This is a genomic window from Saccharothrix sp. AJ9571 (genome assembly GCF_021725495.1).
Taxonomy (GTDB): Bacteria; Actinomycetota; Actinomycetes; order Mycobacteriales; family Pseudonocardiaceae; genus Amycolatopsis; species Amycolatopsis magusensis.
Map to the genome: position 1 here is coordinate 4,024,252 of NZ_CP091382.1, position 54,985 is coordinate 4,079,236.

General features: G+C 70.3%; 56 protein-coding genes and 2 tRNA genes (2 of these 58 running past the window's edge). 28 read left to right on the top strand and 30 right to left on the bottom strand.

What is annotated here, in order from left to right:
* Positions 1–795, top strand: partial view of an AfsR/SARP family transcriptional regulator gene (locus L3Q67_RS18370; RefSeq protein WP_499190646.1) — the 3' end only. Its footprint begins 1,176 nt before the window's first position; only the last 795 of its 1,971 coding nucleotides appear in the window; its start codon lies off the left edge, out of view; its stop codon occupies positions 793–795.
* Here the strand turns inward: L3Q67_RS18370 and L3Q67_RS18375 are convergent.
* A complete protein-coding gene (locus L3Q67_RS18375; RefSeq protein WP_499190647.1) occupies positions 792–1,271 on the bottom strand; it encodes a sigma factor-like helix-turn-helix DNA-binding protein in 480 nt (159 codons plus the stop codon). The genes L3Q67_RS18370 and L3Q67_RS18375 overlap by 4 nt on opposite strands.
* Positions 1,272–1,672: 401 nt before the next feature.
* Between L3Q67_RS18375 and L3Q67_RS18380 the strand changes: the two genes are divergently transcribed.
* Entirely contained in the window at positions 1,673–2,071 is a 399-nt protein-coding gene (locus L3Q67_RS18380; protein WP_499190648.1) for an ATP-binding protein, read from the top strand.
* On the opposite strand, the gene L3Q67_RS18385 is transcribed toward L3Q67_RS18380, so the two are convergent.
* Both L3Q67_RS18385 and L3Q67_RS18390 read right to left on the bottom strand, forming a co-directional pair.
* On the bottom strand, positions 2,072–2,476 hold the full coding sequence (locus L3Q67_RS18385; RefSeq protein ID WP_499191570.1) for a MarR family winged helix-turn-helix transcriptional regulator: 405 nt from the start codon (positions 2,474–2,476) through the stop codon (positions 2,072–2,074). It abuts the gene before it with no gap.
* A gap of 160 nt (positions 2,477–2,636) precedes the next feature.
* Positions 2,637–3,485, bottom strand: a complete 849-nt coding sequence (locus L3Q67_RS18390; protein ID WP_499190649.1) for a class I SAM-dependent methyltransferase — start codon at positions 3,483–3,485, stop codon at positions 2,637–2,639.
* 58 nt (positions 3,486–3,543) lie between these two features.
* On the opposite strand from L3Q67_RS18390, the gene L3Q67_RS18395 reads away from it, so the two are divergent.
* The 3 genes from L3Q67_RS18395 (at position 3,544) to L3Q67_RS18405 (ending at position 6,856) form a co-directional block, all read left to right on the top strand.
* Positions 3,544–4,113 carry a TetR/AcrR family transcriptional regulator gene (locus L3Q67_RS18395; protein ID WP_499190650.1) on the top strand — a complete coding sequence of 190 codons (570 nt, stop codon included), beginning with the start codon at positions 3,544–3,546 and terminating at the stop codon, positions 4,111–4,113.
* A gap of 122 nt (positions 4,114–4,235) precedes the next feature.
* Entirely contained in the window at positions 4,236–5,372 is a 1,137-nt protein-coding gene (locus tag L3Q67_RS18400) for an oxygenase MpaB family protein (protein WP_499190651.1), read from the top strand.
* A gap of 47 nt (positions 5,373–5,419) precedes the next feature.
* Positions 5,420–6,856, top strand: coding sequence for an amino acid permease (locus L3Q67_RS18405; protein ID WP_499190652.1), 1,437 nt, complete (start codon positions 5,420–5,422; stop codon positions 6,854–6,856).
* 311 nt (positions 6,857–7,167) lie between these two features.
* Here L3Q67_RS18405 and L3Q67_RS18410 read toward each other — a convergent pair whose 3' ends face one another.
* Positions 7,168–7,764, bottom strand: coding sequence for a dihydrofolate reductase family protein (locus L3Q67_RS18410; RefSeq protein WP_499190653.1), 597 nt, complete (start codon positions 7,762–7,764; stop codon positions 7,168–7,170).
* 108 nt (positions 7,765–7,872) lie between these two features.
* Here L3Q67_RS18410 and L3Q67_RS18415 point away from each other — a divergent pair, with 108 nt between their 5' ends.
* The 3 genes from L3Q67_RS18415 (at position 7,873) to L3Q67_RS18425 (ending at position 15,382) form a co-directional block, all read left to right on the top strand.
* Positions 7,873–10,539 carry an ATP-binding protein gene (locus L3Q67_RS18415; RefSeq protein ID WP_499190654.1) on the top strand — a complete coding sequence of 889 codons (2,667 nt, stop codon included), beginning with the start codon at positions 7,873–7,875 and terminating at the stop codon, positions 10,537–10,539.
* 196 nt (positions 10,540–10,735) lie between these two features.
* On the top strand, positions 10,736–13,942 hold the full coding sequence (locus tag L3Q67_RS18420) for a tetratricopeptide repeat protein (RefSeq protein ID WP_499190655.1): 3,207 nt from the start codon (positions 10,736–10,738) through the stop codon (positions 13,940–13,942).
* 12 nt (positions 13,943–13,954) lie between these two features.
* On the top strand, positions 13,955–15,382 hold the full coding sequence (locus L3Q67_RS18425) for a phenylacetate--CoA ligase family protein (RefSeq protein ID WP_499190656.1): 1,428 nt from the start codon (positions 13,955–13,957) through the stop codon (positions 15,380–15,382).
* A gap of 175 nt (positions 15,383–15,557) precedes the next feature.
* Here L3Q67_RS18425 and L3Q67_RS18430 read toward each other — a convergent pair whose 3' ends face one another.
* Positions 15,558–15,971, bottom strand: a complete 414-nt coding sequence (locus L3Q67_RS18430) for an SsgA family sporulation/cell division regulator (RefSeq protein WP_209672261.1) — start codon at positions 15,969–15,971, stop codon at positions 15,558–15,560.
* Positions 15,972–16,214: 243 nt separating this feature from the next.
* On the opposite strand from L3Q67_RS18430, the gene L3Q67_RS18435 reads away from it, so the two are divergent.
* On the top strand, positions 16,215–16,799 hold the full coding sequence (locus tag L3Q67_RS18435) for a dihydrofolate reductase family protein (protein WP_499190657.1): 585 nt from the start codon (positions 16,215–16,217) through the stop codon (positions 16,797–16,799).
* Here the strand turns inward: L3Q67_RS18435 and L3Q67_RS18440 are convergent.
* From L3Q67_RS18440 to L3Q67_RS18460, 5 genes are all read right to left on the bottom strand, one after another.
* Complete coding sequence (locus tag L3Q67_RS18440; RefSeq protein WP_499190658.1) at positions 16,745–17,404, bottom strand: PIG-L deacetylase family protein; 660 nt, start codon at positions 17,402–17,404, stop codon at positions 16,745–16,747. The two genes, L3Q67_RS18435 and L3Q67_RS18440, sit on opposite strands and share 55 nt — an antisense overlap.
* 10 nt (positions 17,405–17,414) lie before the next feature.
* The gene (locus tag L3Q67_RS18445; protein ID WP_499190659.1) at positions 17,415–19,280 is read right to left on the bottom strand and encodes an ArnT family glycosyltransferase; all 1,866 of its coding nucleotides are present in this window, start codon (positions 19,278–19,280) and stop codon (positions 17,415–17,417) included.
* Positions 19,277–20,521, bottom strand: coding sequence for a bifunctional glycosyltransferase family 2/GtrA family protein (locus L3Q67_RS18450; RefSeq protein WP_499190660.1), 1,245 nt, complete (start codon positions 20,519–20,521; stop codon positions 19,277–19,279). Before L3Q67_RS18450 ends, L3Q67_RS18445 begins: the two co-directional genes overlap by 4 nt.
* Before the next feature lie 171 nt (positions 20,522–20,692).
* Positions 20,693–21,628 (bottom strand): threonine ammonia-lyase, encoded by a 936-nt coding sequence (locus L3Q67_RS18455; protein ID WP_499190661.1) that lies wholly within the window; start codon positions 21,626–21,628, stop codon positions 20,693–20,695.
* On the bottom strand, positions 21,586–22,377 hold the full coding sequence (locus L3Q67_RS18460) for a CDP-alcohol phosphatidyltransferase family protein (protein WP_499190662.1): 792 nt from the start codon (positions 22,375–22,377) through the stop codon (positions 21,586–21,588). Before L3Q67_RS18460 ends, L3Q67_RS18455 begins: the two co-directional genes overlap by 43 nt.
* Positions 22,378–22,495: 118 nt before the next feature.
* Here L3Q67_RS18460 and L3Q67_RS18465 point away from each other — a divergent pair, with 118 nt between their 5' ends.
* From L3Q67_RS18465 to L3Q67_RS18495, 7 genes are all read left to right on the top strand, one after another.
* A complete protein-coding gene (locus L3Q67_RS18465) occupies positions 22,496–23,467 on the top strand; it encodes a zinc-dependent alcohol dehydrogenase (RefSeq protein ID WP_499190663.1) in 972 nt (323 codons plus the stop codon).
* Between the two features lie 3 nt (positions 23,468–23,470).
* The gene (locus L3Q67_RS18470) at positions 23,471–23,869 is read left to right on the top strand and encodes a 6-pyruvoyl trahydropterin synthase family protein (protein WP_499190664.1); all 399 of its coding nucleotides are present in this window, start codon (positions 23,471–23,473) and stop codon (positions 23,867–23,869) included.
* Positions 23,866–24,903 carry a glycosyltransferase family 4 protein gene (locus tag L3Q67_RS18475; protein WP_499190665.1) on the top strand — a complete coding sequence of 346 codons (1,038 nt, stop codon included), beginning with the start codon at positions 23,866–23,868 and terminating at the stop codon, positions 24,901–24,903. The genes L3Q67_RS18470 and L3Q67_RS18475 overlap by 4 nt, the downstream gene beginning before the upstream one ends.
* Positions 24,900–25,682, top strand: coding sequence for a class I SAM-dependent methyltransferase (locus L3Q67_RS18480; RefSeq protein ID WP_499190666.1), 783 nt, complete (start codon positions 24,900–24,902; stop codon positions 25,680–25,682). Before L3Q67_RS18475 ends, L3Q67_RS18480 begins: the two co-directional genes overlap by 4 nt.
* A 76-nt stretch (positions 25,683–25,758) precedes the next feature.
* Positions 25,759–26,406, top strand: a complete 648-nt coding sequence (locus tag L3Q67_RS18485) for a GTP cyclohydrolase II (RefSeq protein ID WP_499190667.1) — start codon at positions 25,759–25,761, stop codon at positions 26,404–26,406.
* Positions 26,406–27,197, top strand: coding sequence for an inositol monophosphatase family protein (locus L3Q67_RS18490; protein ID WP_499190668.1), 792 nt, complete (start codon positions 26,406–26,408; stop codon positions 27,195–27,197). Before L3Q67_RS18485 ends, L3Q67_RS18490 begins: the two co-directional genes overlap by 1 nt.
* Positions 27,198–27,266: 69 nt before the next feature.
* Complete coding sequence (locus L3Q67_RS18495) at positions 27,267–28,328, top strand: lysylphosphatidylglycerol synthase transmembrane domain-containing protein (RefSeq protein ID WP_499190669.1); 1,062 nt, start codon at positions 27,267–27,269, stop codon at positions 28,326–28,328.
* Here the strand turns inward: L3Q67_RS18495 and L3Q67_RS18500 are convergent.
* Both L3Q67_RS18500 and L3Q67_RS18505 read right to left on the bottom strand, forming a co-directional pair.
* On the bottom strand, positions 28,230–28,931 hold the full coding sequence (locus L3Q67_RS18500; protein ID WP_499191571.1) for a creatininase family protein: 702 nt from the start codon (positions 28,929–28,931) through the stop codon (positions 28,230–28,232). The two genes, L3Q67_RS18495 and L3Q67_RS18500, sit on opposite strands and share 99 nt — an antisense overlap.
* Positions 28,932–28,999: 68 nt before the next feature.
* Positions 29,000–29,072 (bottom strand) — tRNA-Lys (locus L3Q67_RS18505).
* Between the two features lie 187 nt (positions 29,073–29,259).
* Here L3Q67_RS18505 and L3Q67_RS18510 point away from each other — a divergent pair.
* Positions 29,260–30,492: a L,D-transpeptidase gene (locus tag L3Q67_RS18510; RefSeq protein ID WP_499190670.1), complete on the top strand. Its 1,233-nt coding sequence runs from the start codon at positions 29,260–29,262 to the stop codon at positions 30,490–30,492.
* Positions 30,493–30,720: 228 nt separating this feature from the next.
* Here L3Q67_RS18510 and L3Q67_RS18515 read toward each other — a convergent pair.
* Together L3Q67_RS18515 and orn are read right to left on the bottom strand one after the other, a co-directional pair.
* Positions 30,721–30,793, bottom strand: a tRNA-His gene (locus L3Q67_RS18515).
* Between the two features lie 61 nt (positions 30,794–30,854).
* Entirely contained in the window at positions 30,855–31,463 is a 609-nt protein-coding gene (gene orn, locus L3Q67_RS18520) for an oligoribonuclease (protein ID WP_499190671.1), read from the bottom strand.
* Between the two features lie 162 nt (positions 31,464–31,625).
* Here orn and L3Q67_RS18525 point away from each other — a divergent pair, with 162 nt between their 5' ends.
* A complete protein-coding gene (locus tag L3Q67_RS18525; protein WP_499190672.1) occupies positions 31,626–32,006 on the top strand; it encodes a DUF3224 domain-containing protein in 381 nt (126 codons plus the stop codon).
* 31 nt (positions 32,007–32,037) lie between these two features.
* A complete protein-coding gene (locus tag L3Q67_RS18530; protein WP_499190673.1) occupies positions 32,038–32,628 on the top strand; it encodes an ArsR/SmtB family transcription factor in 591 nt (196 codons plus the stop codon).
* 55 nt (positions 32,629–32,683) lie between these two features.
* On the opposite strand, the gene L3Q67_RS18535 is transcribed toward L3Q67_RS18530, so the two are convergent.
* The 4 genes from L3Q67_RS18535 to L3Q67_RS18550 all read right to left on the bottom strand — a co-directional run bounded on the left by L3Q67_RS18535 (position 32,684) and on the right by L3Q67_RS18550 (position 36,646).
* Positions 32,684–33,592, bottom strand: a complete 909-nt coding sequence (locus L3Q67_RS18535; RefSeq protein ID WP_499190674.1) for a S1C family serine protease — start codon at positions 33,590–33,592, stop codon at positions 32,684–32,686.
* A gap of 87 nt (positions 33,593–33,679) precedes the next feature.
* The gene (locus tag L3Q67_RS18540) at positions 33,680–35,008 is read right to left on the bottom strand and encodes a M20 family metallopeptidase (protein WP_499190675.1); all 1,329 of its coding nucleotides are present in this window, start codon (positions 35,006–35,008) and stop codon (positions 33,680–33,682) included.
* Entirely contained in the window at positions 35,005–35,766 is a 762-nt protein-coding gene (locus L3Q67_RS18545) for a class I SAM-dependent methyltransferase (RefSeq protein ID WP_499190676.1), read from the bottom strand. The genes L3Q67_RS18540 and L3Q67_RS18545 overlap by 4 nt, the downstream gene beginning before the upstream one ends.
* 37 nt (positions 35,767–35,803) lie before the next feature.
* Positions 35,804–36,646 (bottom strand): ribosomal RNA small subunit methyltransferase A, encoded by an 843-nt coding sequence (locus L3Q67_RS18550; protein WP_499190677.1) that lies wholly within the window; start codon positions 36,644–36,646, stop codon positions 35,804–35,806.
* A 296-nt stretch (positions 36,647–36,942) separates the two neighbouring features.
* On the opposite strand from L3Q67_RS18550, the gene L3Q67_RS18555 reads away from it, so the two are divergent.
* From L3Q67_RS18555 to L3Q67_RS18565, 3 genes are all read left to right on the top strand, one after another.
* The gene (locus L3Q67_RS18555; protein ID WP_499190678.1) at positions 36,943–37,866 is read left to right on the top strand and encodes a DNA-3-methyladenine glycosylase family protein; all 924 of its coding nucleotides are present in this window, start codon (positions 36,943–36,945) and stop codon (positions 37,864–37,866) included.
* Between the two features lie 66 nt (positions 37,867–37,932).
* Complete coding sequence (locus L3Q67_RS18560) at positions 37,933–38,652, top strand: M50 family metallopeptidase (protein ID WP_499190679.1); 720 nt, start codon at positions 37,933–37,935, stop codon at positions 38,650–38,652.
* Between the two features lie 55 nt (positions 38,653–38,707).
* Entirely contained in the window at positions 38,708–39,949 is a 1,242-nt protein-coding gene (locus L3Q67_RS18565) for an aldehyde dehydrogenase family protein (RefSeq protein WP_499190680.1), read from the top strand.
* A 60-nt stretch (positions 39,950–40,009) separates the two neighbouring features.
* Here L3Q67_RS18565 and L3Q67_RS18570 read toward each other — a convergent pair whose 3' ends face one another.
* From L3Q67_RS18570 to ccrA, 8 genes are all read right to left on the bottom strand, one after another.
* Complete coding sequence (locus tag L3Q67_RS18570) at positions 40,010–40,225, bottom strand: ribbon-helix-helix domain-containing protein (RefSeq protein ID WP_499190681.1); 216 nt, start codon at positions 40,223–40,225, stop codon at positions 40,010–40,012.
* Between the two features lie 195 nt (positions 40,226–40,420).
* Positions 40,421–41,113 carry an HD domain-containing protein gene (locus tag L3Q67_RS18575; protein ID WP_499190682.1) on the bottom strand — a complete coding sequence of 231 codons (693 nt, stop codon included), beginning with the start codon at positions 41,111–41,113 and terminating at the stop codon, positions 40,421–40,423.
* A 76-nt stretch (positions 41,114–41,189) separates the two neighbouring features.
* Positions 41,190–41,825, bottom strand: a complete 636-nt coding sequence (locus L3Q67_RS18580) for a hypothetical protein (protein WP_499191572.1) — start codon at positions 41,823–41,825, stop codon at positions 41,190–41,192.
* A 6-nt stretch (positions 41,826–41,831) separates the two neighbouring features.
* A complete protein-coding gene (locus tag L3Q67_RS18585) occupies positions 41,832–42,770 on the bottom strand; it encodes a hypothetical protein (RefSeq protein WP_245371669.1) in 939 nt (312 codons plus the stop codon).
* A gap of 216 nt (positions 42,771–42,986) precedes the next feature.
* On the bottom strand, positions 42,987–44,093 hold the full coding sequence (locus tag L3Q67_RS18590) for an adenylate/guanylate cyclase domain-containing protein (RefSeq protein ID WP_499190683.1): 1,107 nt from the start codon (positions 44,091–44,093) through the stop codon (positions 42,987–42,989).
* A gap of 1 nt (position 44,094) precedes the next feature.
* The gene (locus L3Q67_RS18595; RefSeq protein WP_499190684.1) at positions 44,095–44,544 is read right to left on the bottom strand and encodes a universal stress protein; all 450 of its coding nucleotides are present in this window, start codon (positions 44,542–44,544) and stop codon (positions 44,095–44,097) included.
* A gap of 35 nt (positions 44,545–44,579) precedes the next feature.
* Positions 44,580–45,758, bottom strand: a complete 1,179-nt coding sequence (locus L3Q67_RS18600; protein WP_499190685.1) for a coiled-coil domain-containing protein — start codon at positions 45,756–45,758, stop codon at positions 44,580–44,582.
* A 22-nt stretch (positions 45,759–45,780) separates the two neighbouring features.
* A complete protein-coding gene (gene ccrA, locus L3Q67_RS18605; protein WP_499190686.1) occupies positions 45,781–47,121 on the bottom strand; it encodes a crotonyl-CoA carboxylase/reductase in 1,341 nt (446 codons plus the stop codon).
* Between the two features lie 222 nt (positions 47,122–47,343).
* Here ccrA and L3Q67_RS18610 point away from each other — a divergent pair, with 222 nt between their 5' ends.
* Both L3Q67_RS18610 and L3Q67_RS18615 read left to right on the top strand, forming a co-directional pair.
* The gene (locus L3Q67_RS18610; protein ID WP_499191573.1) at positions 47,344–47,706 is read left to right on the top strand and encodes an SPW repeat protein; all 363 of its coding nucleotides are present in this window, start codon (positions 47,344–47,346) and stop codon (positions 47,704–47,706) included.
* A 66-nt stretch (positions 47,707–47,772) separates the two neighbouring features.
* Positions 47,773–48,366, top strand: coding sequence for a TetR/AcrR family transcriptional regulator (locus L3Q67_RS18615; RefSeq protein ID WP_499190687.1), 594 nt, complete (start codon positions 47,773–47,775; stop codon positions 48,364–48,366).
* Between the two features lie 4 nt (positions 48,367–48,370).
* Here L3Q67_RS18615 and mce read toward each other — a convergent pair whose 3' ends face one another.
* Complete coding sequence (mce, locus tag L3Q67_RS18620; protein ID WP_209670200.1) at positions 48,371–48,817, bottom strand: methylmalonyl-CoA epimerase; 447 nt, start codon at positions 48,815–48,817, stop codon at positions 48,371–48,373.
* A 125-nt stretch (positions 48,818–48,942) separates the two neighbouring features.
* Between mce and L3Q67_RS18625 the strand changes: the two genes are divergently transcribed.
* Positions 48,943–50,142, top strand: a complete 1,200-nt coding sequence (locus tag L3Q67_RS18625; protein ID WP_499190688.1) for an acetyl-CoA C-acetyltransferase — start codon at positions 48,943–48,945, stop codon at positions 50,140–50,142.
* A gap of 1 nt (position 50,143) precedes the next feature.
* Positions 50,144–51,109, top strand: coding sequence for an ArgK/MeaB family GTPase (gene meaB, locus L3Q67_RS18630; RefSeq protein ID WP_499190689.1), 966 nt, complete (start codon positions 50,144–50,146; stop codon positions 51,107–51,109).
* Positions 51,110–51,158: 49 nt separating this feature from the next.
* Here the strand turns inward: meaB and L3Q67_RS18635 are convergent, their stop codons facing one another.
* Positions 51,159–51,854: an MBL fold metallo-hydrolase gene (locus L3Q67_RS18635; protein WP_499190690.1), complete on the bottom strand. Its 696-nt coding sequence runs from the start codon at positions 51,852–51,854 to the stop codon at positions 51,159–51,161.
* 57 nt (positions 51,855–51,911) lie between these two features.
* The gene (locus L3Q67_RS18640; protein WP_209670192.1) at positions 51,912–52,505 is read right to left on the bottom strand and encodes a TetR/AcrR family transcriptional regulator; all 594 of its coding nucleotides are present in this window, start codon (positions 52,503–52,505) and stop codon (positions 51,912–51,914) included.
* A gap of 114 nt (positions 52,506–52,619) precedes the next feature.
* Between L3Q67_RS18640 and L3Q67_RS18645 the strand changes: the two genes are divergently transcribed.
* Positions 52,620–53,432 carry an SDR family oxidoreductase gene (locus L3Q67_RS18645; RefSeq protein ID WP_499190691.1) on the top strand — a complete coding sequence of 271 codons (813 nt, stop codon included), beginning with the start codon at positions 52,620–52,622 and terminating at the stop codon, positions 53,430–53,432.
* A 29-nt stretch (positions 53,433–53,461) separates the two neighbouring features.
* Here the strand turns inward: L3Q67_RS18645 and pdxR are convergent, their stop codons facing one another.
* Positions 53,462–54,868: an aminotransferase-like domain-containing protein gene (gene pdxR / locus L3Q67_RS18650; RefSeq protein ID WP_499190692.1), complete on the bottom strand. Its 1,407-nt coding sequence runs from the start codon at positions 54,866–54,868 to the stop codon at positions 53,462–53,464.
* 40 nt (positions 54,869–54,908) lie between these two features.
* Here pdxR and L3Q67_RS18655 point away from each other — a divergent pair, with 40 nt between their 5' ends.
* Positions 54,909–54,985 carry the beginning of a carboxymuconolactone decarboxylase family protein gene (locus L3Q67_RS18655; RefSeq protein ID WP_499191574.1) on the top strand. Its footprint extends 382 nt past the window's final position, so only the first 77 of its 459 coding nucleotides appear in the window; it begins with the start codon at positions 54,909–54,911; its stop codon lies off the right edge, out of view.

Sequence of the window (54,985 nt, forward strand, 5' to 3'; positions counted from 1 at the left end):
GCGGCCGCGGCCGGGTTCGCCGAACTGGCCTGGGAACTCGCCGCGACGGCGGCCTCCTACTTCGACTACCGCGGGCTGTACCAGGAATGGGCCCGGTGCCACTACCTCGCGCTGACGGCCGTGCGGGAAGCCGGGGACGCGCGCGGGGAAGCGGCGCTGCTGCGCGGGATCGGGCAGCTGCACATCTACTGGGACGAGTTCGCCGACGCGGTCAAGGCGCTGAGCACCTCCTACCGGATCAGCTCCTCGCTGGGCGACCGGCTCGGCATGGCCCGCGCGCTGACCGGTCTCGGCGTGGTCTCCCGGGTGACCTGGCGGCCGGAGCAGGCACACGCGCGCAGCGTGCGCGCGCTGGAGATGTTCGTCGAATGCGGGGACCGGCTGGGCGCGGCCCACAGCCACACCTCGATCGCCGCGGTCTGCCTGGAACTCGGGCAGCTCGCCGACGCGGAGTCCGCGCTCGACCAGGCCCGCCGGCTGTGCGCCGAACTCGGTGACGACCACCGGATGGCGCTCGTGCTGCGGCGGGTCGGCCAGCTCCACCTGCGCCGCGGTGATCCCGAGCGCGCGCTGGCCAGCCTGTACCAGGCGATCGAGCGGCTGGAATCCCTGCGCGACGACCAGTGCGCGGCGCAGGTGCGGCTCGACATCGGCCGCGCCTACCGGGTGCTCGGGGAATGCCAGGACGCCGCGCGCCTGTTCAAGGCGGCGTCGTCCCGGTTCACCAGGGTCGGCAACCGCAGCAGCGCCGCGGCCTGCGTGCTGGAGATCGACCGCACCGGCGTGGAAAGTTAGGCGCCACGCAAACTCGCCAGGGCACGCTGCTGGATCCGCCGTATCGCGGCGGACGTGCTGCCCATCGCCTCGGCGGTGTGCTCGGCGCTCATCCCGAGCACGACCCGCAGCACCATGACCTCACGTTCGGTTTCCGGCAGCGCGCGGATCACCGCGCCGAGCTGGTCGTCGGTGCCCGGGCGCGCTTCGCCGACCCGCTGGAAGGCGATCTCGTAGACGAAGGCACGCAGGGAACCGTCGTCCCGCCGGGTGGGCAGCGCGGTCAGCACCGAGATGCAGACCTCCTGCGCCACCTCGTCCGCCGGGCCGAAGGAATCCCCGTGCTTGCCGATGCGCGCGCGGCAGTACCGGACCAAGAACGGCCGGATGGCCGCGATCAACCGCGCCAGTGCGGCCGGGTCGCCGGTGGCGGCTTCGGCGACCACCGCGGCACAGGTCTCGGAAGGCTGGACGCAGAGCTTCTCCGCTGTCTCCATGCCAGTGAAACCCGGAACGGGTTACCCCATGACGAGGACGTTGCCAATTCGAGATATGGTCAGCCGAATTCTCGCATCAACGCAGCCGGTGCGGGGTCGCGGAGTCGTTGTCAGGCTGGGGACTAGGCCAAACGTGCCCCGCGCCTTCGACGCGACAGTGCTCCAGACTGCTCCATTTGTCGCAATCGAATCATTTCTCCACGGTCATTTTCGCCTGTGGTGAATAGGTCACCGGATGGGCGATACAATCGTTGCGGTCCGCCCTTTCCGCGGTCCAGGATCACCGCGGCGGTGCCGGGGTCACGTTCTCGGTCATGGTGTTCACTCTCCGGGGTTTCACCCGTAAGTGGCCGGGGTACCCATAACCAGCGTTGTGCAGGCCGATTTCGAGGGAGTTCACGGTGACGGTGCCGAGGCGCGAACAGATCCTGAACGCGAGGATGTCCCTGACCGACGGACCGGAGAGCACTTCCTGGGCGCGGGCGCAGGTGCGCCTGATGCTCGACGGCGCGACACCCGAGGCGGTGCACCGGGCGCTCCTGGTGGTCGACGAGCTGATCAAGGACGCCGAGCGCTACCACGAGCAGGTCGGTGAGATCCGGCTCGGCCTGAACCGCCAGGCCGCGCGCCTGCACCTCGAACTCGACGCCGAGTCCAGCGGCGAACCGCTGGAGGCCCCGGTCGAGGACGACATCGACGGCCGGTTGCTGCTCGAACAACTGCCGCTCGACTGGGGTGTCCGCACCGACGGCACCACGCGCACCGTCTGGGCCGTGCTGGACCTGGGCCACCGCCCCTGATCAGGAGCGCTCGGCCGCCGCTTCCCGTTCGTAGGTTTCCAGCGTTTCGACGAAGAGCTGCCGCTGCTCGGGCGTGAGCGGCTCCAGCGCCTTGCGCCAGGCCCTCGCGCCCGCCGACAGCCAGGCGTCCACGGCATCGCGGTGCTGCTCGGCGATGCTCACGATGGTGCGACGCCGATCCTGCTCGTCCTCCCGGCGTTCGAGCACGCCCTGCCTGCTCAGGTCGCCCACCATCAGGCTCACCGTGGCGGGCGCGACCTGGAGCAGGCGGGCGAGTTCGCTGACCGGCATCGGCCCGTCGAACAGCAGGTAGGCGAGCAGCGACAGGTGCCGCGGCGCGAGGGAAAAGGAGCGGAGCTGCTCGGGGATCGGGAGCCGCTTGAGCCGCCCGGCCATCCGCGGCATGAGCAGCAGCAGCGTCCGGATCCCCTGATCGACGCTGAGCCCTTCGTCCGCCACCCCCCGATCCTACGAGCCTGAGCCGAACGCTATGAGTGGGGCATTACTAGCGTTCAATGCAAGTAATGCCCCACTCATGGCATTCGGCCGGGACCGGGCGGCGGGGTTACGGCTTCCGGCCCAGGCCGGCGAAGGCGCTGCTGGTGGCCGGTTCGGCGAGGAAGTCCTGCGTGGCTTCGGACTTCAGCTCGTCCGGCCGCCACTCCGGGATCCAGGTGACCCCCGGGTCCACCAGGTCGAAGCCGTCGAAGAAGCGGGTGAACTCCTCGCGCGAACGCAGGTGCAGCGGCGTCGCCGAGTTGCGGTACTGGCGGCGGACCGCGGCCCGTTCCTCCTCGCCCTCGGCGGGCACGCCGTCCACGGTCATGTGCGAGGACAGGAAGTACGAACCCGGCACCAGCAGGTCCCGGTACTGCCCGATGATGTCCTCCGGACCGTCCTCCTGGCTGACGAAGTACAGCACGTTCACCATGATCAGCCCGATCGGTTCCCTCGGGTTGAGCACGCCGGTGTCCATCGCGCGTTCCCAGACGTCCTCCGGGTTCCGCAGGTCGGCCTGCAGCACGGCGTGCCGGCGCAGGTCGCCTTCGCGTTCCAGCAGCACCTGCGAGTGCGCCACCGCGACGGGCTCGTTGTCCACGTAGACGCACCGGCTGTCCGGGTTCACCGAATCGGCGATCTCGTGCACGTTGCCCACGGTCGGCACGCCGGACCCGAGGTCGAGGAACTGGGTGATGCCCTGGCGGGCGAGGTAGTGCACCCCGCGGCCGAGGAATTCGCGGCCGACCTTGGCCATCGAGCGCACCATCGGGAACGCCGCCACGGCCTTCGCGCCGAACTCGCGGTCGATCGCCCAGTTCGCGTTCCCGCCCAGGAACCAGTCGTAGATCCGCGCCGGGTTGGGGTGTTCCAGGTCGACGCCGTCGGGAACGAGGTCGGGATCGTGTTCGGACATGAGGACTCCTCGCGTTCGCCTGCGCACACCGTAGCGGGTTGGCGGTACCCTGCCCGCCATGGGACGGCCGCCGCGGCACGACATGGATCGCCTGCTGGACGCCGCGGCCGCGCTGGCCGCCGCGGGCGGGCCGGCCGCGGTCACCGTCACCGCGGTCGCCCGCGAGGCCGGCGCGCCCAGCGGGTCGATCTACCACCGCTTCCCCAGCCGGGCGGCGTTGCTCGCCGAGCTGTGGCTGCGCACCGTGGAGCGGTTCCAGGAAGGCTTCCTCGACGCGCTCGACGGCGACTCGCCCGCCGCGGCCGCCCGGCACGTCGTCTCGTGGTGCCGGGTGCACCCCGCCGAGGCGGCGGTCCTGCTCTACGGGCCGGTCGACTTCGGCGAGCCGACGTGGCCCACGGACGCGCGGGACCGTCTGGCCAAGCGCAACGCGCAGGTCGACCGCACGCTGCGGGCGCTTGCTGATCGCCTCGGCCGGTCCGGTGCCGAAGACGTCGACCGGCTGGTGCTCGCCACCGTCGACATCCCCTACTCGACCGTGCGGCGGCACCTGCGCGGCGGTTCGGGGATCCCGGAGTACGCCGAGGACCTGGTCGCCGACTGCGCGGGACGCCTGCTGACGCGTTAGGCCGTTCGACTTGAGTACCTCCACGATCGGGGGGTCGACGGGACCGGCCCTGGTTCTACGCGGTGGAGATCGCTTAGCTGAAGGGCCGGAAGGCGACCTCAGGGGGCAGCGACTTGATCGACATGACCGCGGTGGAAGCGTTGATGTACCAAGGGGATCCACTCGCGGACGCGGTGATCGCCGACCTCGCAGGCACCGGCCGCATCGAGGCCGTGAACGAGGTGCTGGCGCAATTCCGCGCGAATGACCAGCCCATCCCGGCGGATCTGCCCGAATCGGTGCGCGACTACCTGATCGCCACGGACGTGCCCCCGGAATGGGCCGATCTGGACCGGGTGGCCCACGCGTACGAGTTCTTCGCCGACGACGGGGTGCACGTCGCTTCCGTGTTGTCCTTCGGTGCCATGGTCAACTGCTACGCCCAGCCGCGCCCGTCGCGCGTGCTGACGCTGACCCACCGCCTGAACCAGCCCCATCGGCGCCTGTCGGAAACCGCGCAGTTCGTGCTGAACATGATGGGCCCCAACCCGTTCGGCAGCGGCGGGAGCTTCGTGCCGACGATCCAGAAGACACGGTTGATCCACGCCGCCGTGCGGTACTTCATCGAACGTTCGGGCAAGTGGGACAGCGCGGCCGACGGGGTTCCGCTGTGCCAGCAGGACCTGCTCGGCGCGTTGTTCATCTTCTCGGTGCAGGTGATCGACGGTATGCGCCGCATCGGGATCTCGGTGAGCGAGGAGGAAGCCGAGAGCTACTACTACGTCTGGCGCGTCACCGGCGCGATGCTCGGCATCCCGGCCGAAGCCATGCCCGAGACCTTGGCCGAGGCGCGGGAACTCAACGCACTGCTCGTCGAGGCGGTGTACGCGCCCTCGCCGGAAGGTGTTGCGCTCACCCGGAACCTGCTTGACCTCTACGAGAACATGCTGCCCGGCGAGGTGTTCGACGGCGTCATCGCGGCCATGGTCCGGCAGACGGTGGATCCCCGGGTCGCCGACTGGATGGAGGTGCCGGACTCGCGTGGCTGGACGACCGCGGTCCGCGCCGGGACCCGGTTGATGCGGGCGCTCGAACGCGGCGAGGACCGCAGCCGGATCGCCACGAAGGTGTTGGACAAGGCGGGGGAGATCCTGCTCGGCGGCAGCGTGCGCACCCTCACCGACGGCCAGTCGACCACCCTCGACATCCCCGACGACCTGCGGCAGCGGTGGCAGGGCGCGGGCATGTGCCCGGCGAAGCCCGCGGCACTGGGGCAGTAGCCCGAGGTTGCGCTGCGGGAAGCAGCCGGAACTTCTACGGTGCCCGCATGGGAATCATGCGCACCATGGACGTCGACACGGTGCTCCAGCGGCAGGAGTCCGGCGACCTCAAACGCCGCCTGCGTGGTCGTGATCTGGTCGGGTTCGGGGTCGGCATCATCATCGGCACCGGCATCTTCACCCTGGCCGGGGTCGAGGCGAAGACCCACGCCGGGCCCGCGGTGACCCTGTCCTTCGTGATCGGCGCCGTGGTCGCCGGGCTGGCCGCGCTCTGCTACGCGGAACTGGCCTCGAGCGTGCCGACCGCGGGCAGCGCCTACACCTACGCCTTCGCCACGCTCGGCGAGGTGTTCGCCTGGATCATCGGCTGGGACCTGCTGCTGGAGTTCGCGCTCGGCGCGGCGGTGGTTTCGCGTGGCTGGTCCGGTTACCTGGCGAACCTGCTCGGCCTGCCGCCGGAGTGGTTCGGCGAGGACGCCACGATCAACGTCGGCGCGGTGCTGATCATCGCCGTGCTGACCGTGGTCGCGGTGGCCGGGATCAAGCAGTCGGCGTTGTTCACCAACGTGCTCGTGGTGGTCAAGGTCGCGGTCTGCCTGATGATCCTCGGCATCGGCGTCTTCTTCGTGAAAGCCTCGAACCTCACCCCGTTCATCCCGCCGGCGCGCCCGGCCGGTGAGGACGCGGACGTGCTGCACCAGCCGGTGGTCGAAGCCGGGCTGGGCCTGGAGCAGTCGGCCTTCGGTCTCGCCGGGGTGCTCACCGCCGCGGCCATCGTGTTCTTCGCCTACACCGGTTTCGAGGCGCTGGCGAACCTCGGTGAGGAGACCAAGAACCCGCGCAAGGACCTGCGGGTCGGCATCCTCGGCGCGCTCGGCATCTGCGCGCTGCTCTACATCGGAGTGTCGCTGGTGCTGACGGGGATGGTGCCGTTCACCGACATCGACGAGGGCGCACCCCTGGCCGACGCCTTCGACTCGGTGGGCATGCACTGGATCAGCGCACTGATCTCGCTCGGCGCGGTCACCGGGCTGACCTCGGTGATGATGGTGGAACTGGTGACCATCGGCCGAATCGGCTTCGCGATGGGCCGAGACGGGCTGCTGCCGAAGAAGCTGGGCACGGTGCACCCGCGCTGGGGCACCCCGCACCGGGTGACCATCATCGGCGCGGTGCTGATCGCGCTGCTCGCCGCGTTCGTGCCGATCACCGAACTGTCCGACATGGTCAGCATCGGCGCGCTGTCCGCGATGATCATCGTGGCCATCGCGGTGCCGGTGCTGCGGCGCAAGCGCCCGGACCTGGAGCGGCCGTTCACCGTGCCGTTCTCACCGGTACTGCCGATCGTGGCGGCGCTGGCTTGCTTTTACTTGATGCTGAATCTGGACGTGCTGACGTGGATTCGGTTCGCTGCCTGGATGGGGTTGGGGCTGGTGATTTATTTCGTTTATGGGCGGAGGCATTCGCGGTTGCGGGGGGAGTAGGGGGCGTGGGTTTTGTTGGTTGGGTGGGAGCCCGCCCCGGTTTTTGATTGTGACTACGGCTGGGGCTTCGATGTCAAGGCGGGAAAGATGCCTTGACATCGAAGCCCCAGCCGTGTTTTTGGCTGTGGACCGGGGTGGGGTGGGGTTTGGGCGGTTGCTCCGGTGGGTGCCCTGGGCGGCGGTCGCGTTGGTGGGGTGGTGGGCGATGCCGTGAATGTGGCTTTCACGGCACCTGGGTGGGGGAGGCGCCGGGTGGTGTCACGAATGTGGCTTTCGGGGCGGATTCGGCCCCCAAAGCCACATTTGTGACATCAGGGGCGTTGGTAGTGCAGGATGACGGCGCCGGTGGTGAGGGTGGCGACGCCGCCGAGGTGCCAGGTCGAGTAGGGCGGGTTGCCTTCGAACAGGCGCAGGCCGCCGCCGAGGGTGGCGGGGAGCAGCGCGATCCGCAGTTCGTCGATCAGGTCGGCGGCCAGTAGTTGCCGGATGATGCTGGCGCTGTTCAGCACCAGGATGTCGCGGCCGGGCGTGTTCTTGAGGTCGCGGATCTCGGCTGCCGGGTCCTGTGTGGCCAGGCGCGAGTTCTGCCATTCGACCTTGTCCAGCGTCCGCGAGAAGACGAGCTTCTCCACGGTGCACAACCAGGTTGCCAGGTCGCGGTCGCGCGGGGAGGCGTCCGGGTCTTCGGCCACCGGGGGCCAGAAGCCGGCGAAGCCTTCGTAGTTCGTGCGGCCGACGACGGCGGTGTCGGCTCCGCGCCAGACGCCTTCGAAGTAGGTCGACATCTGTTCGTGCGAGGCGTGTTCCTGCAGGAAGGCCATGCCACCCATGCCGTCGTCCGGCGAGCCGGCGCTGTAGCCGTCGATCGAGACGTTGACCTGGGCGACGACCTTGCGGGGGTGGGACATCGAAAGCTCCGTTCGTTGGTGGTGGAACCAAGTTAGGCCGACAGCCACCCCCGCCGAATCCGTCGCGGTATCAGTAATCCGCGACGGTGGCATAGGTAGGGTCACCGCATGTTGCGGGGCCGCCAGGCGGAGCAGGACACCATCGCCGCGCTGCTCGGCCGGGCACGCGACGGGATCAGCGGTGCCCTCGTGGTGCGAGGGGAGCCGGGCATCGGCAAGACCAGTTTGCTCGACCACGCCGCCGCGCAAGCCGGTGACCTGCGGGTTCTTCGTGGCACCGGGATCGAGTCCGAGGCCGAACTGCCGTTCGCCGGGCTGCACCTGCTGCTGCGGCCGGTGCTGGACCGCCTGGACACCCTGCCCGCGCTCCAGCGGCGCGCCCTGGCCGGAGCCTTCGGCCTGGGGGAGAGCGGCGACGGCGACCGGTTCCTGATCGGCGCCGGCGTGCTGACCCTGCTCGCCGAGCAGGGCCCGCTGCTCTGCCTGGTCGACGACGCGCAGTGGCTCGACCGGGCCTCCGCCGACGCGCTGCTCTTCGCCGCCCGGCGCCTCGATCGTGAGGGCGTGGTGCTGGTGTTCGCCGCGCGGGACTACGCCGACGCCTTCGTCGCGACCGGCCTGCCTGAGCTGCGTCTGACCGGATTGGACGATCAGAGCGCGTCGGCGTTGCTGGACGACACGGGTGTCGAGCTGCCCGCCGAGGTACGGGCGCGGCTGGTCGCCGAGACCCGGGGCAATCCGCTGGCACTGCGGGAACTCCCGGCCGTGGTGTCCGCGCACGACGCCGGGCCGATGCCGCTGACCACCCGCGTGCTCGACGCCTTCTGGCACCAGGTCCGCTCGCTCCCCGCGCCCTGCCGGACCCTGCTGCTGCTCGCCGCCGCCGACCAGACCGGCGAGCTGAAGACCCTGCTGCGAGCCGCCGCGGAGCTGGGCGCCGCGCTCACCGACCTCGAACCCGCCGAGGAACGCGGGCTCGTCTCCCTGACCGCGGGCACGCTGACCTTCCGGCACCCGCTGATCCGCGCGGCGGTCTACCACGGCGCCGCGGCGAGCAGCCGGATCGCCGTCCACAGTGCACTCGCGGCCGCGCACCACGACCCGGACCTGCGGGCCTGGCACCTCGCCGCGGCCGCCACCGGTCCGGACGACGGCGTCGCCGCCGAACTCGAGCACGCGGCAGGCCGGGCGACAGCGCGTGGTGGGCACGCCGCCGCGGCCACCACGTACGAACGGGCCGCACGGCTCAGCGAACAACCCGGGGAATCCGCCCGGCGCCTGCTCCTCGCGTGCGAGGCCGCGACCCGCGCGGGCAGGCTGGACTGGGCGAACTCACTCGCCGAGACGTTGCCGCCGGATCTTGCCCCCGGCCTGCGCGTGCGGTTGATCCAGGTGCGGGCCGGCGCGGATTTCGCCAAGGGCGACCTGCACCACGCGCACCGGCTGCTCGTCGACGGCGCCGCGCTCGCCGACGATCCGGTGGAGGCGTTCTGGATGCTGGTGCGGGCCCTGCACGCGGCCTGGGCCGCGCCGACCGACGTGCGCCTGCTGGCCGAGCCGCTGGACCGGTTCGACGAGGTCGGCCTCGACCCGGACGACCCGCTGATGTCGATGGCCTGGCTCGCCCGCTGGGGCACCGCGATGGTGCTCGACCGCGACACCGCCGCGTTCCCGCCGCTCGACGAGGTGCTGGCCAAGGCGCGGTCCGCCGCGGCCGGGATGGGGCCGCGCGGCATGACCGAGGTGGCCAGCCGCGCACTGGTCGCCGCCCGCGACGAGGAGTCCGCGGAGATCGCCACCGAGCTGATCGCCGACGCCCGCGCCCACGGCGTGATCGTCGCACTGCCCGCCGCGCTCGGGCACCTGACGCTGGTGCAGACCGTGCTCGGCAGGCACCGCGAAGCCCGGGTCACCGGCGCCGAAGGCATGCGCATCGCGGCCGACACCGGTCAGCCGCTCTGGGCCGGATACACCGCGGGCGCGCTCGCCTACCTCGCCGCGATCGAGGGCGACGAGCCCGGTTGCCGCCACTACGCCGGGCTGACCGCCGACGATGCCGCGTCCTCCGGTGACACCTGGGCGCAGACCGCGCTCGCCCTGCTCGACCTCGGCCAGGGCCGGGTGCAGAAAGCGTTCGACCGGTTGCGGGTGGTGACCAGTGGACCCTCGCGGCACCTGTCCGGAGTGGTCCGCTGCGTGCCCGACCACGTGGAAGCCGCCGTCCGGCTGGGCAGGCCGAAGGACGCCGCCGGTTCGCTGGAGCTGTTCGCGAACTGGGCGGCCACGATGGACCGGCCGTGGATCCACGCACTGCTCGCCCGCTGCCGTGCGCTCACCACACCCGAAGCCGAGCCCCACTTCGTGCGGGCGCTCGACCTGCACCCGGCCGATTCACGGCCCTTCGACCGGGCACGCACGGAGCTGCTCTACGGCGAGTGGCTCCGCCGGGCGCGGCGCAAGAGCAAGGCCCGTGACCACCTGAGCACCGCGTTGAAGGTGTTCGAGGAGCTTGGATCGGGCCCGTGGGCCGCTCGCGCGCGAGCCGAGCTCGGGGCGACCGGGGCGGGCGTGACCCCGAAGCCTGCCTCCGGCGCGCAGGCCGAACTGACCCCGCAGGAATTCCAGATCACCCAGCTCGCGGCCCAAGGACTGTCCAATCGAGACATCGCGGCCCAGCTCTACCTGAGCCCGCGGACGGTGGCCTACCACCTGTACAAGGCCTACCCCAAGCTCGGTGTCACCTCGCGCGGCGAACTCGCGGAAGCCGGGGGTTAGGGCACCCGCCGTACCCCACGCGGCGGGTGCCCTGGTGACCTCCTTCACCGTAATCACCAGGGGTGGACGTGGGCCTGTACCGGGACCTGTACCCAGTTTCAAAGCCCTGACCTGCGGGTATGACGTGCTCGTGCATTTGGCGGTGGCCGCCGGGCGGCATCTTGGGGAAGCTGGACGGGCATGTTCGGAGGTGCCAGTGGACAAAAGGCTGCGAGAGCGCCGCGTGCTGGCCGGACTGACCCAGGCGGAACTGGCCGAACGAGCCGGGGTCAGCCTGCGGGCCGTGCGCAACGCCGAACTCGGGCACGTGCGGAGTTCCCGTGCGGAAACCACGCGCCGGTTGCTGGCCGTGCTCGCCGCGGAGGACCCGGGTGCCGTGCTGCGCATCCGCGTGCTCGGCCCGCTGTCGGTCCACCACGCCGGGGAGCCGGTCGAGCTGGGTGCGGAGAAGCAGCGGCGGTTGCTGGCCCTGCTCGCCATCCAGCCGAACCGGCTGGTGCGGCGCGAGGAGATCGTCGACGCGCTGTGGGGCGACGACCCGCCGGCGTCGTGCCTGGAGCTGGTGCACACCTATGTCGCGCGGCTGCGCAAGGTGCTCGAACCGCGCCGGGTGCGGCAGGAACCGGCGCGCGTGATCACCACGGTCGAAGGCGGTTACCTGCTGTCCGTCGACGAGGAGCAGTTGGACCTCCTCCAGTTCGAGGCCGCGGTCGCCCAGGAGCGCTGGCTCGACGCGCTCGGCGCCTGGCGTGGTCCGGTGCTGGCCGGGCTGGAGGGCTTCCGGCACCACCCGGTGTGCCACGCGATCACCGCCCGCCGGTCGGCCGCGGTGCTCGCCTACGCCGAAATCGCCGAGGCACAGGGGAACCACGAGGACGCCGTGCCGCACCTGCGGGCGCTGACCGCCGCCGAACCGCTGCACGAGACCGCGCACGCCCAGCTCATGCTCGCCCTCGCGGGCGCCGGGCAGCAGGCGGCGGCGCTCGAGGTGTTCGACGACATCCGCCACCGCCTGGCCGACGAGCTGGGCATCGAGCCGGGTCCCGAACTGCGGCGGGCACACGAGCGCGTGCTGCACCCGGACGTGCCCGCCGGACGGCACCGCCCCGCCCAACTGCCCGCGGATGTCAGCGGGTTCACCGGCCGCGCCAGGGAACTGGGCTCGCTGAACCACCTGCTCCCGGACGACGGCACGGACGTGCGGATCGCCGTGGTGTCGGGCACGGCAGGCGTCGGCAAGACCGCGGTCGCACTGCGCTGGGCCCACCGCTCACGCGAGCACTTCCCGGACGGCCAGCTCTACCTCGACCTCCGTGGCTACGGCCCGGAGCGCCCGGTCGAACCCGGTGACGCGCTCTCGGGCTTCCTGCGGGCACTCGGGGTCGACGGCTCGGAAATCCCGGCCGAGGAGGACCAGCGCGCGGCGAAGTTCCGCACCGAACTGGACGAACGGCAGTTGCTGCTGATCCTGGACAACGCCGGGTCGGTCGAGCAGGTCCGCCCGTTGCTGCCGGGCTCGGCGAGCTGTTCGGTGCTGGTGACCAGCCGTGAGACGCTGCCCGCGCTGATCGCCCGGCACGGCGCGCACCGGGTGCTGCTCGACCTGCTGACGCCCGAGGATTCGCTGGACCTGCTGCACCACCTGCTCGGCGCGCGGGTCGCCGTCGAGCGCGTTGCGGCGGAGGCGCTCGTCGAATACTGCGTGCGCCTGCCGCTCGCGCTGCGGCTGGTCGCGGAACTGGCGCTGGCGAGGCCGGAGGTGTCGCTGGCCGAACTCGCCACGGAACTGGCCGACGAACGGCGGCGGCTGGACCTGCTCGACGGCGGTGGCGACCCGCGCACGGCGGTCCGCGCGGTGTTCTCGTGGTCGTACCGGCACCTGCCGCCCGATGCCGCGCGGATGTTCCGGTTGTGGGGCCTGCACCCCGGCCGCGCGCTGTCGGTGGACGCGGCCGCCGCGCTCGCCGGGGCCGACCTGATCGAGGCGCAGCGGCTGATCGGCGTGCTGGTCCGCGCGCACCTCGCCGAAGAGCTCCTGCCCGGCCGTTACCAGTTGCACGACCTGCTGCGGGTCTACGCCGCCGAACTGGCGGGCGAGGACCGTGCGGCGCTGACCCGGTTGTTCGACCACTACGTCGCCGCGGCCGCGCTGGCGATGGATCTGCACGCCCCGCAGGAACGGCATTTGCGGCCGGATGCGCCGCCACTGCGGTTCGAGGGCTGGCGACCGGCGAACGCGCAGGAGTGGCTGGAAACCGAACGCGCCAACCTGCTCGCCGTGGCCTCGCACGCCACGCGCAACGACTGGCCGGACCACGTCCGCCTGCTTTCCGGCATCCTGTGGAAGTACCTCGACCTCGGCGGTTACCACGAGGACGCGCTGATGCTGCACACGCACGCGTCGGCGTTCACCGATTCCGGGAACCGCACGGACCCGCTGACGCTCATCGGCCTCGGGTACTGGCGGGTCGGCCGTTCGCGGGAAGCGTTGAGCTACCTGGAAGAAGCGCTCGCGAGCGCGCGGGAAAGCGGCAACCGCAACACCGAGAGCTACGTGCTGAACACCCTCGGCCTGGTCTGCCGCGCGCTCGGGCGGTTCACCGACGCGCTGGGCTACCTGGAGCAGGCACTGGACCTGGCACGGGAAACCGACGACCGGACCAGCGAAGGGCTGGTGCTCGTCGTGCTGGGCGCGGCGTGCCGCGGCATGGGCCGGTACACCGACGCCGCGCGCTACCTGAACCTCGCACTCGTGGCCGCGCGCGAAACCGGGGACCGCACCAGTGAGGGCTATGTCCGGGTGAACCTCGGGGACGTGCTCTCCGCACAGGGGAAGCATGAGACCGCGGTGTCCTCTTTGGAGGAAGGGCTGGCGTTGTTCGCGGAGACCGGCACGCGGACCAGCGAGGGCTACGCGCTCGGCATCCTCGGTGGGGCGCTGCGTGCACTGGGGCGGTACGACGAGGCACTGGAACGGCTGGACCAGGCGCTGGCGGTGTCCCGCGAGACCGGCGGGAGGATCAACGAGGGCGTCGCGCTGAAGCACCGCGGGGATGTGCACCGGGAACTGGGCCGTTACGACGAAGCCGCGCGCTGCCTCCGGGAAGCGTTGTCGATCGCGCGTGAATGCTCGGATCGCGGCGTCGAATCACGGGTGCTGAATTCGCTGGGTTCCTTGGCCGGCGCGCGTGGAGAAACCACGGAGGCCGCGGCACTTTTCCGTGAGGCACTGCAGATCGCGCTCGACACGGGCTGTATTGGCGACCAGGCGTACGCGCACCACGGGCTGGGGGAGTCCACCGGCGAGCGCGAGCACTGGGAGCGGGCACTGGCGTTGTACGCGGAAATGGGTGTGCCGGAAGCGAACGAGGTCCGAGCGCGCCTCAACCTGGCCCGGGTCTGACACCATGCGACCATGGACCTGGAGCGACCCCGGCGCGTGACGCGCGCCTACGAGCGGTTCTTCACCGGTGAGCCGGCCGCGATGGACCCGGTGGCCCTGTTCCACGAGGTGGCCGCCTCGGTGCCGGCGTACCGCGAGTTCCTGGGCGAGCACGGGATCGACCCGGTCACCATCACTTCACGGCAGGACTTCGAACGCCTGCCGCTGCTCGACAAGGCCGCCTACCACCAGCGCTACCCGCTGCCGGAGCTGTGCCGCGACGGCAGACTCGAGGACCTGGACATGATCGCGGTTTCGTCCGGTTCGAGTGGCACGCCGACGATCTGGCCGCGCTCGCTGGCCGACGAGCTGGAAATCGCCCGCCGCTTCGAGCAGGTGTTCCGGGGCTTCTCCGCGGATTCGCGCCGCACGCTGGCTGTGGTCTGCTTCCCGCTGGGCACCTGGGTCGGCGGCCTGTTCACCACGGCGTGCGTGCGGCACCTCGCGGCCAAGGGCTTCCCGATCACGGTGGTGGCGCCGGGCAACAACAAGGCGGAGATCCTGCGGGTCCTGCCGGAACTGGCGCCGCACTTCGAGCAGGTGGTGCTGCTGGGTTATCCGCCGTTCGTCAAGGACGTGGTCGACAGCGGCGAAGACTGGTCGCGGTACGCGGTGAAACTGGTGCTCGCGGGCGAGGTGTTCAGCGAGGAATGGCGTGACCTGCTGGCCGAGCGCACCGGCATGGCCGACCCCGTACGCGACTCGGTCTCTTTGTACGGCACGGCCGACGCCGGGGTGCTGGGGAACGAGACCGCGCTTTCGGTGTCCATCCGCCGGTTCCTCGCGGGCCGCCCGGAACTGGCGAGGGAGCTGTTCGGGGCCGACCGGCTGCCGACGCTGGTGCAGTACGACCCGGCGAGCCGGTACTTCGAGGTTTCGGGTGGCACGCTGCTCTTCTCCGGCGACAACGGGATCCCGCTGGTCCGGTACCACATCGCCGACGAGGGCGGGGTGCTCGCGCACGACGAGCTGCTCGGGTTTTGCGCGCGTCACGGCTTCGAGCCGCCCGCCGGTGAGGCGCTGCCGTTCGTCTACGTGTTCGGCCGCTCGCTGTTCACCGTGTCGTTCTTCGGCGCGAACGTGTACCCGGAGAACGTGACCGTGGGGCTGGAGCAGCCCGGGATCAGCGACTGGGTCACCGGCAAGTTCGTGCTCGAAGCCGTCGAGGACGAGCAGCGGGACCGCCGCCTGCGGGTGACCGTGGAATTGGCGCCCGGCCGCGACGGTGACCCGGCCGTCGTGGCGGAGTCGATCCGGGCGCAGCTGGTGCGGTTGAACAGTGAGTTCGCCCACTACGTTCCCGCCGAGCGGCAAGTGCCGGAGGTGGAATTGCGGAACGCAGGTGATCCGGAGTACTTCCCGATCGGGGTGAAGCACCGGTACACCCGTGGGTCGTCGTAGGAGTTCACGTACCCCGGCTGTCGTCCGATGTGGACGGAGAGTGGCGGTCTGGCGACTCGCCGTGCCGGGTCCCGCAGCCGGGCTGCCGCGACGGGCGCGGACCTGGCTCGGTGCGGGCTTCTTGGCCGCCCTGGCGTTCGGGGCGGCGTTCGGACTGGCTCGCCGGCATCGAGCCCTAGCTGTGCGAGGTCAGCTTGCCCAGCTCGTGCTCGAAGTCGAACCACTGGTGCTCGGACCCGGCCGGGATCTTCTCGTAGGTGCGGTCGAGGAAGGCCGCCAGCTCCGCGGACGGTGCCTCCATCACGGCCTCGCCGTCCGGGGTGATCAGCTCGAAGACCACGAACTCCGGGTCGTTGGCCGGGCTGATCCGCAGGTCGCCGAGCCCCGCCGGGGCCAGCAGGCCGTCGGCGATCAGGTCGCGGGCGCACATCCACTGCACGCTGCCGCGTCCGGTGTGGAACGTGACGGCCACCGCGTACGGGTCGCTCGTGTCGTAGGAGAGCTCCGCGGGCAGCGGCGCCGGGCCTGCCGCGAAGGTGCGCAGTCCGAAGACGATCTTCGCGCGGGTGGTGTCCTGGTAGTCGGGCATCGCCGTGAGTCCTTCCGTTCTGTTCACCGGCTCTCCCTATAGAGAACGCGCGAGCACGCAGTGTGGAACATGAAACCACTTCGCTTCATCCCAAAGGAGGAGTGGCGGGGCGGATCTAGTCACCCGTCTGCGCGAACGAGCTGTGACGCGGGTTACTTTCCGGAAATTTCCGGGGACCGTGTCGATCTGCTCGATGCCGGTTCGACGCTTACGTACAACGACACCGAACCAGGAGCGATTCCCATGGGCAAGATCGTGAACGCCACATACCTGACCCTCGACGGCGACATCAGCAACATGCAGGACTGGCACATGGACTACTTCGGCGAGGAGGCGAATCGCGCGGCCGACCAGCAGCAACGCGCCGCCGACGCGGTCATCATGGGCCGCGAGACCTACGAGGGCTTCGCCGAGGTCTGGCCGTCGGTGACCGAAGAGGACGGTTCGCCCGCCCGCATGAACCTGCTGAAGAAGTACGTGGTTTCGACCACTTTGACCGACCCGAAGTGGCAGAACACCGAGGTGATCAGCGAGAACGTGGCCGAGCGCATCCGGGAGCTGAAGGAGTCCGGCGCGAACCTGCTGCAATACGGGTTCGGCCCGGTGACCCGCCTCATGCTGGACCACGGCCTGCTCGACGAACTGCGCGTGTGGCTGCACCCGGTGCTGTCCGGCAAGGCCGCGCCCGGCGAGCTGCTCTACCGCGACGGCCAGCAGTACAAGTTCACCTTCAACGGCGTCGAGGTGCACGAGACCGGGCTGCTCATCCTGAGCTACACCCCGGTGAGCACGGGCAGCAACGCCTTGGACACCACGAACGCCTCGTAGTACCGCGGGGTGCCGTTCTCCACCGCGCCGGCTCGCCGCGCCCACCACCGGGCGCGGTCCAGCACGGTCTCGCGGTGCATGAAGCCCTTGTCCGCTTCGGACTTGTAGCAGGCCAGCGCCTTCAGCTTGACGTCGATGTGCGCGGTGATGTCGGTGAACAACTGCGGGGCGAACGAGTCCGCCAGGCCGGGCGGCTCGCCCTGCAGTACCAGTTCCACGTGCCCGGCCCGGTGGGCGACCGTGGTCGCCACCGTGCCGACCACCTGGTGGTCCTGGTGCTCGCGCGGACCGGGGTAGTGGGTCAGCACGATGGACGGCCGCACCCGGCGGATGTGCTGCTCGATCCGGTCGAACAGCGCCCGCCCGGCGGTCAGCGAGCCGTCCTCGAAGTCCTCGACGACGAGCTCGCTGCCGAGCACCGCGGCGGCCAGCCTGGCTTCCTTCGGGCGGAGGTAGGACTGCTCGACGTCGCTGTTGGCGCCGTCGGTGAGCGACAGCACCGACAACGCGTAGCCCCGCGCACGCAGGGCGGCGAAGGTGCCGAAACAGGCCAGCTCGGCGTCGTCCGGATGGGCGAAAACCGCCAGCGCGACCGGCTTGCTCATGGGTCCTCCCCTAGGTGCAGCTGAACAACTTCTGGGTGGGCTGCCCGCCGTAAGCGGCGGGGTCGACCACCACGCACCGGCGCTCCAGCCACGCCGCCCGCTCCTGCTGGGCGGGCGCGCTCGGCCCCTGCCCGAGGCTGCTCAGCACGAACCGCAGCCTGCCCTGCGCCACCCAGTCGGAAAGGCGCGCGGGCGAGGGCGCCGGATCGGCCCCGGCGTAACCGCCCAGTGCGACCACCGTCTCGCCGGTGTGGATCAGGAACGGCGAGGTCGCGGTCGATCCCCGTTCGACCGCCAGCACGATCTCCGCGCCACCGCTGTTTTCCTTGGCATAGGCCAGGATTCGCCGGTTCTCCTGGCTGAGGTCCGCGGTCAGCAAGCCGCCGAAACCGCCGGGGCTGCCCTTCAGCTTGGCGAACAGTTCGCTGAGCGGCCCGGCCGAAGGCAGTACCCCGATCCGGTTGCCGTCCACCGCGGTGCCGGCCGACCACACCGCGGGGGCGAGCACGATCGCGGTCAGCGCGAGCACCAGCGCGGGCGGGCGCAACTCGGCCCGGCGTTTCGCGAGCACCAGCACGAGCACAGCCGCGACCCCGGCCACCAGCACGGCCCAGCGGAGCCAGCCGTGCCACGCGAGGTTGCGCGAGATCACCACCCACGCCCAGGCCGCGGTGCCCGCCACCGCGAGCGGCAGCAGCACCCACGCGGCCGTGTCACCCCGATAAGTCCGCCACAGCAGGGGAATCCCGGCCGCGCACAACGCCGCGACCGCGGGCGCCAGCATGGTCGCGGTGTACGGGTGCATCACGCCCTGCGCGAAGCTGAACAGCAGCCCGGCCAGCAGGAGCCAGCCGCCCCACAGCACCCAGCCCGCGCGCCACTCGCGCCCGGCTCCCCGGAAGCCGACCACGGCGAGCACCAGCACGAGCAGGGCCAGCGGCAGCAGCCAGGAGATCTGCCCGCCGCCCGCGGCGCCGAACATCCGCGTGACGCCGGAAGCCCCACCGGCCACGCCGATGTTCCCGCCGCCCGCCTGTGTCGCGACCGCGGCCCCGCCCTCGGCGCCGAACAGCCTGCCGAAGCCGTTGTAGCCGAAGATCAGGTCCATCGCGGTGCCGTCGGCGGTGCTGGCCATGTACGGCTTCTCGCCCGGCCACCAGTCACGCAGGGCGGGCCACCAGAACGAGGACACGAACAGCACCAGCCCGGCGGCGAGCAGGTCGAGCAGCTTGCGCCGGACCGGTCCGCTCGCGCCGACCAGGAACGCGGCGGCCAGCCCGGGCACCACGATCCACGCCTGCAGCATCTTCGTGGTGAACGCGCAGCCGACGAAGAACGCCGACCACAGCAGCCAGCCGGTGTGCCGCCCGTCTTCGATCGAGCGCGTGACCGCGTACGCGGCGGCGACCAGCAGCAGCACCAGCAGCGTGTCGGGCAGGTTCACCTGGTTGACCGCGACGGTGATCGGGGTGAGCGCCAGCAGCAGCGCGGCGAACAGCCCGCTGGCTTCACCCGCCCACCGGCGCACGGTCCGGTGCAGCAGGAACACCGCGCCGACCCCGGCGAGCACCTGCGGCAGCAGGATGGCCCAGCCGTGGTAGCCGAAGATCCACACCGACACCACCTGCGGCCACAACGACATCGGCGGTTTGTCCACCGAAACCGCGCCGGCCGGGTCGTAGGCGCCGAAGAGGAAGTGGGTGAAGCCGGACGACATCGCTTTGACACCGGCGGTGTAGTACGTGTTGCCCCAGCTGCCCGAGGCGAAGCCCCAGGCGTACAGCAGCGCGGCCAGCAGGCAGATCCCGGCCAGCGTCCAGACCGGCCAGCGCGTGCTCGCGGTCGTCCGGGCTTCCCGTGCGGTCGTGGCGGTCATTCCACCGCCTCCTTGCGGCGAAAGACCCAGTTGCGCAGCAACAGGAACCGGCCCGTGGTACCGAGCAGCGAGGACACCAGCAGCACCGCGAGTTCCAGTGCGCGCGAGGCGTCCGGCGCCAGCCAGTGCAACAGCAGCAGCGCTCCCGAAGTGAACCCGTAGTACAACGCGAAGACGATGATCCCCTGGAAATGCACCCGGCCGGTGGAATGCCTGCGCCCGGCGAAGGTGTACCGGCGATTCGCCTCGGTGTTGAACAGGGTGGTGATCGTCAATGCCGCCAAATTGGCCAGCAGCAGTGGCATCCATTCCCGGAAAAGGGCGTAGAGGGTCAGGGTGGCGACGGTGGAAATGGCGCCGACAATGGCGAACGAGAGCAATTGCCAGGAAAGCGCGCCGGCGCTGCGGCCGAGCACCGGATCGGGGTGGATCGGCTGCGGGTCGGGCCGCTGCGGCAGCTCGTCGACGCGGGCGGTGCCGCGGGCCTTCGACCGGGCCACCCGGATCAGGCCGCGGATGTCGTGCCAGGCCGTGCTGGTCACCTCCACCCTGGTGTCCACGTCCTCGATCCAGTCGACCGGCACCTCGTGCACGCGCAGGCCGTTGTGCTCGGCGAGCAGCAGCAGTTCGGTGTCGAAGAACCAGCCGTCGTCGTGCACGTGCTGCAGCAGCGGGCGGATGATCTCGGCGCGCGCGGCCTTGAACCCGCACTGCGCGTCGCGGAACCGGGCGCCGTGGGTGAACCGGATCAACGCGTTGTAGGACCGGGAGATGAACTCGCGCTGCAGGCCGCGGACGGTCCGCGCGCCGGGAGCGTGCCGGGAACCGATCGCGAGGTCGGAGTGCCCGTTCGCCAGCGGGGCGACCAGCGGCAGCAGCGCGTCGAGCCCGGTGGACAGGTCGGCGTCCATGTAGACCACCACGTCCGCGTCGCTCGTGCCCCACGCCTCGCGCAGGGCGCGGCCGCGACCGGCCACGTCGAGGTGCCGCACGCGGACGCGTTCGTCGTTGTGCGCCAGTGCGTTGGCCACTTCGAGCGTGCCGTCCTCGCTGCCGTTGTCCATCACCGTGATGGTCCAGTCGTACGGGAAGTTCTCGCGCAGGTAGGACCGCAGCACCTCGACCGTGCCGGTGAGCGCGCGTTCCTCGTTGTAGACCGGCACCACGATGTCCACCGTGGTGGTGCTCAGGGAAATGGGTGCGGCGGCCGGAATCGTCGTCGCCTCGGCGGATCTTGGCATCGCCTCTCGTTTCCTTCCAAGGAGGTCGAAATGCGTGCGGGGGAGTGGAACGACCGGTCCGGATTACTGTGCCAGCTCGCCCCTGGCCGCCCCAACCCCCTAATTGCGCACCCGTTTCCCCCCTTACCGCTGGACAGCAGCGCTTAAGGAAGACCCAAGCTTTCTTGCGTATTAATGCACGGCGGCGGTGAGCGCGGGCAGGGTGATGTTGCGCCCGGTGACCAGTGCGACCGTCGTGCCGCGCGATTCCGCTTTGCCCGCAAGCAAAGCGGCCACCGCCGTGGCTCCGGCGCCCTCGGCGGCCACGCCGCGCCCGGCGAGCAGGTACCGCATACCCGCACGGATTTCCGCTTCGGTGACGGTGACCAGTTCGTGCACGTGCGCGGCGACCAGTCCGACGGTGACCGAGCCGGGTTCCACCCCGCCCGCGATGCCGTCGGCGATGGTCTCACCGATCGGGACGCCGACCACCCGGCCCGCGCGAACGCTCGCCGACACCGCGGTCGAGCGCTCGGCTTCGACCCCGATGATCCGAACGTCTTCTCGCCCGGCCGCCCACAACCCGAGCCCGGACGCCAGCCCGCCACCACCGATCGGGCACACCACGGTCATCGGCCCGGAAACCTGCTCGTCGAGTTCGCCGCCGATCGTGCCCTGACCCGCGATCACATCCGGATCGTTGTACGGCGAAAGGAAATGCGCGCCATTCGCGGCGAGTTCCAATGCATGCCGTTCGGCGTCGTCGTAGGAAGTGCCCACTTCGACCAGTTCGACGTCGAACCCGCGAAGCGCGGCGACCTTGGCCGGTGAGGCGTTGCCGGGGACGACCACGGTGGCGCGGCGGCCGAGCAACTTGGCCGCGTAGGCGACCCCGAGACCGTGGCTGCCCGCGGACGCGGTCACCGGGACGACGTGCTCGGGCAGCGCGGTCAACGCGTTGAGCGCACCGCGGACCTTGAACGCGCCGGTCGGTTGCAGGGACTCGAGTTTCAGCGAGATCCCGTCGTCGCCCGCGACCAGCGGCGTCGGGGCGAGCCCGGCGGAGATGGTGCGCCAGGCGCGGTTCAGGTCCTCGCGATCCGGTGTGCGCACTCGGCGGGTCCCCATGTCCAAAGGTTAGGCGGGAATTCCCGGCCGTGCCGGGCACCGGCAACGGCCGCGCGCCCTTGCCACAACCGTCCGGTGTCGCGGCCGAACGACCACAGCAACGCGGCGAGCGCCGCCGCGGCGACGACCACGGAAAGCAGGTCCGGCAGCACCCGTGCGGTCACCACGAGCAGCACGACACCCTGGACCGCGCACACCGCCTTGCGCCACAGGTTCGGCGGCAGTTCCGCCCGCAGCCACGACGCGAACCACGAAGCCGCGACGAACAGGTACCGCATCGCACCGATGACCAGCACCCATGGCCCGGTCACCACGGCCGCCGACACGCTGAGCACCAGGATCAGGAAGGCGTCGACCTCCATGTCGAACCGGGCGCCGAGCGCCGACTCGCTGCCGGTGCGCCGCGCCACCTGGCCGTCCACCGCGTCCAGCGCGAGCGCGACCGAGGCGAGGACCACCAGCAACGCGGTGTGCGCGGTCGACCCGGTCACCACGGCTTCGGCCACGAGCAGCACCACACCGCCGACGAGCGCCGCTCGCCCGACGGTGACCCGGTTCGCCGGTCCGAGGTCCCACGGCGAGCCGAAGGCCGTCGTGAGCGCACCCCACATGACCGCGGTGTAGGCGGCCGCGGCCAGCCAGGCCACCGGCCCGGCGCCCACGTGCCCGCCGAGTGTGGTGAGCACCACCAATTGTCCGAGCAGCCAGCCCGCCGCCTCGCGGCCCAGTGGGAACGCAGTCGTGTGCATCGGTCCTCCCTCAACCCGTCACCCAGTCCACGTACCACGGGGTCGAACGGTTCAAGCCGGGCCGGACCCGCCGTTCGCGGCCTATCCTGGCGAGGCGATCTTCGAACCGAGGAGGACCATGCACCGCGCCTTCTGGCTCCGCGCCCCGGGGGAGGCCGAACTCCGGCCGGTCGACGTGCCGCCACCCGGCGAGGACGAGGTGCTGGTCCGTACCCTCTTCTCCGGGGTCAGCCGCGGTACCGAGACCCTCGTCTTCCGCGGTCAGGTGCCCGAAAGCCAGCACCAGGTGATGCGGGCGCCCTTCCAGGACGGCGACTTCCCCGCGCCGGTGAAGTACGGCTACCTCAACGTCGGCGTGGTCGAACAGGGCCCGGCGCACCTGCGCGGCCGGACCGTCTTCTGCCTCTACCCGCACCAGACCGCCTACGTGGTCCCGGCGACCGCGGTGACCCCGGTGCCGGACACCGTCCCGCCGGGGCGCGCGATCCTGGCGGGCACGGTGGAGACCGCGGTCAACGCGGTCTGGGACGCCGGGCCGCAGGTCGGCGACCGCATCGCGGTGGTCGGCGGCGGCATGGTCGGCTGCTCGGTGGCCGCGATCCTGGCCGGGTTCCCCGGTGCGCGGGTGCAGCTCGTCGACGCCGATCCGGCGCGCGCGAGCGTGGCCGACGCGCTGGGTGTCGACTTCGCCACACCGGAGGAAGCCGCCGGGGACAACGATCTCGTGATCCACGCGAGCACCACCGAACGCGGGCTGGCGCGCTCGCTGGAACTGCTCACCACCGACGGCGTGGTCGTCGAGCTGAGCTGGTACGGCGAAAGCCGGGTTTCCCTGCCGCTGGGGGAGTTCTTCCACTCGCGGCGGCTGACCATCCGCGGCAGCCAGGTCGGGGTGGTGTCCCCGGCTCGGCGCACCCGCAACTCCTACGCGGACCGCATGGCGCTGGCGCTGGACCTGCTCGCCGACGCCCGGTTCGACGCCCTGATCACCGGGGAAAGCCCCTTCGGCGAGCTGCCAGAGGTGCTGCCCCGGCTGGCCGCCGGCGACCTGCCGGCGTTGTGCCACCGCATCGTCTACCCAGGAGGGTGAGCCTTGTTCAGTGTGAACGTCCGCGGCCACATCATGGTCGCCCACAGCTTCCGCGGTGAGGTGTTCGGCCCGGCGCAGCAGTTGCACGGCGCGACCTTCGTGGTGGACGCGACCTTCCGGCGAGCCGAACTGGACGCGGACAACATCGTCGTGGACATCGGCCTGGCCACCGAGGAACTGGGTGCCGTGCTCGGCGAGCTGAACTACCGCAACCTCGACGAGGTGCCGGAGTTCGCCGGGATCAACACCTCCACCGAGTTCCTGGCGAAGGTGATCGCCGACCGCCTGGCGGACAAGGTGCACGCGGGCGCGCTGGGCGAAGGCGCGCGCGGGCTGGGCGGGATCACCGTGACCCTGCACGAATCCCATGTGGCGTGGGCGAGTTACGAGCGCTCGCTGTGAGCACGGTCCACGTCGTGCTGCCCGGCGACGTCGACGACCCGCGGGTGCCCAGCGGAGGCAACAACTACGACCGCCGGGTCTGCGACGGCCTGCGTGAGCTGGGCTGGCGGGTGCACGAATCGGCGCTCGTCGGCAGCTGGCCCGAGCCGGACGACGAGGCGTGCGACCGTCTGGCGAGCTTGCTCACCAGCTTGCCGGCGGGCGCGCTGGTGCTGCTCGACGGGCTCGTCGCGTGCGGCGTGCCCGAGATCATCATCCCGCACGCCGGCCGGCTGCGGCTGATCGTGTTGATGCACCTGCCGTTGATGGTGGAGCACCCCGCGCTGGACCGTCTCGAACGAACCACCCTGCACGCGGTGACCGCGGTCGTCGCGACCAGTGACTGGGCCGCGCGGCAGCTCGCCTGCCACCACGGCCTCGCGCACGTCAGCGCCGTGCCGCCGGGCACGGACCTCGCGCCGATCGCCTCCGGCTCCGATGGTGTGCGGCAGTTGCTCTGCCCGGCCGCGGTGACCCCGCGCAAAGGTCAGGACCTGCTGGTGCAGGCGCTCGCGCAGGTCGCCGACCTGGACTGGCACTGCCGGTGCGTCGGCACGACCTCACGCGACTCCGCCTATGCCGCCGAGGTGGCGGAACTGATCACCGAACGCGGCCTCGATGAGCGGATCACCCTGTCCGGACCGCGATCAGGGGCGGAACTGGCCGCCGAGTTCGAGCGGGCGGACCTGGTCTTGCTGAGCTCCCGCGCGGAGACCTTCGGCATGGTCATCACCGAAGCGCTCGCCCGCGGCATCCCCGTGCTCGCGACCGACGTCGAGGCCATTCCGGACACGGTCGGCACCGCGTCGGACGGGAGCGTGCCCGGCTTGCTCGTGCCACCCGACCCGGGAGAACTGGCGAAGGCACTGCGTTCGTGGCTCACCGACGGCCCGTTGCGCGAGCGGCTGCGCGAGTCGGCCTACGCCCGCCGCGCCACGCTCGCCGGCTGGGACCACACCGCGAGGAAGCTCGCCCACATCCTGGAGCACGCATGAGTTTCTCGACGGAATGGCTGGCACTGCGGGAACCGGCCGACGCCGCCGCCCGCGCGGAAGAACTGCTGGAACCGCTGCTGGAGCGCCTGACCGCGCCACTGCACATCCGCGACCTGGGCTGCGGCACCGGATCGATGGCCAGGTGGCTGGCCGGAAAGCTGCCCGGCCCGCAGCACTGGACCCTGCACGACCGCGACCCCGCGCTGCTGGCCGAAGCCGCCGGCCGTATGCCGGAAGGCGTCACGGTGAGCACGGCACGCGGTGACGTGACGAACCTCAGCGCGGCCGATTTCGCCGGGACCTCGCTGGTCACCACGTCCGCGTTGCTCGACCTGCTGACCGTCGACGAGGTCGCCGCACTGGCCACGGCCTGCGCGGGTGTGCCCGCACTGCTGACGCTCTCCGTGCTCGGCGAGGTCGAACTGACGCCGGCCGATCCCTTGGACGCCGACCTGACCGCCGCCTTCAACGCACACCAGCGGCGGGTCGAACAGGGCAGGCCGCTGCTCGGGCCGGACAGCGTGGCGGTCGCCGCGGAAGCATTCGGCAGGCACGGCGCCACCGTCCGGGTCGCCGCGAGCGACTGGCGGCTGGGTGCGCCGGAGGCCGCTTTGGCGGCCGAGTGGCTCACCGGCTGGGTGGGCGCGGCCGTCGAACAGGAACCCGCGCTCGCCCCCGCGGCCGGGCGCTACCTGCGCGAGCGGCTGGCTTCGTGCGCGGCCGGTGAGCTGCGCGTCGCCGTGCGCCACCAAGACCTACTGGTACTGCCGCCGAAGTGATCGAACACGTGGACGCCATCCCCGATCTTGGTTAGCGTGTAGCCGGGGCTGGAGTGATGATGAGGAGTTGTTGTTGATGCGCGATCATGCCATCGAGTTCGAGGACATCGCCGAAGCCGATCTCATGACCAGCCGGGGCAAATTCCGCACGGTCGCATTCCGGGATTCGGGCGACGAACACCTCGCACTGGTGCTCGGTGAGCTGTGGCAGCAAGAGGACGTCCTCGTCCGCGTCCATTCCGAATGCGTCACCGGTGACATTTTCTCGGCGAAGCGCTGCGAATGCGGGGACCAGCTCGGCGCGGCACTGGACATGATCGTGCAGCGGGGCCGCGGTGTGCTGGTCTACCTGCGTGGACACGAGGGCCGGGGGATCGGGCTGGTGGCCAAGGTGCGCACGCACGTGCTGCAGGACGAACAGGGACTGGACACCGTGGATTCGGCCACCTCGCTCGGCCTCCCGGTGGACGTCCGTGATTTCGGTCCCGCCGCGCGCGTGCTCAAATACCTCGGTGTGCGCACGGTCGAGCTGTTGTCGAACAACTCCGGCAAGATCGACGCACTGGAATCGTCCGGAATCGGAGTTTCCGCCCGCGTACCATTGCTGATCCAGGCGACCGATCACAATATCCGTTACCTCACCGCGAAACGGGATCGGCTCGGCCACGATCTGCCGCACCTCGATTCCGTGGTGAACGGCTTGGCCGGCCGGGCCAGCAGCTGATGGGTGAGCAGGCACACCTGGAACCGGTGGCGGCCGAAGCCCTCGACCGGGCCGCGCGGATCATCGGTTCCCGCATTCCGGACACCGTGACGCTCAAAGGTGATCGCGATCTGGTCACCGACGTCGACCTCGCGGTGGAGGACGCGGTCCGCGAGTTCCTGGCCGCCGAAACCCCGGAAATCGGCTTCCTCGGCGAAGAACACGGCCACAGCGGGCCCGATGGCCGATGGTGGGTGCTGGACCCGGTGGACGGCACCTCGAACCTCGCGCACGGCATCCCGCTGTGCGGGGTCGCGCTCGGCCTGGTGGACGGCGGGCGCGGGGTACTGGCCGCGATCGACCTGCCGTTCCTCGGCACCCGCTACACCGCGGTCGAAGGCGGTGGCGCGTTCGCCGGCGACCAGCCGATCCGGATCGCCGACGTGGACCGGATGTCCGACGCGGTGCTCTCGGTCGGCGACTTCGCGGTGGGCGAGGGCGCGGAGGAGAAGAACCGCGTGCGGCTGGGCCTGCTGGCCCGGCTCGGCGCGCGGGCGCACCGGATCCGCATGCTCGGCAGCGCGGCGATCGACCTGGCGTGGGTCGCGCACGGCAAGCTGGCGGGCACGGTGATCCTGTCGAACCTGCCGTGGGACACCGCCGCCGGCGTGCTGCTCGTGCGTGAAGCCGGTGGCCTGGTGCTCGACTCTGACGGCAGCGAGCACACCGTCGACTCGGCCGCGACCATCGCGGTGGGGCCCGCGCTGCACGCCGAGCTCCTCGAACTGCTGCGGCAGGCCGAACGCGATTGAACCGTCCGGCGGCACCTCCCGTGGTGCTGGGTGCCGGGGTGCACCGCCGCGGCGGGAGGAGGGTGGACGATGACCGCCGCAGTGCACACACCCGCGTTGCCCGATGCGGGCAAGCGCGTGCTCTGGACGTGGGCTCGCCTGCTCGCGGGAGCCGCACTCCTCGGATTCCTGTGCTGGCAGCTCGGCACCGGCGCCCTGCTGGACGGGCTGCGCGCGGTGACCGTGTCCGCGGTGGCCACCGCGCTGGGGATCGGCTTGCTGACCACCGTGTTCAGTGCCTCCCGCTGGGTGCTGATCGCCCGCAGCCTGGGCCTGCGCCTGCCACTCGGTGCCGCCGTCGCGTCGTACTACCGCGCGTTGTTCCTCAACGTGGTGCTGCCCGGGGGAGTGCTCGGCGACGTGCACCGCGCTGTCCGGCACGGCAAGGACGAAGGTGACGTCGGTCGCGGGGTGCGGGCCGTGGTGCTCGAACGCACCGGCGGTCAGGTGGTGCTCATCGCCGCCGGGGTCGCCGTCCTGACCGCGCAGCCGACGCTGGTCCCCGCGCAGGCCCGCGAGGTCATCACCACGATCGGGATCGCGCTGGTGCCGGTGGTCCTGTGCTTGCTCGCCGTCGCGCCGGTGGTGGCCCGGCGGTGGGCGGACAGCGGGTCGAAGTGGCGGCGCGGCACCGCCGCCACCGTCGCCGACCTGCGCACCGGGCTGCTGTCCCGGCGGACCTGGCCGGGGGTGCTGGGCTTCTCCGCGGCCGCGCTGGCGGGGCACCTGACGTTGTTCCTGGTGGCCGCACGTGTGGCGGGCACCGACGCCCCGATCACCCAGCTGCTGCCGATCTTCCTGCTGGCACTGCTGGCGATGGGCCTGCCGGTCAACGTCGGCGGCTGGGGTCCGCGCGAAGGCGTCACCGCGCTGACCTTCGGCGTGGCCGGTCTCGGCGCGGCGCAGGGTTTGACCGTGGCCGTGGTGTACGGCCTGTTGAGCGCGGTGGCCAGCCTGCCCGGTGCCGGAGTGCTGGCGTTCGGCTCACGCCGATCAGCGGCTCCGGCTTCGCTCGAGCGCGTCGAGGCAGTCCCCGAACGCCTCGACGAGCCGGTCGAGCACGTCCCGGCCCTTGGCGGCGGTCGCCAGTGACGGCCTGCCGACCACCCCGCTCTCGGTGTACGCGGAGAGGCCCAGGGTGAGCAGGTCGCGCCGGTCCTCGGCGAGTTCGTCGGCGGTCTCGTAGCCGGGGCGGACCAGGTCCGGGTGGGCGTGCAGCAGGATCGAGGTCTCCAGCTCACCGGCGTGCATGTCGCTGTAGGCACTGGTTTCCAGCCCGGCCGCGGCGCGCACGTCGTCCCAGCACTCGGAGCTGGGGAACAGCGCCAGCCCGGCCGACTGCTGCACGATGTTGCTCAGCACGTAGTTGCCGCCGTGCCCGTTGATCAGCACCAGTTTCTCGATGCCGCTCGCCCGCAGCGAAGTCGCCACGTCGTCGACGATGTGGAACAGCGTGGTCGCCGAGATGCTGACCGTGCCCGGCCAGGCGGCGTGCTCGTGGGAACAGGAAATGGTGACCGGCGGTAACCGCAGCACCGGGTGCGCGGCCGCCACCGCCTCCGCGATCGTGCAGGCGATCACCGTGTCCGTGGCCAGCGGCAGGTGCTCCCCGTGCTGTTCGTGGCTGCCGATCGGCAGCACCGCCACCTCCGCCCCGGCGGCCTCGGCCGCGGTGTGCGTCGGGATCACCAGCACCTCCACTGTGGACACCGGGGACGAAAAAACCCCAGGCCGCAACAAAGCCGCCTGGGGTTTTCCGGAAGTGCGCCATCAGGGACTCGAACCCCGAACCCGCTGGTTAAGAGCCAGCTGCTCTGCCAATTGAGCTAATGGCGCCGGGCGGGTTTCCTGCTCTCCCGCACCAACGAGAGAAACTTTAGCACGCGGTTCTGAGCCCCTTCGCGGGGGTCCCCCGAAGCGAGTTCGACCCAGTTCAGCGGTCCCGCACACACGCCGGAACCCGGTCGGGCACACTGTAGCCGGACACTTGGGGCATTCTTCTAGTCGAAATGGACGGTCTTCCATGAGCGGTCGGGGCGGAGTGGGGCGTCGCCCGATTACGGGGCGTTCCGGAGTGCGGTTGTCGCTGCTGGCGGTCGCGGCCGGACTCATCATCTCGGGTTGTACATCCTCGCCGGGTGCCGAACCCGGTCCTGGGGGCCAAGATGCCCCGAAAGAGACCTCGACGGCCCCGCCGAAGCCGGTTTCGCTGGCGCTGACCCCGGCCCAGGGCGCGGCGGACGTGGCCCCCGGTGAACCGGTGCGGGTCAACGCCACCGACGGCAAGATCAACGACGTCAAGCTGATCAACGCCGAGGGCAAGCCCGTCGCGGGCCAGCTCGCGCCGGACGGCGCCGGCTGGGTGTCGAGCGAGCCGCTCGGCTACGGCAAGAGCTACACCCTGACCGCGACCGGCACCGGAACCAACGGCCAGCCGTCCACTTCGACCTCCGCTTTCAACACCGCGAAGCCGGCCAGGCAGACCACCGTGTCGATCAACGCGCAGGAAGGCGAGACGGTCGGTGTCGGCATGCCGATCATCTTCACCTTCGGCATGAAGGTGACCGACAAGGCCGCGGCCGAGAAGGCGCTGGAGGTCAAGTCGGAGCCGCAGGTCGAGGGCGCGTTCCACTGGTTCAGCGACACCTCGGTGATCTGGCGGCCGAAGGACTACTGGCCCTCGGGCACCAAGGTCTCGGTGAAGGCGGCGGTGTACGGCAAGAACCTGGGCGGTGGCACCTACGGCAAGGAGGACCGCGCGGCGAACTTCACCATCGGCGACAAGCTGGTGGCGGTGGCCGACGGCGGGACCTTCCAGATGAAGGTGTCGATCAACGACCAGGAAGCCAAGGTCATGCCGATCTCGATGGGCAAGAAGTCCTCGAGCACGCCGAACGGCAACTACACGGTGATGAGCGAGCACAACGGGTACACGATGGACTCGAGCACCTACGGCGTGCCGACGGACAGCTCGGCGGGGTACCGCACCTTCGTGCAGTACGCGGTCCGCATGTCGAACAGCGGCATCTTCTACCACTCGGCGCCGTGGTCGGTGGGTTCGCAGGGCAAGCGCAACGTCAGCCACGGCTGCATCAACCTGTCCACCGAGAACGCGAAGTGGTTGATGGACACCTCGAAGAAGGGTGACATCATCACCGTCCTGAACGGCGGCCCGCAGACCCTCGCCGCCACCGACGGCTGGTCCGTCTGGCAGATGTCCTGGGACGACTGGAAGTCCGGCGGCCAAAAGAACTAACCCCACACGCGACGGGCCCCGCACCACATCCCCGGTGCGGGGCCCTTCACGTGTGTTTTGGTGACTACCAAGAGCAGAAGCCGACCGCCGGGAGCAGAAGCCGACCACTGCATGGGGGTCCAGGGGGCTCCGCCCCCTGGCGGGGGCCCGGGGGTCCGACCCCCGAAAAAACAACAAAACCCCAGCGTGGGGAAGGGACGAAGTCCCTGACCACGCTGGGGCACTCGGGGTGAGTGACGGGGCTTGAACCCGCGACCTCCTGGACCACAACCAGGTGCTCTGCCAGCTGAGCTACACCCACCGTGCGAGGCGTTCTGGCGATCACCTCGACTGGAACCATCCTAGCGTGCCCCTCAAGCGGGTTATCCGCGGGGCCGCTTCAGCACTTCGGCGGCTGCCGCGCGGGCTTGTTCCGTGGTGGGCCCGGGTTGTGGCACGAACGCGACGCGCCGGTAGTAGTCGAGTTCGCCGATGGATTCCTTGATGTCGGCGAGTGCGCGGTGGGCTAGGCCCTTCTCCGGCTTGGCGTAGTAGATCCGCGGGTACCAGCGCCGGACGAGTTCCTTCACCGAGGACACGTCGACCATCCGGTAGTGCAGGTGGGCGTCGAGCGCGGGCATGTCGCGCACGATGAAGCCGCGGTCGGTGGCGATGGAGTTCCCGGCGAGCGGAGCGGTGTTCGGCTCCGGCACGTGCGCCCGGACGTAGTCGAGCACCTGCTGCTCGGCTTCCTCGAGGGTGACCGTGGACCGGCGCACCTCCTCGGTGAGCCCGGACCGGGCGTGCATCTCGCGGACCACGTCGGGCATGTTGGCGAGTGCTTCCTCGTCCGCGTGGATGACGAGGTCGAGACCTTCGCCGAGGACGTTCAGCTCCGCGTCGGTGACGAGGGCCGCGATCTCGATCAAGGCGTCCTTGGCCAGGTCGAGGCCCGTCATCTCGCAGTCGATCCAGACAAGACGATCGTTCACCCGGGCACCCTAACTCTTCCGGGGCACTTTCGCGGGCGCGACCTGCGGTTCCGCGTGCCGCGAGGTGGTTGGTGGTGATCAAGACGCCGCGAAAGCCTGACACAGGCTGTCAGGTATCCCTGCCAGGCTGCCCGCGGAGCACAACACAAGGGAGCAGCAGCCATGCCGAAGATCACCGCCGCCTTCACCGTGGACACCTGGGAGCCGTCGTCGCTCGACGAGGCCGAGGGCGCCGAACTGGGTCAGGTGCGCCTGAGCAAGACGTTCACCGGTGCGGTGGAGGGCACCAGTTCGGTCACCATGCTCAGTGCCATCAGCGGATCCGCGCAGGCGTACGTGGCGTTCGAGCGGTTCAGCGTGTCGATCGACGGGCGCAAGGGCGGTTTCGTAGTGCAGCACGCGGCGTTCGACGACAGCTTCGAGCTGAAGATCCTGCCCGGTTCCGGGGTCGGCGAACTGGCGGGGATCACCGGCTCGGCGATGGTCACCAAGCACGAGGACGGCAGCCACACGCTGGACCTCGACTACGAGCTCGCCGATTGACAAGAAAACTTGTCGGTGAGACCGTGGGCGGATGAACGAGATCGCGGTGATCGACGACGCCGAGGCCGCCGGCGCGTCGCTGGACCCGATGCGCGCCCGGCTGCTCGCCGAGCTGGCCGAGCCCGGCTCGGCCACCACCCTGGCCAAGAAGCTCGGCCTGGCCCGGCAGAAGATCAACTACCACCTGCGTTCGCTGGAGCAGCACGGGCTGATCTCGCTGGTGGAGGAGCGCCGCAAGGGCAACGTCACCGAGCGGGTGCTGCGCGCCACGGCGTCCTCCTACGTCATCTCGCCGAGCGTGCTGGGCGCGGTCGAGCCCGATCCGAGCCATTCGCCGGACAGGCTGTCCGCGCGGTGGCTGCTCGCGGTGGCCTCGCGCCTGGTCCGCGACGTCGGTGAGCTGCTCACCGGCGCCCAGCGGGCGGGCAAGAAGCTGGCCACCTTCACCATCGACGGGGACGTCCGCTTCGCCTCCGCCGCGGACCGGGCCGCCTTCGCCGAAGAACTCGCCGAAGCGGTCACCTCCCTGGTCTCCAAGTACCACGACGACTCCGCCGAAGGTGGCCGCACGCACCACCTCGTCGTCGCTGTCCACCCGGAGCTGAAGAAGCCACCGGCGTGAGAAAGCGGGTGGACCGCCCCCGTCGCGATCCACCCGCTTCTCCCCACCCCCTCGGTCAGCCCTGTTCGATGCTTTCGACGATCTTGACCGCGTCGTTGATCGGGATGGCGAACCCGATCCCCACGCTCCCGCCCGAAGACGGCGAGTAGATCGACGAGTTGATCCCGATCACCTCGCCGTTCGCGTTGACCAGCGGCCCACCCGAGTTGCCCTGGTTGATCGAGGCGTCCGTCTGGATCGCGGTGTAGCTCGGCCCCTGCTGCGAACTGGTCCGCCCGATCGGTGACTGCTGCTGTTCCTGTTGCCCCACATCGGAAAGCTCACGCCCGACCGCGCTCACGATGCCCGAGGTCACCGTGTTCTGCAGACCGGCGGGCGACCCGATGGCCACCACTTCGGACCCCACCTGCACCTGGCTCGAGTCACCGAGCTTGGCCGCGGTCAGCCCGCTCGCGTTCTTCGCCTGCAGCACCGCGATGTCGGCCTTGCTGTCCGAGCCCAGCACGGTCGCCTGGTACTTCGTGCCGTCGGACAGGGTGATCGTGACGTCCCCGCCGGCGCCTTCGACCACGTGCGCGTTGGTCAGGATCCGGCCGTCGGACGAGAGGACGACCCCGGAGCCGATCGCCTCGCCCTCGCGGGTGGTCACGTTGACCTGCACCACGCTCGGCAGCACCTGCTGCGCGACGGAACTGACGTCCGCCCCGGAGTTCGAGACGGTCTGGCCGGTGGCGGTGCCCACCGCGCTGGTGGTGGTGCTCGCCGGGGCGCCGTCGGTCAGGCCGACGAGCGTGGCCCCGCCGACGCCACCGACCAGTGCGGCGGCGACGGCGGCCGCGCTCACCAGCACGGCGAGGCGTTTCGGCTGGCGCGCGGGCGCCGGGGGCGCCGGGTAGAACGGCGTCGCGGCTGGCTGCTCGTGCTGCTGCGGGGTGAACAACGGGTTCTGCCGGTTCTCGTCCATGCACCCAGGTTCGCGCCCGAGCTTGTGAGCAACCTGTGGATTGCCCGGGGTCTTTTCTGAGAAGAATCAGCTGAGAAAACCCTGTGTTCAGGCGAAGAAAGCGGGTACGTCCAGCGCGCCACCCGCCGCCGCGAACTCCTCCGCCACCGCTTCCCGCAAGTTCGCGTCGGCCAGGTAGTCCGCCGCGGTCAGTGCCAACCCGAGTGCTCCGTCGACCACCGCGCGGTCCCCGGCCGGCGAAGCGGCGGCCGCGGCGAACTCCTTGGTGTGCAAGGCGACCGTCGGCTCGGAGACGGCGAGCATCGGGTGGATGGCCGGCATCCGGTAGCTCAGGTTGCCCAGGTCCGTCGAGCCGGTGAGGAACTCCGGGACGATGCCGGTCGGCAACGGCTTGCGGCCGCAACCCTCCTGGTTGACCGCCCACCGCCCGGCCAGCGCGCTGTTGAACCGGATCGGCAGGTACGGCGGCTGCTCGTCCCAGGTCAGCTCCACTCCGCAACCGGTCAGTTCGGCCGCGCCCCTGGCGATCGCGGTCATCCGCTCCGCCAGGTCGCGCAGCGTCTCCGGGCGGCCGGAACGCAGGTAGAACAGCAGCGCCGCGCGATCGGGCACCACGTTCGGCCGGGCGCCACCGTCGGTGAACACGCCGTGCACGCGATCGGTGCCGGGCAGGTGCTGGCGCAGCGCCGCCACGCCCTGGTAGGCGGCCACGGCCGCGTCGAGCGCGTTGCGGCCCATGAACGGCTGCGCCGAGGCGTGCGCGGCGACCCCGTGGAAGACCATCTCCAGCTGCCGCCTGCCGAGGAACGGGTGCATCGCGATGTCGTGGCTGAACGGGTGGAGCATGAGCACCGCGTCCACGTCGTCGAAGACCCCGGCCCTGGCCATGGTTTCCTTGCCACCACCGCCTTCTTCGGCCGGTGTGCCGAACAGCGAGACCCGGCCGCCGAGGCGCTCGGCGACCGCCGCCGCGCCGAGGAAGCCACCGGCTGCGGTGGCGCAGATGATGTTGTGCCCGCACCCGTGGCCGATGCCCGGCAGCGCGTCGTACTCGGCGAGCAGCGCGATGTGCGGGCCGCCGCTGCCGACGGTCGCGCCGAGGGCGGTGTCCAGCCCGCCGACGCCGACGGTCGCCTGGTGACCGTGGTTCTGCAGGAGTTCCGCGAGCGCCCGCACCGACCGCGTCTCCGCGAAGCCTTCCTCCGGGTGCGCGTGCAGGTCCTGGCTCAGCGCCACGAGGTCCTGCGCGAGGTCGTCGATCAGGCCGCTGACCTCGGTGCGGATCTCCTCGGGCACGCCCTGGTGCGGCGAGCCGAGTGGTTCGGCGGCGGCGACCGCGTCCGCGGTGTCGGCGACGATCGCGCGGAGGTAGGCCTCGTCGGGCTGGCTGGGGCTAGCGTGGTGGGGAGCCGTCATTCCCGCATGCTAATCCGCGTGGCGCCGACGATCTGGGTGACGCCGGAGTAGCGCTCGCTGATCTCGGTGAACCCGCGTCGGCGCAGCTTGGCCCCGATCTCGCCGCGGTCGAACATACGCTGGCCGCTGGCGAGGCCGATCAACTCGTCCAGGCCGCGCAGAGGCTGCCAGGTGTGCCGCGCGCTGGTCAGCAGGGCCAGCCGCCCGCCCGGCTTCAGCACCGAGGCGAAGGAATCCAGCGCGGCGTCCGGATCGGCGAACATGTGCAGTGCGGCGAAACAGCACACGGCATCCACAGTGGACGGCCGCAGGGGCAGGTGCACGGCGTCCGCTCGCAGGTAGGCGACCGATTCGGGACCGCCGGCCCGGACGGCGCGCGCCAGCATCGTGCGCGAGCCGTCCAGGCCGACGGCGAGCCCGGTGCGACCGGCCGCTTCACCGAACGCCCTGGTGAAGCGGCCGGTCCCGCACGCCACGTCGAGCACCACCTGTCCGGGCCGCAACCGCAGCAAGTCGGTGGCGAGGTCGACCTCACCCGCCATGCTCGGGCCGGTCAGGCCCTTCGCGATCCGGCCCAGCCCCGGCCGCCAGTACCGCTCGTAGACCGCGGACACCAGGCCCACGCTCATCAACCGCTGCGCCGGCCCGGTCGGCGGGCCGGCCTGCGCGCGGTCGCCGAGCAGGTCCAGGTAGTCGCCGGTGGTCCGGGCAGGCGGTGCTTCGAGCAGTTCGAGCACGCGGGACTGGCTGGTCGGCATGGCGGTCTCCCGGGTGAGTTGGGATACCGACAGTATGTCAACGACCGTCGCCGCGCAAAGCCTTCGGCAGCGGGGGCCAGTGCAGGCTGCGGTCGGCGGCGAGGTGCCGCGCCAACGCGGCCCAGTCGGACGGCGGCACGGTCGCCGCCGGGCGCTCGGGATCGATGCCGTTCACCTTGAGCAGGCGGTGGGGCTTGCGCCCGAGGAAGGCGACGGCGGTCCGCGCCGGTGCGCGCGGGGTCCGGTAGGCCGCCTGCAGGAGTGTCCACAGTGCTCGGTCGGCGAGCTTGTCCGGCTTGCCGCGCCGCCGGACGGTGAGGTGGGCCGAGTCCACCTTCGGGGCCGGGCTGAAGTGCCTGGCCGGGATGCGCCGCACCAGCCGCAGCTCGAACCTCGCGGCCCACCAGGCGATTTCGAGGTCGCGCGGGGTGGCGGCGCTGAGTCGTTTCGCGAAGCCCCATTCGACGATCAGCGCGGCCCGGTCCAGCGCCGAGGCGGTCGGGCTGAGCAGCCGCCGCATGAGGGCGGTGGACACCGCGTACGGGATGCTCGCCACGACGGTGAATCTCCTGCGGGGCAGGGAAAAGGTACGTGCGTCGGCCGGGATGACCCGGACGTTGCCGGAGTCGGCGAGCCGGTCGCGCAGCCTGTCGGCGAACTCGGGATCCCGTTCCACGGCAAGGATTTCGGCGCCGGTCCGGGCCAGCGGCGCGGTGATCGCACCGAGGCCCGCGCCGAAGTCGACCACCAGATCCGACGGCGTGATCTTCGCCGAGCGGACCAGTTCGTCGGCGATCCGGGGCGCGGCGAGGAAGTGGACGCCGGAGGGGTTGGGGGCGGGGTGTTTCCGGGCAGGATGGCAGAACCCGTTGGCGGGCATGGTCGCTCCACGTCAAGACGAAGGAAGGCGTGCGAGGGCACGCGAGGACGTCGAGACGCGGCGACCGGAAGTGGGGTCGCGCGGACGATCAGGCGCGGGTGATCAGCGCCTGGTGCTCAGTGAAGAGAGATGGCCGCCGCGTCAGGCGCGCCGCGGCCGAGGCCGGGCGATCGCTGCGCAGCAGATGTACAAAGCTCCCATGGCCACGAAGCTAACAGCGTGCGCAACCGGTTTTCCGCGCGGAACTGTCGGGGGTGCGCGCTAGCGTCGGCATCGGCGAGGAAGGGGAGGTACCGATGTCGCCGATCACCCGCTGGCGCCCTGGTGCGACCGCGAAGATCACTCCACGCGGCCCGTTCGACCTGCGGGCCTCGATGCGGTTCCTGGAAGGCTTCGTGCCCGCCGGGCGCCCCGACGCGGCGGGGGAGCCGGGCACCCTGCGCCTGGCCTTCCCGGTGGACGGCTGCTGGCGGCCCGCCGGCGTGGTCGCCCGCCAGCACGCCGACGGCGTCGTCGAACTGGAAGCCGACGGCGAGTCGGCCGCCGAAGCCTGCCGCCAAGCCGAACGCATCCTCTCCCTCGATTTCGACACCACCGCGTTCCTCGAGTCGGTCCGCCGCGACAAGATCGCCGCTCGCCTGGCCGCCGCCGCCCCGGGCCTGCGCCCGGTGCTGTTCCACTCGCCCTACGAGGCGGCCTGCTGGGCGATCATCGGCCAGCGCCTCCGTACGGTGCAGGCGGCGGGCATCAAGCGGCGGATCGCCGAGCGCCACGGCCACCGCCGCACGGTCGACGGCCACTCGATCTGCTCGTTCCCCGCCCCGGAAGCCCTGCGATCGCTGGAGCGTCCACTGGGCCTGCCGGAGACAAAGGTGAAGCAACTGCGCATCCTCACCGGCGCCGCCGAAGAGGGCCAGCTGGACGCCGCGCGCCTACGGGCCCTACCCGCCGAAGAAGCCCTCACCCGCCTGCAGAAACTCCCCGGCATCGGCCCCTTCTCCGCCGAACTGATCCTCATCCGGGGCGTCGGCCACCCCGACGTCTTCCCCCGCCACGAACGCCGCCTGCACCAGGAAATGGCCCACGCCTACGCCGTCGACGCCGACGATGTCCCAGCCCTCGCCCACCTCGCCGACGCGTGGCGCCCGTACCGAAGCTGGGTCGCCTTCCTCTTCCGCGCCTCCGCCGCCCGCCGCGCCCCCGGAGCCGCCACTGCCTGACTTCCGACCGAACCGCTTCCAGCCCCCGTCACACCGATCCAACTCCCCGTGTGCTGAGGTGTGCCCGTGAACGTGGCCGATACCGACGGGCTCTGGGGACTCTTCGACGCCCAGCCGGATCCGCCTGGCCTGGTGGCGTTGATCACCGGCGCGGTCGCGCTGCTCCTGGTGGTCTCGGGCACCCCGTGGCGCCTCGCCCGCAATCTGGTGACGATCGTCCACGAGGCCGGGCACGCCTTCGCGGCGGTGCTGGTCGGGCGGCGCCTCCAGGGCATCCGGCTGCACTCGGACACCTCTGGCGTCACCGTCTCCCGCGGCAAGCCCACCGGCCCGGGCATGGTCCTCACCGCCCTCGCCGGTTACCCCGCGCCCGCGCTCCTCGGCCTCGCCTTCGCCGCGCTGATCGCCGCCGATCGCATCTCGATCCTGCTCGGCCTCGCCGCGCTCCTGCTCCTGGGCGTGCTGGTGATGATCCGCAACGTGTACGGCGCCTTCTCGGTGGTCGCCGCGGCGATCGGCCTCGGCGCCGTCGCACTGCTGGCTCCGCCCGGGGTGCAGGCCGTCTGCGTCTACGCGATCACCTGGTTCCTCCTGCTCGGTGGCGTTCGGCCGGTCTTCGAACTCCAGTCCAAGCGCCGCCGCGGCGCGGCCCGCGACTCCGATGTCGATCAGCTGGCCCGCCTCACCGGCGTCCCGGTGGCGTTGTGGCTGCTCGTGCTCGGTGTGCTCGCCTTCGGCAGCCTGTTCCTCGGCGGGAGCTGGCTGCTCGAACCCGTGCTCAGCTGAGTTCACGCGTGGGGCAAACTGGACACCTCTATTCGGATGTCCGGAGGGATTTGTCGTGAGCGATGAGGTGGCCAAGGCAGTCGAAGAGTGCGCGCGTGCGGCGAAGCGGGCCGCGCCGTCGCTGGCCGCCGCGCCGGATGAAGCGATCGACGCCGCCCTCACCGGCATGGCCGAGCGCCTGCTGTCCAACCGTGACGCCGTGCTCGAGGCCAACACCGCCGACGTGACCAAGGCCCGCGAAGAGGGCATGAGCGCCGGTCTGCTCGACCGCCTGACGATCACCGAAGAGCGGCTCACCGGCATGGCCGAGCAGCTGCGCCTGCTGGCCGCCGCGCCGCACCCCGAGCGCGTCCTCCCGCTGTCCACTTTGGAGGGTGGGCTCCGGCTGGTGGAGCGCAGGCGCCCGGTCGGCGTCATCGGCGCGAACTACGAAGCCCGCCCGAACGTGACCGTGGACGTGGCCTCCCAGCTGGTCAAGTCGCGCAACGCCGGTGTCCTGCGCACCGGTTCCGCCGCGCTCGGTTCCGCTCAGCGGCTGCTCGAAACGGTGATCGCACCCGCGCTGGCCGACGCCGGCATCGACCGCGACGCCGTGCAGCTCGTACCGCGCGCCGAGCGCCACGCGGCGGCTGCGCTGGTCGCGCAGCCCGACCTGATCCCGCTCGTCATCCTGCGGGGGAGCGGCGACAGCACCCGCGCGCTCGCCACCGAAGCCGCTCAGCACGGCGTGCGCACGCTCGCCCACGCCGACGGCGGTGGCGTGCTCTTCGTCGACGCGGACGCCGACCTGGAGAAGGTGCGCGACCTCGTCACGGGCAGCCTGGACCGGCTCGGCGTGTGCAACCGGCTGAACCTGCTGCTCATCGACGCGAACATCCACGACAAGGCGTGGCCCGTGGTCAGCGAAGCGCTGGCCGGTCGCGGGGTCACCGCGTCCCTGCCGCCGCACGAGCACGCCATCGGCTACGAATGGGCGCTGGACTCCGACCGCGAGGCCACTGTCACCGTGTCGACCGTGTCCGGGGTCGAGGAGGCCACCCGGATCGCCAACGAGCAGACCTCCGGACTCGCCGCCGGCATCGCCACCGAGAACGCCGGCACCGCCGAAGCCTTCTTCGACGGCTACACCGGCACGGGCGTCTTCTGGAACGCCCCCACGCGCCTGCTCGACGGCTTCAAGCTGCGCGGGGTCCCGGAAACCGGGATCAACCTGGACAAGGTGCCCGGCCCGCGCGGCCCGGTCACCTACACCGACCTCTACGTCCGCCAGTACGCCGTGCTCCCGGACGGCCGCTGATTCAACATTCAATTAATTGATGCGTTCGATGGCCACTGTGACATCGAACGCATCAGTGTGTCACCGAGCCTTCTCCAGGTAATTCTCCACTGCCTGGCGTACGATATGCGCCATACTCACGCCGCGTTTCCGGGCAATCTTTTCGGTTGCCTCGTAGGTGTCGCTGGAGACCCTGGTCCGCAGGTCCTTCCCCAGCGCGGTGACGCCCTGGGGCTGCGGTTCCCTACTGACGACCCGGGTCCCGACCCGGTTCGCCACGCCCTTGTCCGGCACCATGACTCCAATCAGATTCCATTCGACGGCCCCTGCACGGCCACAATAGTGGTGCCGGGTTATCCGTGGACCGAATTCAGCCGTGCGGGGCCAAGAAACGTCCGAATGGCGGGACCGGGGACCAGTGAGTTCATCATCGTGTGTGAATGAAATTCACGCATCCACACCCGAATCGACCCTGTCGGGCGGTAGACCGGGTCAGGAAGCGGCCGCGTCGACCTCGTCGACCGCGTCGAGCAGTTCCTCGACCGCCGGGTCGTCCACGGCTTCCTTGATGCACTGCCACAACTCCAAGTTCGCCAGCGCCCAGCGCGAGTACTCGGCGGCGGCTTCGGCGTTGTAGAAGTAGTAACCCTCGTCGTGCACGTCCCGCTGCTCACCGACGATCTTGTTCGCCAGTTCGCGCAGGCTGAGCCCGTTCTCGCGGAGGTACTTGTGCGCCAGTACGACCGGCGTCACGGGCAGCGCTTTGAACAGCGTGTCCGCGTCGCTGAGCGCCTGCGCTTCGAGTGAGATGTCCGGTCCGCGGTTGGCCATTTCGGCCTCGTCGATCAGCACGTCGATCCGCTGGGCCGCACCCAGCGGTACTCCGGCGTCGGCGAGCATCTGCATCCGCAGCCCACTGCCTTCGGCGGCGGGTGAGTTGCGGCGGACCAGGTAGTTGACGTCGTGCACCAGCGCGGCGGTCTCGACGAGGCTCACGTCGGCGCCGTTGCGCCGAGCGAACCCGACGGCTTTCGACCGGACGAAGCTGACGTGGTGCCAGCCGTGGAACGGCAGCCGCTCGGCGTGACGCAGGCAGAGTCGGCGGACGGCCTGCTCGACGGCGTGGATCGCCGCCGCGGGCACGGTGTTGAAGGATGCGTGGACAACGGTTTGGTGGACGCGCATTATCGATCCCCTCCGAACCGGCTGGGTTTGGCAGCCGAGTGGAGTGATGGTAATCGCTAACGCGCAGGCCTTGACTTCAGATTCGTTCCAGAAGCTCCCCCAAACGGGTCTCTACGGGGACGTGACGATGACTCGTTCGGGTCAATGGGTCAAAGGAAACGCTCCATTCGCTCACTGGTCGTGATTTCACCAAGAAGGTCATCGTGTTGTCAGCGGCTTTCGGGATGCGGTGGAACTCGTCCGCCAGCAGCACCCCGGTGGTGCCGGCCGGGTAGTCGTCACCGTGGATCAACTCGGCCGAAGTGATCAGTCCGCTGGCCGCGTCCACCGTCGCGGAATAACGCTCGTGCAGGTAGTTCCCGCGCAGAATGGTGGTCCAGAAGTGGTACCGGTGGTTGTGCACCGAATCGGCGTAGCCGTGCCGCCAATCGCGTTGCGGTTTGTATTCGTGCAGCCAGAACGAGAACGGTTCGTCGCGCTCGTCCCGCAGGCACCAGGCGAAGTGCGTGGTCGTTTCCCTGGACCGCCGGATCATCGCGCTCGCGGGCTCCGGCGGCAGCGACTGGATGTGCGCACGCAGTTCGGCCCGCAGGCCGGGCCGCGCGGCCCAGCGCTGGAACGGCTCCGCGAGCGCCCGCCAGTCGTCGGAGCCGGCCCGGCGAGCAGCCACGTCGATGGCCAGCTCGGCGAGTGGGCATGTGCGGGTCAACACCATCTATCAGCTCCTCAGTCCAGCGGCGGTGGAGAATTCCTGGGAAAAGGACCGGAAGCGGCCCTCCAGCTCACTGAACTGCTCCTCGGACAACGGTCGTCCGGTGGCCTTGCCGAACAGCGCGATGAAATCTGCCCGGGTGGTCTCCGGGGTGATCTGGAAGTGCCTGCCGTTCCGGCCACCGCCGAGCCGGAGGAACTCGGCACGTTCCATGTTGTAGACGAACGAACCCTCGGTGAAGCGGAGGGTCCGCGGGTACAGCGTGCTGACCGGCCCGACGTCGCTGTACAGCGTGACCCACACGCAGTCGTCGAAGATCTCCAGCCGGTCGAGCGGGGGATCGGTGACCACGGTGATGTCGATCCGCGTGCACCGGCTCCTGGCCAGGAACAACCCGACCAGCCCCATGCCCATCTCGTCCTGCAGCCGCCGCTGGATCGCGTCGTAGTCCGCTTCGGGGCCCTCCTGGCGCAGGAGGTAGCGGGCCCGGCCGCTGATCGTGGTGGCGTCGCTGGGGTCGGCCAGCACCGCCCGCATCTCCCACTCGGCGTGGGAGAGCAGCAACCTGGCGGCGGCGAACCGGCCGGAGAAGCCGCGGAAGAAGTACTGCCTGCTGCCCGCGAGGTCCCGCATCATCAGCTCGTTGAACTTGGGGTCCGGGTCGGGGGTCGCTTCGAAGACGTCGGTGGGGAAGAACTCCTTGTTCAGCGACCGGTATTCGGCGGCGAGCTTCTCCAGTGCCCGTTTGCTCTCCTCGATCACCGGCGCCACCAGCGCCCGCTGCGAGGCCGCCGCCGTGATCAGCGTCTGCCCGAAGCCGACCACCGCGGAGATCATCGTGCCGGTGCCGACCGAGGTGACGAAGTTCTTGCCGTTGCCCGGCGCCATGCCGCTGGCCAGGAACAGGCAGGTGATCGAGACCACGACCAGGACCAGCAGGAGCAGGCTCGTCCGCGTCCAGAAGATCTCCTGGAGCGGGGTCCGCGTCCGCTTCCGGTCCGAGCCGGGGTCGGCGCGCACAGGGGTCACCTCCTCAGGGAATGGGCTAACTCAACAGGATGAGAGCTGAGAGTGTCCGTTTGAGTGCGCGGAGTCACTCTACGCGTGCTCGGACGCAGGCGAAATAAGAAATTCGGGGGATACTTAGCGCACCCTTTTCGGCTACGGGCGGTAGCCGGAAAAATCCGGTCCGACCTCGTTGTCGGGGCCTTCCGCACGGGCTTGTCGCAGGCCAAGCATCTCCGCGGCCAGTTGCTGGCTGCTCTCGAAGCGGTTGCCAGGCCGTTCACGCGCACGGCGTAACGAGCAGGGCTTCAGCCTGCTGTACCCGCGGACGGAAACCGCGCGTCGTGAGCGCAATTCATAGGCTGGCATCCCGGACAGGTTCGCGGCCAGTTCGCGGTCGACCACGATCGTGCCCGGCTTGGCCACCGAAGTCAGCCGCGCGGCGAGGTTGACCACCGATCCGTAGACGTCACCGAAACGGCTCAGGATCCGGCCCGCGGCCAGACCGGCGCGCACGGAGGGCAACGTGGTGTCGGCTTCGACGCGTTCGTTGAGCGTCAGCGCGATCTCGGCGGCGTCGGCCGCGGTGTCGGCGACGAACAGCACCTCGTCGCCGATCATCTTCACGATCCGGCCGTGGTGCTCGGCGATCACCTCGGAGGCGACCGTCTCGAAGGCGTCCAGGATGCCGTCGAGTTCGGTCTCGTCGATCCGCCGGGTCAGCCTGGTGAACCCGACCATGTCGACGAAGCCGACGACCTGGCTGCGCGCCTCCAGGTCCTCTTCGGGGGACGCCAGCGCACGCCCGGCGTACGCGGCGAGGTGGCGGCGCCAGACGTAGTTCTGCACGCGTTCCAGCTCCGGGAGCAGCCGGTCCACCAGGCGCGCGATCTGGCGTTCGTTCCGGCCGAGGTCCGGGTTGGCGGTGATCAGCTCCCACAGCATGTGGACCTGCCACTCGGCCAGCCGCGACAGGTGCTGGCCCAGCGCCCTGGTCACCGCGGTCTCCACGCGGGCGTCGACCAGCCCGGCCCGGATCAGGTTGTCCGCGGTGCGCATGGCCTCGACGTCGGCGTCGGTGAAGACCACCTCGTCGTCTTCGACGGTGGCGAAGCCGAGCGCGCGCCACAGCCGGCGCGCCCGGTCTTCGGGCACGCCCGCCTTCTCGACCACCTGCAGCCGGGTGTACCGGCGCCGGCCGCCGAGCAGCACCTTCTCCAGGCGCTGCTGCAGCTCGCCGTTGTCGTCCCGCTCCGTCGGCACCTCAGGTGGTGTGCACGATGAGCACGTCCACGCCCGACTTGCGGGCCACTTCCGACGGCACCGAGCCCAGGATCCGCCCGGCGAGCGTGTTCAGCCCGCGGTTGCCGACCACCAGCAGGTCCGCGGAATGCTGCGAGACGACCTTGCGCAGCATTTCCACCGGCTCGCCGACCATCGCGACGGTCTCGATCTTCGTCGCCCCCGCCTTGGTGGCGCGGTCGCGCGCGGACAGCAGCGTGTCCTCCGCCGGCGCGGAGCCGACCACCTGGTAGGCCTCGTCGCGCAGCACGTCCTGCGCCTTCTCCACGTCGTGCTTGGCCGCGGGGTAGTAGGCGCAGGCGATCACCAGGGTCGCGCCGGCGTCCCCGGCGACGGCCGCCGCCCGGTCCACCGCGGCGAACGAAGAGTCGGAACCGTCCGTGCCGACGACCACGGTCTGGTAGGCGCTCATTCGTCTTCCTCCTGCGATCGGTCTGTGCTGTGGGGTCAGGGCTTCTGCCGGGTCTGCGCCGGACGCTGCCCGGGGGCGGGCTTGCGCGGAGCCGGCTGGGGAGTGGGCTTCGGCAGTTTCACGGTCGCTTCGGCGGAGCCGCCCGGCGGCTGCGGCTTCTCCGGCCCGGCCGGCTTGACGGGTTTGGCCTGCTTGGCCGGTGTCACCGGGACACCGGCGGCGCTTTCCTGGTGCAGCACCGCTTCGGCCTCGGAAAGCACCTTGCGGGCCGCCTGCACCTGGTTGGCGATGTTCTCGCGGAGCTTGCGCAGGGCCTCCACGCGCTCGAGGCCGTGGTTGGTCCGGCGGTTGGCCTCCTCGGTGGCCTCCCGGACCCGGCGGCGAGCCTCGTCCGCGGCTTCGGAGAGCCGCGCGTTCGCCTCGTTCGCCGCATCCTGCAGGCGCTTGTTGGCTTCCTGGACGGACTCGCGCTGGCGGCGTTCGATGTCCGCCTTCGCCGCGGCTTCCTCCTCGGCCACCTTCGCGCGGATCTTCGCGGCCTCTTCGGTCGCTTCGCGCAGCCTGCGCTCGGCCTCGGCCTTGCTGGTCGCCTCCTGCTCGGCGAGCGCCCGCATGGCCTCGGTGCGCCGCGCCGCCATGGCGATCTCGAAGTCCTCTTCGACCTGCGTGCGGCGCTGCTCGGCCTCGGCGTCGAGGCGGTCGCGCTCGTCCTTGGCGGCCTGGGTGATCTTGTCCGCTTCGGCGCGAGCCTTCTCGAGGACGCCGCGGTGCTCGGCCTCCATCTCCTCGCGACGCTCGTCGAGCTGCTTCAGCCGCACCTCGTGCTCGGCCCGCAGCGCCGCCGCGTCCGACTCGCCCTTGGCGCGGATGTGCGCGGCCTCGGCCTCGGCGCGGGCCTGCGTGTCCGACGCCTCGTCCTGCGCCAGCCGCAACATGCGCTGTAAACGTTCGGACAGGCCCTCGAGGGTGGTGGGTGGCAGCGACAGCCGCTCGACCTGACCACGAAGCTCGGCGATCTCGCTGCGCGAGAGCTCCAGCTGCCGGGCCAGGTCCCCGGCCTGCGAAATCGCCGCGTCGCGGTCGGAGGTGAGCATCTTGAGCTCACCGTCGAGCCGTTCGAGATGGTCATCGACCTGGGCGCGGTGGTAACCCCGCTTCTCCAGGTCGAAGCCGGCTCCCAGTGGGACGAGTTCCCTGTCGTCGCCAAGACTCATTGGTCCACCCTAGCCCGCGGCGTCACACACCTCTGAAGGTGTTTATCGCAGCTATGTGCTTCGCACGCATCTCGTGATCCCGGACGCCCAGTCCCTCCTCGGGAGCCAGGCACAGCACGCCCACCTTGCCCTGGTGGGCGTTGCGGTGCACATCGAGCGCGGCCTGGCCGGTTTCGGCGAGCGGGTAGGCCTTGGACAGCGTGGGGTGGATCAGTCCCTTCGCGATCAACCGGTTCGCTTCCCACGACTCGCGGTAGTTCGCGAAGTGCGAGCCGATGATCCGCTTGAGGTTCATCCAGAGGTAGCGGTTGTCGAACTGGTGCAGGTAGCCGGAGGTGGAAGCGCAGGTGACGATCGTGCCGCCCTTGCGCGCGGCGTAGACCGAGGCGCCGAAGGTCTCGCGGCCCGGGTGCTCGAAGACGATGTCCGGGTCCTCGCCACCGGTCAGCTCACGGATCTTCGCGCCGAAACGCTGCCATTCCTTCGGATCCTGCTCGTGCTCGTTCTTCCAGAACTTGTAGCCCTCGGCGTTGCGGTCGATGACCAGCTCGGCACCCATCTTGCGGCAGATCTCCGCCTTTTCCGGGCTGGAGACCACGCACACCGGGATGGCACCGCCGTTGAGCGCGAACTGGGTGGCGTACGAACCGAGGCCGCCCGAAGCACCCCAGATCAGCACCACGTCGCCCTGCTTCATGTCGGCGCCGTTGCGCGAGACCAACTGGCGGTAGGCGGTCGAGTTGACCAGCCCCGGCGAGGCGGCTTCCTCCCAGGTCAGGTGCGCGGGCTTCGGCATCAGCTGGTTCGCCTTCACCAGCGCGATCTCGGCGAGGCCGCCGAAGTTCGTCTCGAAGCCCCAGATGCGCTGCTCCGAGTCGAGCATCGTGTCGTTGTGGCCGTCCGAGCTTTCCAGCTCGACGTTCAGGCAGTGCGCCACCACCTCGTCGCCGGGCTTCCAGCTGTGCACGCCGACCCCGGTCCGCAGCACGACACCGGACAGGTCGGAGCCGACGACGTGGTACGGCAGGTCGTGGCGCTTGGCCAGCGGCGAGAGCCTGCCGTAGCGCTGCAGGAACTTGAACGTCGGTATCGGCTCGAATATCGAGGTCCAGACGGTGTTGTAGTTGATCGCGCTGGCCATCACCGCGACCAGTGCCTCGCCGGGCCCGAGTTCGGGCGTGGGCACGTCGTCCAGGTGCAGCGACTTGCGCGGGTCCTTGTCGCGGCTTTCGAGCCCCTCGAACATGTCGACCTCGTCGGCGTGCACGGTCATGCCCCGGTAGCTCTCCGGCACCGCGAGCCCCGCCACCTCACCCGGCTCGCCGGACAGCACAGCTTGGGCGATCTGCTGGATCTCGCTCATCGAACCTCCGTGGGTCGGCGCGTCCGCTCGAAACTACTGGCGAGTAACGCCGGGCTCAACCCGGAAGAGACGTCGACCACGCCGAAGTCCCCCGACGGGCGTAGGCGACGCGGATTCGTGACCCAGAATGTTTGACCGGCCGGCCAACCAAGGCGCACCATCGAAGGTGGACCGCGAGACACACGGTTCAAGTGGCAAACGGAGGTGATCTCGGTGCGCGAGATGTCGACGAGCCCGTGGACCCGTCCGCACGACTGGGCGGAGGTCGTGCTCGGAGTGGTGGCGGTGCTGACACCGCTGTGGATGGAGACCGATACCGCGGCCATGTGGACGCTCATCGTGCTGGGCGCGCTGGTGGCCGTCGACGGCCTGGTCTCACTGGCCATGCCGAGCCTGGTCTACGGGGAGGGCATCCAGATCGTGCTGGGTGCGCTGCTGTTCATTTCGCCCTGGGTGATCGGTTACTCGGGCCTGACCGGAGCCGCCTGGTCCTCGTGGATCATCGGCGGACTGACCATGATCGCCGGCGCGGCCGCGCTGCCGGTGGCCAACGCCGCCCACGATCGCATGGCCGGGCAGCACTGACGATTCGCGTGAGCCGGGCCTCGCCGGGATACCGTGGGGCCCGGTACACGCGGAAGGGGTGGTTCGGTGGCACGGGGCAGAACCGGCGAGGACGCGTCAGCCAAGGAACGCATCCTCACCGCCGCCGAGGCGCTCTTCGCGGAACACGGCTTCGACGCCACCCCGACGTCTCGCATCGCCGAACAGGCGGGTGTGCCGAAAGGGCTGGTGCACTACTACTTCAAGCGCAAGACGGACCTGCTGAGCGCCTTGGTCGAACGGCTGCCCGACGGGCACGTGGAGACCTCGCGCGTGGTGGTCCCCGGTGACCTCGCCGAGAGCCTGCGCCGGCTGGTCTCCGAGTTGGACCAGCGCCTCGGCGCCTCACAGGTCCTCTCCCACTTGCTGTGGCGCGAGGCGGACACGCACCACGCCGTGCGCGACGCGCTTCAGGATCGATTCAAAGTGCTCGTACGCCAGGTCGAGGCGGTCATCCTGGCCGCGGGCGTCGGTGGCCTGGCGATGACCGACGTGGAGAGCGCGGCCGGCCTGCTCGCCTTGGCGGTCAGCTACCGGCACTCGGTCGCGCGGCACGCCGAGGACGACCAGCCGGAGCAGATGGAGCGGGAACTCACCTTCATCGCCAGGGCGCTGACCTTCCGGGCCGCCCCGGCCACGTAGCCGGTCAGCCCTCGGTCTTGGCGGGCTCCACCAGTTCGATCAGCACGCCACCGGCGTCCTTGGGGTGCACGAAGTTGACCCGCGAGCCCGCGGTACCCGGCCGCGGGGTGTCGTAGATGACCCGCAGCCCCTTCGCCCGCAGCGCCTCCATCGCGTCTTCCACATTGGACACCCGGCAGGCGAGTTGCTGGAGGCCGGGACCGCGCTTGTCGAGGAACTTTGCGATGGTCGAGTCCGGGTACAGCGGCGCGAGCAACTGCACGGCGGGCCCGTCGTGATCGCCGGGGGCGTGGAGCATCGCCTCGCGGACGCCCTGATCGTGATTGGTCTCGACGTGCGTCGCCTCGAGACCGAAGGTTTCCGCGTAGAAGGCGATCGCCGCGTCGAGGTCGGCGACCGCGATGCCGACGTGATCGATCGTCGTGACGAACGGCTTCAGCGCTTCATTCATGAGAAGCGACAATAAGTCCTGTTCCGGGAAAAGGCGTCGTGCGTCAGCTCACACTGACTCATTCAAGAAGCCACACCGCCCGGTATGGTCGAGCGGACCGCCGTCGTTCGCCTTGGAGGCTGCACATGTCCGGAACTCAGGCCAGCTCGGTAATCCTGGGCGCGGCAAGGACCCCGATCGGCAGGCTGCTGGGTTCGCTGAAGGACTACTCGGGTGCGCAACTCGGCGGAATCGCCATCAAGGCGGCGCTGGAGCGAGCCGGAGTTTCACCCGAAGCGGTGCAGTACACGATCATGGGCCAGGTGCTCACCGCCGGCGCCGGCCAGATCCCGGCACGGCAGGCCGCCGTGGCCGCGGGCATCCCGATGAACGTGCCCGCGCTGACGATCAACAAGGTGTGCCTGTCCGGCCTCGACGCCATCGCGCTCGCGGACCAGCTGATCCGCGCCGGTGAGTTCGACCTGGTGGTGGCCGGTGGGCAGGAGTCGATGACCCAGGCGCCGCACCTGCTGCCGAAGTCGCGCTCCGGCTTCAAGTACGGCGACACCACCCTGCTCGACCACATGGCGCACGACGGTCTCTTCTGCGCCTTCGACCAGGTCGCCATGGGCTCGTCGACCGAGAAGTACAACGAGCGCTACGGCCTGACCCGCGAAGAGCAGGACGAGTTTTCCGCCCGTTCGCACCAGCGCGCCGCCGCCGCGATCGAAGCCGGCCGCTTCGCCGACGAGATCGCGCCGGTCGAGATCCCGCAGCGCAAGAAGGACCCGATCGTCTTCGACACCGATGAGGGTGTGCGCGCGGACACCTCCGCCGAGAGCCTGGCCAAGCTGCGCCCGGCCTTCGCCGCCGACGGCACCATCACCGCCGGCTCCGCCTCCCAGATCTCCGACGGTGCCGCCGCCGTGGTGGTCGCCAGCCGCGCGAAGGCCGAGGAACTGGGCCTGACCCCGCTCGCCGAGATCGGCGCCCACGGCGTGGTCGCCGGCCCGGACGCGAGCCTGCACGAGCAGCCGTCCAACGCGATCAAGGCCGCACTGGCCAAGGCCAAGCTCGACGTCGGCGACCTCGACCTGGTCGAGATCAACGAAGCCTTCGCCGCCGTCGGCGTGGTCTCGGCGAAGCAGCTCGGCCTCGACCACGACATGGTCAACGTCAACGGCGGTGCCATCGCACTCGGCCACCCGATCGGCGCCTCCGGCGCGCGGCTGGTCGTGCACCTGGTGCACGAACTGCGCCGCCGCGGCGGCGGCCTCGGCGCGGCGGCCCTGTGCGGTGGCGGCGGCCAGGGTGACGCGCTGCTGCTCTCGGTGCCCAAGGCCTGAGTTGCCCGTTCAGGTCGACGTCGGCGAACTGGTCGCCCGTGCTGCGGATGGGGTCCCCCGCGCCATCGCGAGACTGATCTCGCTGGTGGAGGACGCCCATCCGCAGCTGCGTGAGGTCGCCGCCGCGTTGACCCCGCACACCGGCCGGGCGCGGCTCATCGGCCTCACCGGCCCACCGGGCGTCGGCAAGTCGACTTCCACCTCCATGCTGATCACCGCCCTGCGCGCGGCGGGCAAACGCGTCGGCGTGCTGGCCATCGACCCGTCCTCCCCGTTTTCCGGCGGCGCGCTGCTCGGCGACCGGGTGCGAATGAGCGACCACGCCACCGATCCCGGCGTGTTCATCCGCTCCATGGCCACCCGCGGCCACCTCGGCGGCCTCGCCTGGGCCACCCCGCAGGCGGTCCGCGTGCTCGACGCCGCCGGCTTCGACATCGTGCTGATCGAAACCGTCGGGGTTGGACAGTCCGAAGTGGACGTAGTCCGGCTGGCCGACACCACCGTGGTGCTGCTGGCCCCCGGCATGGGCGACGGCATCCAGGCGGCGAAGGCCGGCGTGCTCGAGATCGCGGACGTCTTCGTGGTGAACAAGGCCGACCGTGAAGGCGCCGACGCGACCGTCCGGGAACTCAAGCAGATGATCGCGATGGGCCGCCGCGAACTGCGTGGCCCCAGCTGGCGCCAGCCCATCGTGCGCACCGTCGCCTCCCGTGACGAAGGCGCCGAGGACGTGCTCAAGGCACTCGACGAGCACCACGACTGGCTGGCCGCCGAAGGCGAACTCGACCGCCGCCGAGCCGCGCGCGCCGCCGGCGAGATCGAGGCGATCGCCCTGCAACGCCTCCGCGCCGAACTGGTCGACCTCCGCGGGGGCGGCCGGCTCGCCGACCTGGCCGGTGCCGTGGCCGCCCGCGAGCTGGACCCCTACGCCGCGGCCGAGCGCCTGATCGACGACCTCCGCACCTGATCCTTTGTGGACACGGCCGCCCTCAGTCTCGATATACCTCCATTCTGGGTCAGCCGAGTGCTTCGGCCGACCGTCGCAGTACCTGCCCGGCGTCCGCGGTCAACGGAGCGCCGTGGCCGAAGCAAGCCACCTCTGTGTCCAGCGCGGCCAGTTCCCGGAGCGAGCGGTGCACCCGTTCCACGTCCAGGTTGAACACGCCGGGAATCACCTGGCCCTCGTGCTCGGCGATCGTGTCGCCGGTGAACAGCACGCCATGGCGGGGCAGGTACACGGCGATGCTGCCCTCCGTGTGCCCCGGAATGGAGATCACCCGAGCGCCTCCGCCGAAATCGATCTCCTCTTCACCGTCGAGCTCGTGATCCACCGGTGACGGTGGCCCCACGAGCTTGCCGCTCGCCACCTGCTCGTACAGCGGCCGTTCCCAGTCGGCGAGCCGCGGTTCGGGTGGCGGCACCTCACCGCGGATCACCGGAGCGTCCAGCCGATGCGCGAACACAGGAGCATCCGCCCACGCGCGGAGTTCGGCGGCCGCTCCGGCGTGGTCCTCGTGAAAATGGGTCAGCACGATGCGAACCAGGTTCTCCCGGTCGAGCCCGAGTCCCCTGATCGCCTCCGCGATCTTCGTTCCCTCACCGGCCCAGCCGGTGTCCACCAGCGTCAGTTCGTCGCCGTCTCGCCACAGGTACGCCTGGCCGACCGCGAACCTGAGCAGGTGCAGGTTCGGTACGACCTCGATCATCTCCATGCCGCTGACGGTAGGCCGCGTGCTCACCTACCGCGGGCGAGTTCGCTGACAGCGCAGCTACCGGCTCATCGCGCGCATGGCCAGGTCGACCACCGCGTCCGCGTGTTCCACGGAAACCGGCGCGGTCTGCAGGAGCCAGCGGTGGTAGAGCGGTCCGTAGAGCAGTTCCACCGCCACGTCGAGATCGAGGTCGGCATCGATCTCACCGCTGTGCTGGGCACTGCGCAGCCGGTCCTTGGTGGCGTCCAGTGCCGGGCCGAGCATCTTCTCCCGCCAGTGCGACGCCAGGTTCGCGTCGTACTGGATTTCCAGCGCCAGTGCCCGGAACGAGACGTCCATCCTCGGATTGGTCAGTTCTTCCGCGGTGGCCCGCAGAACCTGCTTCAGGTCTTCCTTCAGGTCGCCGGTTTCGAGCACGCTGAAACCCTGCTGTCCCTTGGTCAAGTCGAGCACCGCGTCGAAGACCACCGCTGCCTTCGACGGCCACCAGCGGTAGATCGTCTGCTTGCCGACACCGGCTCGCGCGGCGATCGCTTCGATCGAGGTCTTCGCGTATCCACTCTCGGTCACCAGTTCGATCGCGGCGGACAGGATCGCCGTCCGCGAACGTTCACTGCGGCGCGTGGGATCCGGGCCCCGTGCCTCACTCATGACCTGACACTAGCACGAGACGAGTCGATACGTCTCGTCTTGACAGCTCGATTTTCGTCATCCATGATTGCCGAGCAACGAGACGTCTCGTCTCGCAGGAAGAAGGAGAGAAGCATGACTCGAGCGGATTCATCGCGCGTCTGGTTCATCACGGGCGCCGGCCGGGGCTTCGGCCGTGAGTTCGTGCTGGCCGCGCTGGCGGCCGGAGACAAGGTCGTGGGCACGGCGCGGCGGCCGTCCGCGCTGGACGACCTGGTCGCGGAGCATCAGGGGCGGCTCGTTGTGCTCCCACTCGACGTCGACGACCGGACGGCGGTCTTCGACACGGTGGGCAAGGCGATCGCGGCGTTCGGCCGGCTCGACGTCGTGGTCAACAACGCGGGCTACGGCCTGCTCGGCGCGGTCGAGGAGGTCACCGAGGAAGAGGCTCGCGCGCAGCTGGACACCAACTTCTTCGGTGCGCTCTGGGTGACACAGGCCGTGCTCCCGCAACTACGTGCCCAGGGTTCGGGGCACATCGTGCAGATCTCCAGTGTCGGCGGGGTGGCCACCTTCGGCACCGCGGGTCTGTACGCGGCGAGCAAGTTCGCGTTGGAAGGAATGAGTGAGGCGCTGGCCCACGAGGTCGGCCGGTTCGGCATCCGCGTGACGCTGGTCGAGCCGGGTGGCTATGCGACCGACTGGGGTGGCTCCAGCATGAAGCTCGCCGCCGCCAATCCCGCGTATGACGTCGTGCGCGAGGAACTGGCGGCCGATCACGGCGACTTCGTGGAAGGCGATCCGGCCGAGGTCGCGGCGGCGGTGCTGAAGGTGGTCGGCACCGATGACCCGCCGCTGCGGCTGCTGGTGGGCGACGCGATCTTCGACGGCATGGTGGCGGCCACCGAGCAGAAGATCGCCGGATGGCGGAAAGCGAAGACGCTGTGATCGCGCGTGGGTGGCGCAGGGAAGGAGGGTCAACTTCCCGATGAGCTGACGCCGGCGTCCCGGAGGGTGGTCATCAGGGCGTCGACGGCAGGGGTGAAGGCGTGGTCGGCCGGCGCGGCATAGCCGACGACGATGCCTTGCCGATGAGGGCCGGGGGAGATCCAGGTGCTGCGGAGTGTCTCGAGCGCGAGCGAATGCCGGCGTGCGTGGTCGAGTACCTCCGCTTCACCTGGCCCACCAGTGGGCAGCGGGAGCAGCAGGTGCAATCCCGCGGAGATCCCGGACGGCCGCAGCGGCCGCGGCAGCAGGGACAGCAGCCGGTCCCGGCGGTTGCGGTAGGCCGCTCGACGCCGGCGCACGTGCTGGTCGTACTTGCCGGAGTCGAGCATCTCGGCAAGGACGTGCTGGCCGAGGGCGGGAGGCCGGGAACCGCGGTCGGCCATGGCGGCGCGGACCGGTTCCACCAGGGCACGGGGCAGCACGAGCCAGCCCAGGCGCAACGCGGGCGCCAGGGTCTTGCTCGCCGTGCCCGCGTAGATGAAGCGCTCGGGAGCGAGCGACTGCAGGGCGCCGACCGGTTCCCGATCGAACCGGAACTCGCCGTCGTAGTCGTCCTCGACGGCGAACGCCCCCGAACTCGTCACCCACCTGGCGAGTTCGGCCCGGCGCTCGGGGGCCAGGGTGACCCCGAGCGGGAACTGGTGGGCGGGCGTCACCACGGCCACCGGACTGTCCAGTTCGGACACCCGGAGGCCGGCCTCGTCCACCGGTACCCCGGCGATGCGCTGCCCCGCGGCTGAGGCCAGGTCGCGGAAGTGGCGCAGGGACGGATCCTCGAAGGCCATCTCGTGCACGCCCCGGTGGTGCAGGGCCGAGGCGAGCACGGAGATGGCCTGTGCGAAGCCCCCGCACACGAGGATCCGGTCCGGTTCGGCGACCACGCCCCGGCTGCGGGCGAGGTATCTGGCGAGTGCGGTGCGCAGCACGGGCGCGCCGAGGTCGTCGGTGTAGCCGAACACGTCGGGAGGTGCGTGCTGCAGCACCTTCCGGGTGGCCGCCAACCACTCCGTGCGTGGGAAGGCGGCCAGATCGGGCCGTCCGGGCAACAGGCTCCAGCGGGCGTCAGCTGGTTCCCCGTTGCCCGGTCGCGGCCGGGCCGGTGAAGCCTGCGGAGCGGCGATCGCGGCCACCATGGTCGGCGCTCCCTGGCTGGTCCGCAGGTAACCCTCGGCCGCGAGCTGGCTGTAGGCCTTGGTGACGGTGCCCCTGGCGACACCGAGGTCTTCGGCCAGCGCGCGGGTCGAAGGCAGGGCGGTCCCGGTTTCGAGCCGGCCGGACCGGATCGCCCGCCGGATCGCTTCGGCCAGGCCGCGCTGGCCGGAGCCCGGTTGCCAGTCGAGGTGGATGTCCTGGGAACTGGACCACCGAACCGCCATGGAACTGGACCATACCGGTGAACCAGTCGCCGGTAGCGTGATGTGCGTGACGAAGCGAATCCAACTGTCTGACAACACCACCCTCTTCGAGTCGCTGCTGGCCCTGCACACGGAAGT

Coding starts and splice junctions, on each gene's coding strand:
- L3Q67_RS18450 (WP_499190660.1), bottom strand. CDS start 20,521: ATGCCAAGATCCGCCGAGGCGACGACGATTCCGGCCGCCGCACCCATT.
- L3Q67_RS18530 (WP_499190673.1), top strand. CDS start 32,038: ATGAACGAGATCGCGGTGATCGACGACGCCGAGGCCGCCGGCGCGTCG.
- L3Q67_RS18570 (WP_499190681.1), bottom strand. CDS start 40,225: ATGGTGCCGGACAAGGGCGTGGCGAACCGGGTCGGGACCCGGGTCGTC.
- L3Q67_RS18540 (WP_499190675.1), bottom strand. CDS start 35,008: ATGACGGCTCCCCACCACGCTAGCCCCAGCCAGCCCGACGAGGCCTAC.
- L3Q67_RS18645 (WP_499190691.1), top strand. CDS start 52,620: ATGACTCGAGCGGATTCATCGCGCGTCTGGTTCATCACGGGCGCCGGC.
- L3Q67_RS18555 (WP_499190678.1), top strand. CDS start 36,943: ATGTCGCCGATCACCCGCTGGCGCCCTGGTGCGACCGCGAAGATCACT.
- L3Q67_RS18545 (WP_499190676.1), bottom strand. CDS start 35,766: ATGCCGACCAGCCAGTCCCGCGTGCTCGAACTGCTCGAAGCACCGCCT.
- L3Q67_RS18535 (WP_499190674.1), bottom strand. CDS start 33,592: ATGGACGAGAACCGGCAGAACCCGTTGTTCACCCCGCAGCAGCACGAG.
- L3Q67_RS18385 (WP_499191570.1), bottom strand. CDS start 2,476: ATGCCGCGGATGGCCGGGCGGCTCAAGCGGCTCCCGATCCCCGAGCAG.
- L3Q67_RS18445 (WP_499190659.1), bottom strand. CDS start 19,280: ATGACCGCCACGACCGCACGGGAAGCCCGGACGACCGCGAGCACGCGC.
- L3Q67_RS18600 (WP_499190685.1), bottom strand. CDS start 45,758: ATGAGTCTTGGCGACGACAGGGAACTCGTCCCACTGGGAGCCGGCTTC.
- L3Q67_RS18525 (WP_499190672.1), top strand. CDS start 31,626: ATGCCGAAGATCACCGCCGCCTTCACCGTGGACACCTGGGAGCCGTCG.
- L3Q67_RS18435 (WP_499190657.1), top strand. CDS start 16,215: ATGGGCAAGATCGTGAACGCCACATACCTGACCCTCGACGGCGACATC.
- L3Q67_RS18635 (WP_499190690.1), bottom strand. CDS start 51,854: ATGGAGATGATCGAGGTCGTACCGAACCTGCACCTGCTCAGGTTCGCG.
- L3Q67_RS18640 (WP_209670192.1), bottom strand. CDS start 52,505: ATGAGTGAGGCACGGGGCCCGGATCCCACGCGCCGCAGTGAACGTTCG.
- L3Q67_RS18465 (WP_499190663.1), top strand. CDS start 22,496: ATGCACCGCGCCTTCTGGCTCCGCGCCCCGGGGGAGGCCGAACTCCGG.
- L3Q67_RS18405 (WP_499190652.1), top strand. CDS start 5,420: ATGGGAATCATGCGCACCATGGACGTCGACACGGTGCTCCAGCGGCAG.
- ccrA (WP_499190686.1), bottom strand. CDS start 47,121: ATGAGCGAGATCCAGCAGATCGCCCAAGCTGTGCTGTCCGGCGAGCCG.
- pdxR (WP_499190692.1), bottom strand. CDS start 54,868: ATGGCGGTTCGGTGGTCCAGTTCCCAGGACATCCACCTCGACTGGCAA.
- L3Q67_RS18410 (WP_499190653.1), bottom strand. CDS start 7,764: ATGTCCCACCCCCGCAAGGTCGTCGCCCAGGTCAACGTCTCGATCGAC.
- L3Q67_RS18510 (WP_499190670.1), top strand. CDS start 29,260: ATGAGCGGTCGGGGCGGAGTGGGGCGTCGCCCGATTACGGGGCGTTCC.
- L3Q67_RS18390 (WP_499190649.1), bottom strand. CDS start 3,485: ATGTCCGAACACGATCCCGACCTCGTTCCCGACGGCGTCGACCTGGAA.
- L3Q67_RS18430 (WP_209672261.1), bottom strand. CDS start 15,971: ATGCCCGACTACCAGGACACCACCCGCGCGAAGATCGTCTTCGGACTG.
- L3Q67_RS18480 (WP_499190666.1), top strand. CDS start 24,900: ATGAGTTTCTCGACGGAATGGCTGGCACTGCGGGAACCGGCCGACGCC.
- L3Q67_RS18440 (WP_499190658.1), bottom strand. CDS start 17,404: ATGAGCAAGCCGGTCGCGCTGGCGGTTTTCGCCCATCCGGACGACGCC.
- L3Q67_RS18485 (WP_499190667.1), top strand. CDS start 25,759: ATGCGCGATCATGCCATCGAGTTCGAGGACATCGCCGAAGCCGATCTC.
- L3Q67_RS18400 (WP_499190651.1), top strand. CDS start 4,236: ATGACCGCGGTGGAAGCGTTGATGTACCAAGGGGATCCACTCGCGGAC.
- L3Q67_RS18490 (WP_499190668.1), top strand. CDS start 26,406: ATGGGTGAGCAGGCACACCTGGAACCGGTGGCGGCCGAAGCCCTCGAC.
- L3Q67_RS18415 (WP_499190654.1), top strand. CDS start 7,873: ATGTTGCGGGGCCGCCAGGCGGAGCAGGACACCATCGCCGCGCTGCTC.
- L3Q67_RS18375 (WP_499190647.1), bottom strand. CDS start 1,271: ATGGAGACAGCGGAGAAGCTCTGCGTCCAGCCTTCCGAGACCTGTGCC.
- L3Q67_RS18550 (WP_499190677.1), bottom strand. CDS start 36,646: ATGCCCGCCAACGGGTTCTGCCATCCTGCCCGGAAACACCCCGCCCCC.
- L3Q67_RS18395 (WP_499190650.1), top strand. CDS start 3,544: ATGGGACGGCCGCCGCGGCACGACATGGATCGCCTGCTGGACGCCGCG.
- mce (WP_209670200.1), bottom strand. CDS start 48,817: ATGAATGAAGCGCTGAAGCCGTTCGTCACGACGATCGATCACGTCGGC.
- L3Q67_RS18595 (WP_499190684.1), bottom strand. CDS start 44,544: ATGAGCGCCTACCAGACCGTGGTCGTCGGCACGGACGGTTCCGACTCT.
- L3Q67_RS18575 (WP_499190682.1), bottom strand. CDS start 41,113: ATGCGCGTCCACCAAACCGTTGTCCACGCATCCTTCAACACCGTGCCC.
- L3Q67_RS18610 (WP_499191573.1), top strand. CDS start 47,344: ATGTCGACGAGCCCGTGGACCCGTCCGCACGACTGGGCGGAGGTCGTG.
- L3Q67_RS18460 (WP_499190662.1), bottom strand. CDS start 22,377: ATGCACACGACTGCGTTCCCACTGGGCCGCGAGGCGGCGGGCTGGCTG.
- L3Q67_RS18625 (WP_499190688.1), top strand. CDS start 48,943: ATGTCCGGAACTCAGGCCAGCTCGGTAATCCTGGGCGCGGCAAGGACC.
- L3Q67_RS18495 (WP_499190669.1), top strand. CDS start 27,267: ATGACCGCCGCAGTGCACACACCCGCGTTGCCCGATGCGGGCAAGCGC.
- L3Q67_RS18455 (WP_499190661.1), bottom strand. CDS start 21,628: ATGGGGACCCGCCGAGTGCGCACACCGGATCGCGAGGACCTGAACCGC.
- L3Q67_RS18425 (WP_499190656.1), top strand. CDS start 13,955: ATGGACCTGGAGCGACCCCGGCGCGTGACGCGCGCCTACGAGCGGTTC.